General features: G+C 52.0%; 62 protein-coding genes and 1 riboswitch (1 of these 63 running past the window's edge). Of the genes, 6 read left to right on the top strand and 56 right to left on the bottom strand.

The genetic code is table 11. The features are described 5' to 3' along the window. From murA to upp, 27 genes are all read right to left on the bottom strand, one after another. Positions 1-945 carry the 5' portion of a UDP-N-acetylglucosamine 1-carboxyvinyltransferase gene (gene murA / locus E2980_RS06235; protein WP_135151283.1) on the bottom strand. Its footprint begins 441 nt before the window's first position, so 945 of the gene's 1,386 nt are visible here — the first part of the coding sequence; the start codon lies at positions 943-945; its stop codon lies off the left edge, out of view. Between the two features lie 229 nt (positions 946-1,174). After that, positions 1,175-1,435 (bottom strand): DUF1146 family protein, encoded by a 261-nt coding sequence (locus E2980_RS06230; protein WP_240702906.1) that lies wholly within the window; start codon positions 1,433-1,435, stop codon positions 1,175-1,177. 33 nt (positions 1,436-1,468) lie between these two features. Continuing rightward, the gene (locus E2980_RS06225) at positions 1,469-3,532 is read right to left on the bottom strand and encodes a S8 family serine peptidase (protein ID WP_167747004.1); all 2,064 of its coding nucleotides are present in this window, start codon (positions 3,530-3,532) and stop codon (positions 1,469-1,471) included. Between the two features lie 178 nt (positions 3,533-3,710). Continuing rightward, positions 3,711-5,261 (bottom strand): NADH-quinone oxidoreductase subunit N, encoded by a 1,551-nt coding sequence (locus tag E2980_RS06220; protein ID WP_135151281.1) that lies wholly within the window; start codon positions 5,259-5,261, stop codon positions 3,711-3,713. Between the two features lies 1 nt (position 5,262). Then, positions 5,263-6,876 (bottom strand): complex I subunit 4 family protein, encoded by a 1,614-nt coding sequence (locus E2980_RS06215; RefSeq protein ID WP_135151280.1) that lies wholly within the window; start codon positions 6,874-6,876, stop codon positions 5,263-5,265. Beyond that, positions 6,876-8,747 carry an NADH-quinone oxidoreductase subunit L gene (gene nuoL / locus E2980_RS06210; RefSeq protein ID WP_135151279.1) on the bottom strand — a complete coding sequence of 624 codons (1,872 nt, stop codon included), beginning with the start codon at positions 8,745-8,747 and terminating at the stop codon, positions 6,876-6,878. Before nuoL ends, E2980_RS06215 begins: the two co-directional genes overlap by 1 nt. A 5-nt stretch (positions 8,748-8,752) precedes the next feature. Next, on the bottom strand, positions 8,753-9,055 hold the full coding sequence (nuoK, locus tag E2980_RS06205) for an NADH-quinone oxidoreductase subunit NuoK (RefSeq protein WP_420808615.1): 303 nt from the start codon (positions 9,053-9,055) through the stop codon (positions 8,753-8,755). A gap of 2 nt (positions 9,056-9,057) precedes the next feature. Then, positions 9,058-9,582, bottom strand: coding sequence for an NADH-quinone oxidoreductase subunit J (locus tag E2980_RS06200; RefSeq protein ID WP_135151277.1), 525 nt, complete (start codon positions 9,580-9,582; stop codon positions 9,058-9,060). A 3-nt stretch (positions 9,583-9,585) separates the two neighbouring features. Beyond that, a complete protein-coding gene (nuoI, locus tag E2980_RS06195) occupies positions 9,586-10,032 on the bottom strand; it encodes an NADH-quinone oxidoreductase subunit NuoI (protein ID WP_135151276.1) in 447 nt (148 codons plus the stop codon). A gap of 13 nt (positions 10,033-10,045) precedes the next feature. Continuing rightward, on the bottom strand, positions 10,046-11,053 hold the full coding sequence (nuoH, locus tag E2980_RS06190) for an NADH-quinone oxidoreductase subunit NuoH (RefSeq protein ID WP_135151275.1): 1,008 nt from the start codon (positions 11,051-11,053) through the stop codon (positions 10,046-10,048). Continuing rightward, positions 11,053-12,153: an NADH-quinone oxidoreductase subunit D gene (locus E2980_RS06185; RefSeq protein WP_135151274.1), complete on the bottom strand. Its 1,101-nt coding sequence runs from the start codon at positions 12,151-12,153 to the stop codon at positions 11,053-11,055. Before E2980_RS06185 ends, nuoH begins: the two co-directional genes overlap by 1 nt. A gap of 6 nt (positions 12,154-12,159) precedes the next feature. Then, positions 12,160-12,948, bottom strand: coding sequence for an NADH-quinone oxidoreductase subunit C (locus E2980_RS06180; RefSeq protein WP_135151273.1), 789 nt, complete (start codon positions 12,946-12,948; stop codon positions 12,160-12,162). Further along, positions 12,945-13,463 carry a NuoB/complex I 20 kDa subunit family protein gene (locus tag E2980_RS06175; RefSeq protein ID WP_135151272.1) on the bottom strand — a complete coding sequence of 173 codons (519 nt, stop codon included), beginning with the start codon at positions 13,461-13,463 and terminating at the stop codon, positions 12,945-12,947. Before E2980_RS06175 ends, E2980_RS06180 begins: the two co-directional genes overlap by 4 nt. After that, a complete protein-coding gene (locus tag E2980_RS06170) occupies positions 13,448-13,819 on the bottom strand; it encodes an NADH-quinone oxidoreductase subunit A (protein ID WP_240702905.1) in 372 nt (123 codons plus the stop codon). Before E2980_RS06170 ends, E2980_RS06175 begins: the two co-directional genes overlap by 16 nt. Before the next feature lie 206 nt (positions 13,820-14,025). Beyond that, positions 14,026-14,469, bottom strand: a complete 444-nt coding sequence (locus E2980_RS06165; protein WP_135151270.1) for a Dps family protein — start codon at positions 14,467-14,469, stop codon at positions 14,026-14,028. A gap of 152 nt (positions 14,470-14,621) precedes the next feature. Continuing rightward, positions 14,622-15,023 (bottom strand): F0F1 ATP synthase subunit epsilon, encoded by a 402-nt coding sequence (locus E2980_RS06160; RefSeq protein ID WP_135151269.1) that lies wholly within the window; start codon positions 15,021-15,023, stop codon positions 14,622-14,624. Positions 15,024-15,049: 26 nt separating this feature from the next. Further along, on the bottom strand, positions 15,050-16,468 hold the full coding sequence (gene atpD, locus E2980_RS06155) for a F0F1 ATP synthase subunit beta (RefSeq protein WP_135151268.1): 1,419 nt from the start codon (positions 16,466-16,468) through the stop codon (positions 15,050-15,052). A 67-nt stretch (positions 16,469-16,535) separates the two neighbouring features. Continuing rightward, a complete protein-coding gene (gene atpG / locus E2980_RS06150) occupies positions 16,536-17,396 on the bottom strand; it encodes an ATP synthase F1 subunit gamma (protein WP_135151267.1) in 861 nt (286 codons plus the stop codon). A 64-nt stretch (positions 17,397-17,460) separates the two neighbouring features. Beyond that, positions 17,461-18,975 (bottom strand): F0F1 ATP synthase subunit alpha, encoded by a 1,515-nt coding sequence (gene atpA, locus E2980_RS06145; protein ID WP_135151266.1) that lies wholly within the window; start codon positions 18,973-18,975, stop codon positions 17,461-17,463. A 78-nt stretch (positions 18,976-19,053) separates the two neighbouring features. Next, positions 19,054-19,602 (bottom strand): F0F1 ATP synthase subunit delta, encoded by a 549-nt coding sequence (locus E2980_RS06140; protein ID WP_135151265.1) that lies wholly within the window; start codon positions 19,600-19,602, stop codon positions 19,054-19,056. Beyond that, positions 19,599-20,084 carry a F0F1 ATP synthase subunit B gene (gene atpF / locus E2980_RS06135; RefSeq protein ID WP_135151264.1) on the bottom strand — a complete coding sequence of 162 codons (486 nt, stop codon included), beginning with the start codon at positions 20,082-20,084 and terminating at the stop codon, positions 19,599-19,601. Before atpF ends, E2980_RS06140 begins: the two co-directional genes overlap by 4 nt. Before the next feature lie 102 nt (positions 20,085-20,186). Continuing rightward, positions 20,187-20,411, bottom strand: coding sequence for a F0F1 ATP synthase subunit C (gene atpE / locus E2980_RS06130; protein WP_094047624.1), 225 nt, complete (start codon positions 20,409-20,411; stop codon positions 20,187-20,189). A 39-nt stretch (positions 20,412-20,450) separates the two neighbouring features. After that, positions 20,451-21,212, bottom strand: a complete 762-nt coding sequence (gene atpB, locus E2980_RS06125) for a F0F1 ATP synthase subunit A (protein ID WP_135151263.1) — start codon at positions 21,210-21,212, stop codon at positions 20,451-20,453. A 1-nt stretch (position 21,213) separates the two neighbouring features. Beyond that, positions 21,214-21,627, bottom strand: a complete 414-nt coding sequence (locus E2980_RS06120; RefSeq protein ID WP_135151262.1) for an ATP synthase subunit I — start codon at positions 21,625-21,627, stop codon at positions 21,214-21,216. Then, positions 21,624-21,866, bottom strand: a complete 243-nt coding sequence (locus E2980_RS06115; protein WP_135151261.1) for an AtpZ/AtpI family protein — start codon at positions 21,864-21,866, stop codon at positions 21,624-21,626. The genes E2980_RS06120 and E2980_RS06115 overlap by 4 nt, the downstream gene beginning before the upstream one ends. A 208-nt stretch (positions 21,867-22,074) precedes the next feature. Next, entirely contained in the window at positions 22,075-23,202 is a 1,128-nt protein-coding gene (gene wecB / locus E2980_RS06110; RefSeq protein WP_135151388.1) for a non-hydrolyzing UDP-N-acetylglucosamine 2-epimerase, read from the bottom strand. 46 nt (positions 23,203-23,248) lie between these two features. Further along, a complete protein-coding gene (upp, locus tag E2980_RS06105) occupies positions 23,249-23,878 on the bottom strand; it encodes a uracil phosphoribosyltransferase (RefSeq protein ID WP_135151260.1) in 630 nt (209 codons plus the stop codon). Between the two features lie 192 nt (positions 23,879-24,070). Here upp and E2980_RS06100 point away from each other — a divergent pair, with 192 nt between their 5' ends. Beyond that, positions 24,071-24,772, top strand: a complete 702-nt coding sequence (locus tag E2980_RS06100) for an S-layer homology domain-containing protein (protein WP_135151259.1) — start codon at positions 24,071-24,073, stop codon at positions 24,770-24,772. A gap of 79 nt (positions 24,773-24,851) precedes the next feature. Here the strand turns inward: E2980_RS06100 and E2980_RS06095 are convergent, their stop codons facing one another. The 7 genes from E2980_RS06095 to E2980_RS06065 all read right to left on the bottom strand — a co-directional run bounded on the left by E2980_RS06095 (position 24,852) and on the right by E2980_RS06065 (position 30,535). Next, positions 24,852-26,102, bottom strand: coding sequence for a serine hydroxymethyltransferase (locus E2980_RS06095; protein WP_205699929.1), 1,251 nt, complete (start codon positions 26,100-26,102; stop codon positions 24,852-24,854). A gap of 41 nt (positions 26,103-26,143) precedes the next feature. Continuing rightward, on the bottom strand, positions 26,144-26,722 hold the full coding sequence (locus tag E2980_RS06090; protein ID WP_135151258.1) for a TIGR01440 family protein: 579 nt from the start codon (positions 26,720-26,722) through the stop codon (positions 26,144-26,146). A 185-nt stretch (positions 26,723-26,907) separates the two neighbouring features. After that, positions 26,908-26,990: riboswitch (ZMP/ZTP riboswitch) on the bottom strand. 44 nt (positions 26,991-27,034) lie between these two features. Then, entirely contained in the window at positions 27,035-27,625 is a 591-nt protein-coding gene (locus E2980_RS06085; protein ID WP_135151257.1) for a low molecular weight protein arginine phosphatase, read from the bottom strand. Between the two features lie 58 nt (positions 27,626-27,683). After that, the gene (locus E2980_RS06080; protein WP_135151256.1) at positions 27,684-28,244 is read right to left on the bottom strand and encodes a manganese efflux pump MntP; all 561 of its coding nucleotides are present in this window, start codon (positions 28,242-28,244) and stop codon (positions 27,684-27,686) included. A gap of 149 nt (positions 28,245-28,393) precedes the next feature. Further along, positions 28,394-29,476, bottom strand: coding sequence for an L-threonylcarbamoyladenylate synthase (locus E2980_RS06075; RefSeq protein WP_135151255.1), 1,083 nt, complete (start codon positions 29,474-29,476; stop codon positions 28,394-28,396). Between the two features lie 77 nt (positions 29,477-29,553). Next, positions 29,554-30,231 carry a stage II sporulation protein R gene (locus E2980_RS06070; protein WP_135151254.1) on the bottom strand — a complete coding sequence of 226 codons (678 nt, stop codon included), beginning with the start codon at positions 30,229-30,231 and terminating at the stop codon, positions 29,554-29,556. Positions 30,232-30,352: 121 nt separating this feature from the next. Next, positions 30,353-30,535 (bottom strand): hypothetical protein, encoded by a 183-nt coding sequence (locus E2980_RS06065; RefSeq protein ID WP_167747000.1) that lies wholly within the window; start codon positions 30,533-30,535, stop codon positions 30,353-30,355. A gap of 192 nt (positions 30,536-30,727) precedes the next feature. Here E2980_RS06065 and E2980_RS06060 point away from each other — a divergent pair, with 192 nt between their 5' ends. After that, a complete protein-coding gene (locus E2980_RS06060) occupies positions 30,728-31,312 on the top strand; it encodes a hypothetical protein (protein WP_135151252.1) in 585 nt (194 codons plus the stop codon). 612 nt (positions 31,313-31,924) lie between these two features. Here the strand turns inward: E2980_RS06060 and prmC are convergent. The 13 genes from prmC to E2980_RS05995 form a co-directional block, all read right to left on the bottom strand. Continuing rightward, positions 31,925-32,824: a peptide chain release factor N(5)-glutamine methyltransferase gene (gene prmC, locus E2980_RS06055; protein WP_135151251.1), complete on the bottom strand. Its 900-nt coding sequence runs from the start codon at positions 32,822-32,824 to the stop codon at positions 31,925-31,927. Positions 32,825-32,841: 17 nt separating this feature from the next. Further along, positions 32,842-33,915 (bottom strand): peptide chain release factor 1, encoded by a 1,074-nt coding sequence (gene prfA, locus E2980_RS06050; protein WP_135151250.1) that lies wholly within the window; start codon positions 33,913-33,915, stop codon positions 32,842-32,844. Positions 33,916-34,051: 136 nt separating this feature from the next. Further along, positions 34,052-35,032, bottom strand: coding sequence for an ABC transporter ATP-binding protein (locus E2980_RS06045; RefSeq protein ID WP_135151249.1), 981 nt, complete (start codon positions 35,030-35,032; stop codon positions 34,052-34,054). A 9-nt stretch (positions 35,033-35,041) separates the two neighbouring features. After that, positions 35,042-35,854 carry an ABC transporter permease gene (locus E2980_RS06040; protein ID WP_167747003.1) on the bottom strand — a complete coding sequence of 271 codons (813 nt, stop codon included), beginning with the start codon at positions 35,852-35,854 and terminating at the stop codon, positions 35,042-35,044. 7 nt (positions 35,855-35,861) lie between these two features. Then, positions 35,862-36,662: an ABC transporter permease gene (locus E2980_RS06035; protein ID WP_135151247.1), complete on the bottom strand. Its 801-nt coding sequence runs from the start codon at positions 36,660-36,662 to the stop codon at positions 35,862-35,864. Between the two features lie 148 nt (positions 36,663-36,810). Continuing rightward, positions 36,811-37,947 (bottom strand): stalk domain-containing protein, encoded by a 1,137-nt coding sequence (locus E2980_RS06030; protein WP_135151246.1) that lies wholly within the window; start codon positions 37,945-37,947, stop codon positions 36,811-36,813. Positions 37,948-38,109: 162 nt separating this feature from the next. Continuing rightward, positions 38,110-39,780 (bottom strand): extracellular solute-binding protein, encoded by a 1,671-nt coding sequence (locus E2980_RS06025; RefSeq protein WP_205699928.1) that lies wholly within the window; start codon positions 39,778-39,780, stop codon positions 38,110-38,112. A gap of 116 nt (positions 39,781-39,896) precedes the next feature. After that, a complete protein-coding gene (locus tag E2980_RS06020) occupies positions 39,897-40,793 on the bottom strand; it encodes a carbohydrate ABC transporter permease (RefSeq protein WP_135151245.1) in 897 nt (298 codons plus the stop codon). Positions 40,794-40,807: 14 nt separating this feature from the next. Continuing rightward, positions 40,808-41,713, bottom strand: a complete 906-nt coding sequence (locus E2980_RS06015) for an ABC transporter permease (RefSeq protein WP_338080630.1) — start codon at positions 41,711-41,713, stop codon at positions 40,808-40,810. A gap of 284 nt (positions 41,714-41,997) precedes the next feature. After that, the gene (locus E2980_RS06010; protein ID WP_135151243.1) at positions 41,998-44,211 is read right to left on the bottom strand and encodes an AraC family transcriptional regulator; all 2,214 of its coding nucleotides are present in this window, start codon (positions 44,209-44,211) and stop codon (positions 41,998-42,000) included. Positions 44,212-44,251: 40 nt separating this feature from the next. Further along, a complete protein-coding gene (locus E2980_RS06005; RefSeq protein ID WP_135151242.1) occupies positions 44,252-45,667 on the bottom strand; it encodes an alpha-L-fucosidase in 1,416 nt (471 codons plus the stop codon). Between the two features lie 168 nt (positions 45,668-45,835). Beyond that, the gene (gene ychF, locus E2980_RS06000) at positions 45,836-46,936 is read right to left on the bottom strand and encodes a redox-regulated ATPase YchF (protein ID WP_135151241.1); all 1,101 of its coding nucleotides are present in this window, start codon (positions 46,934-46,936) and stop codon (positions 45,836-45,838) included. Between the two features lie 131 nt (positions 46,937-47,067). Beyond that, positions 47,068-47,952, bottom strand: a complete 885-nt coding sequence (locus E2980_RS05995; RefSeq protein WP_135151240.1) for a DUF6612 family protein — start codon at positions 47,950-47,952, stop codon at positions 47,068-47,070. 72 nt (positions 47,953-48,024) lie between these two features. On the opposite strand from E2980_RS05995, the gene E2980_RS24110 reads away from it, so the two are divergent. Beyond that, positions 48,025-48,168: a hypothetical protein gene (locus E2980_RS24110; protein ID WP_167747002.1), complete on the top strand. Its 144-nt coding sequence runs from the start codon at positions 48,025-48,027 to the stop codon at positions 48,166-48,168. Between the two features lie 157 nt (positions 48,169-48,325). On the opposite strand, the gene E2980_RS05990 is transcribed toward E2980_RS24110, so the two are convergent. The 4 genes from E2980_RS05990 to E2980_RS05975 form a co-directional block, all read right to left on the bottom strand. Next, a complete protein-coding gene (locus tag E2980_RS05990) occupies positions 48,326-49,600 on the bottom strand; it encodes a molybdopterin-dependent oxidoreductase (RefSeq protein ID WP_135151239.1) in 1,275 nt (424 codons plus the stop codon). Further along, positions 49,597-50,676: a sensor histidine kinase gene (locus E2980_RS05985; protein ID WP_135151238.1), complete on the bottom strand. Its 1,080-nt coding sequence runs from the start codon at positions 50,674-50,676 to the stop codon at positions 49,597-49,599. The genes E2980_RS05990 and E2980_RS05985 overlap by 4 nt, the downstream gene beginning before the upstream one ends. Next, positions 50,673-51,413: a response regulator transcription factor gene (locus E2980_RS05980; RefSeq protein ID WP_135151237.1), complete on the bottom strand. Its 741-nt coding sequence runs from the start codon at positions 51,411-51,413 to the stop codon at positions 50,673-50,675. The genes E2980_RS05985 and E2980_RS05980 overlap by 4 nt, the downstream gene beginning before the upstream one ends. Before the next feature lie 84 nt (positions 51,414-51,497). Next, positions 51,498-51,677: a hypothetical protein gene (locus tag E2980_RS05975; RefSeq protein ID WP_135151236.1), complete on the bottom strand. Its 180-nt coding sequence runs from the start codon at positions 51,675-51,677 to the stop codon at positions 51,498-51,500. A 212-nt stretch (positions 51,678-51,889) separates the two neighbouring features. On the opposite strand from E2980_RS05975, the gene E2980_RS05970 reads away from it, so the two are divergent. Further along, a complete protein-coding gene (locus E2980_RS05970) occupies positions 51,890-52,609 on the top strand; it encodes a hypothetical protein (protein WP_135151235.1) in 720 nt (239 codons plus the stop codon). Between the two features lie 134 nt (positions 52,610-52,743). Here E2980_RS05970 and trxA read toward each other — a convergent pair whose 3' ends face one another. The 3 genes from trxA to E2980_RS05955 all read right to left on the bottom strand — a co-directional run bounded on the left by trxA (position 52,744) and on the right by E2980_RS05955 (position 54,505). After that, positions 52,744-53,055: a thioredoxin gene (gene trxA, locus E2980_RS05965; protein ID WP_135151234.1), complete on the bottom strand. Its 312-nt coding sequence runs from the start codon at positions 53,053-53,055 to the stop codon at positions 52,744-52,746. 95 nt (positions 53,056-53,150) lie between these two features. Then, positions 53,151-53,576, bottom strand: coding sequence for an RrF2 family transcriptional regulator (locus E2980_RS05960; protein ID WP_135151233.1), 426 nt, complete (start codon positions 53,574-53,576; stop codon positions 53,151-53,153). A 149-nt stretch (positions 53,577-53,725) separates the two neighbouring features. Beyond that, positions 53,726-54,505, bottom strand: a complete 780-nt coding sequence (locus tag E2980_RS05955; RefSeq protein WP_135151385.1) for an aldo/keto reductase — start codon at positions 54,503-54,505, stop codon at positions 53,726-53,728. 185 nt (positions 54,506-54,690) lie between these two features. On the opposite strand from E2980_RS05955, the gene E2980_RS05950 reads away from it, so the two are divergent. Continuing rightward, positions 54,691-55,326, top strand: coding sequence for a DsbA family oxidoreductase (locus E2980_RS05950; protein ID WP_135151232.1), 636 nt, complete (start codon positions 54,691-54,693; stop codon positions 55,324-55,326). On the opposite strand, the gene E2980_RS05945 is transcribed toward E2980_RS05950, so the two are convergent. Then, the gene (locus tag E2980_RS05945) at positions 55,301-56,224 is read right to left on the bottom strand and encodes a LysR family transcriptional regulator (RefSeq protein ID WP_135151231.1); all 924 of its coding nucleotides are present in this window, start codon (positions 56,222-56,224) and stop codon (positions 55,301-55,303) included. The genes E2980_RS05950 and E2980_RS05945 overlap by 26 nt on opposite strands. Positions 56,225-56,345: 121 nt before the next feature. Here E2980_RS05945 and E2980_RS05940 point away from each other — a divergent pair, with 121 nt between their 5' ends. Next, complete coding sequence (locus E2980_RS05940; protein WP_135151230.1) at positions 56,346-57,401, top strand: YeiH family protein; 1,056 nt, start codon at positions 56,346-56,348, stop codon at positions 57,399-57,401. Between the two features lie 127 nt (positions 57,402-57,528). Here the strand turns inward: E2980_RS05940 and E2980_RS05935 are convergent, their stop codons facing one another. Next, positions 57,529-57,663: a zinc ribbon domain-containing protein gene (locus E2980_RS05935; protein ID WP_420808614.1), complete on the bottom strand. Its 135-nt coding sequence runs from the start codon at positions 57,661-57,663 to the stop codon at positions 57,529-57,531. Positions 57,664-57,671: the final 8 nt, after the last annotated feature.

Below are 57,671 nucleotides of genomic sequence, written 5' to 3'. Positions count from 1 at the left end.
CAGAAGAGTCATCATCTGAGCTTGCATGTCTGTAGGGAAACCCGGGTATGGTAAGGTCTTAACGTCAACCGCATTAAGCGGGTTCAAGGCTTTGACACGAATGCCATTCTCGTCGCAATCAACGACAACGCCCATCTCCTCAAGCTTAGCGACGATAGGGCCTAAATGGTCGCGAATTGCACCTTCCACATACACATCTCCGCCTGTAATAGCAGCGGCGATCATGTAAGTTCCCGCTTCGACCCGATCGGGGATTACGTGGTGTTCTGCACCACGCAGTTGGTCTACGCCTTCGATACGAATGATGCCGGTGCCCGCGCCGCGGACTTTGGCTCCCATTGCGTTAAGGAAATTGGCAAGATCAACGATTTCCGGTTCTTTGGCAGCATTCTCGATAATAGTCGTTCCGATTGCGGTTGTGGCGGCCATCATAATGTTTTCCGTAGCCCCAACGCTGGCGATGTCCAAATAAATTCTCGCCCCGCGTAATTTACCCTTCACACTGGCTTCAATGGAGCCTTGACCGAATCCGATCTCCGCACCCATTGCTTCAAACCCTTTCAAATGCTGGTCAATGGGACGCGTTCCGATTGCGCATCCGCCCGGCAAAGAAATGACTACTTTACCTAAACGAGCCAGCAATGGCCCCATAACCAAGAACGAAGCCCGCATTTTTCTTACCAGTTCGTAAGGAGCTTCCCAAGAAGTTAACGATACAGCTTGTAAACGAACACTGCCGTCGCCTTGCTGTGCATTAACTCCCAAAGCTGCAAGTACTTGCAGGATGTTCTTAACATCGTCCAGGGCGGGAACGTCATGAATGACGCAGGATCCTTTTTCTGCTAATAAAGCAGCAGCAAGGATCGGAAGGACGGAATTTTTTGCGCCGTGCACGCGGACTGTTCCCGTTAGGGTACGTCCGCCGCGGACGATGATTTTGCTCATGGGTGGTTCCCTCCGCGCGTTATAGATTCATTCCGAAGCATGTGGCAATAAGCCTGGCCCCGAAAAACCCAAATTTTATCATACCACTCTGCCCTTCAATGGCACAAGCGGCATTTTATGGGGTTTTTCTCATTTTTTCGAGCGAATTCGAGCCGAAAACTTGACATATCGCTGTTCTGATTATTATTACCCATTCTTTCGAATACGCCACACCGCTGACGAAAAATGATTACCCCGAGCGAAAAAGCCATTTTAAGGTGCCGACCCACGTCCAATAATCAAGTACGAACCGTGAGACTAAGTGTCCAAGACCAATTGCCATAAGCAATTGGAGTACCTTGGCTTGCGGGCTTCGAGGTTGACGGACGAATCTGTCAAAGTTAATTTCTTGGATGACAATCCATGAGACAACTACGCATCCCAATGTAACGAATATGGAAAACAAACCATTCCACCCGGCCATAGCGAACAAACCAGAATCGTCTCCCATTTTTCAACCCTCCCCCTGGTTAACGATTTTTAATTATTTCATTGTGAGTTGTAGCCTGAGCCCATAATATTGATTCCTGTTGGCCCGATCTGCCGTGATTTTTACATAATAAGTTCCTGGCCATAAAAGTTTCTCTCCGAGCAAAGTCTTTCGTCCATCCTCGTTGTTCCATTTCTGCAGGGTCTGCAGCTTCCTATCCCGTAATTCAAAGCGAATAGTCATTGAACTTGGAATATGGCCGACCGACAGCTTAACTAATTGCTTTTTCGAAATGGTAAACCGATACCAATCTTGATCTTTATTTGCATGAATTAATCCGTTGTAAACTTTATCTGGAGAAAGCGGAGTAGCCGTTAGCGGACTTTCATTCGGTTCGTAAAAATCTTCTTTCTGGGTAATATATTCCAAAGAGGCGGCATACGTCCCGATTACTGCTTCCGGGTTCGATGAAACCGCGTTAGATATCCGAAAATAGTACTTCCCCGCTCGTGCGTTGTTTAAAATCCATTGCTCGTTCCCGCCGTCGCCGCGGTCGTCAACGATAATCGCCGTTCCTCCTGCCGGTTGTACCCATAGCTCTGGATCAATTCTTGTCGTATCGGCAGATACCGAAAACCTTACGATTCCGGGCTTAGGCAACGTCATGACCATCCAATCCACGTCGCCCCGTTTATGGAAAGTTCCGAACCAGCGTTGGCTTCTGGCTGGCAACGTAAACGCCGATGCCGCGCTATCATTAGGCTCCCTTGCGTCCGGGCTTAACGTGAATTCAGATACAAACCGGTAGTTGTCTGCGACTGGGGTTGTATTTAGCGGTCTAAGAGCCAGCATCGAGTATTGCCCTTTCTTCAAGACCCATTGCTTAATCGTGCCAGCCGGAAGTAAATTAGCCGATCGGGGCTGAATAAGTCCCTCTTCACCGTATAAGAACAATCTGGCTGCATTTCCCGATATGCTGTAGACGCCATCGTACGGAGCATCGAATGCGAACCAATCATTATCCGAAAGGCTCGCCCAATTACCTGCTACTTCTTTTCCTAATGGAAACACGCGTGCAGATGAACTCGTATCGTTTGGTTCCCTCCAATCGATAGTGGAATCTGCTTGAATGGCTTTGCTTGCCGACAAGAATCCGTAGCCCATACCCATGCTCCAGCCCATTGTCTCATTGGTAATGGCAGTCCTTCGCAAAGTCTCGCGTATCCGCGCAGGCTTCCATTCCGGATGAACGGCCATGATCATGGCCGCCGTAGCCGCAACTTGAGGCGCGCCCATCGATGTACCCTCCATCTCGATGGACCCTCCGCCAACAGCCATCGTATTCACTCGCCATGCTGCACTAACGTCATTCTCCGGGCCTGAAGTAGATTGGGATATCGGCTTAACGCCCTCCGAGCCCGCAACGGCTAACACGGTCGGATATGCTGCAGGATATTGTACGGCTGCCTTGTCGCCGAATACCGCGGCATCGTTTCCGCTTGCGGCCACAAGGAGTACCCCATTGCTTTCGGCATATTCGACAGCCCCCCGCAACCCCACGGCATCACGCCTTAACCCTAATGATAAAACGATTATATTAGCGCCCTGCTCCACGGCATACCTTATTCCTTGGGTCAGCTTCTCTTCGTTGCCTGAACCGAATTCGTCTAGGGCCTTTACCGGCAAGAATCGCCCTTTCCATCTCCCTAGTCCGCTCGAAGAGTTGCCTGCTTTGGCGATAGCGACCATAATACCCGCCACCGCGGTGCCGTGTCCATTGTCGTCTTGCGCGGTCATGCGAGCATTAATCAGATTCTTGCCTTCCAACAAATAAGGCTTTAATTCCGGATTATTATAATCCACCCCCGTATCCACGATTGCGATAGTTGCCGTAACGTCCCTATTGATCATCGACCACGCTTCCGGTATTCCTATGGCTTTCAAGAATGCAGGGGCTGAGGAATTAACGGGAGCCGCAAGGCTTGAAGATGGAGCCGATTCCGCGGTCTGATACTTGGAAGTCTTCACCTCAGGAGAAATTCTGACCTCAGGAAGAAGAAGCTCCGAGCACAATATGCTAATAGATATAATGACCTGTATGTACCAGAATCTAAGCAACTTAACCACAACCTTTGTCCCACGCAAATTATAGGTTTATGATAAGGTTTCTCTTTCGATAGCGATTCCCCTGCTTGTGACGAAAAATCAGGTCTAAGGTCGCAATTTGTCGATGAAATAAAAATGAACAGCCCCCAGTCATTACGACTTGAGGACTGCTTTCGGAACATCCTGCGATCTAACCTTGCAACATAAATAAATCCGTCGATACGGAAAAAATATCGTTAATCCATTCCAATATAGGTACGGGCATTAGTCCCAGCACCAACGTTGCGATCGTACAGATCCATATCGTGATCGCGGCAGGTATCGATAACAGCAAACCGGAATCAATGGCACCGCTTCTCATGAACATTTGGCGAATCAGGGTAAAATACACCGCATAAGAAATTACCGTAGTCAGTAGAAGAACCGCGCCTAGCCAATAGGTATGGGTCTGAACGGTTCCGAACAGGATAAACAGCTTCCCGAGAAACCCGCCCGTCACCGGTAGTCCGGCCAAAGAGCAGAGCAGAACGGTCATGGCTGCAGCCGTCCACGGCGCGCGGTGGTAAAGACCGGCAAACCCGGAAAGCGCCTCGTTGCCGGAATCCCTGGTCACGATCGTGAGGACGGAGAATGCGCCAATGTTCATAAATGCATAGGCCAACAAAAAATACAGGAACTCCGAGTACAAGGAGGCGTGCATCTCCGTTAAGGACAGAGCAAGCGGAGTCAGAAGGATACCGGCATTCGCCACCCCCGACAACGCGAGCAGCCGCTTCACGTTCCGTTGCTGCAATGCTCCCACAGTTCCTACGATCATAGCTGCAGCCGCCAATACGGACAAGGCTAAGAAAATATCGTTCTTCATCGTATTATCCGAATCGAAAGCCAAGAATACCGTGTTCATAAAAATACGATAAAGCATCGCGAAAGCAGCACCCTTGGCGATTACCGCCAGAAAAGCCGTTACCGGCGTAGGAGCGCCTTGATAAACATCGGCAGCCCAAGCATGGAATGGCGCTAAAGCCAGTTTAACGGCGAATCCCGCTATCATGAGGAAAAAGCTAATATATAGCAATGCCTCGTAATTTTCGAGAGCTGCGCTCATTCCCTGGGAGATGACAAACACATTGGTTCCACCCGTCACCCCGTACAAGAAAGACATTCCGTAGAGAATGAATGCTGAAGCAACGCCGCCCGTTACGACATACTTGAAAGCCGCTTCGCTGGATAGACGGCTTCTCTTTCTTGTCGCGACTAACACATACGAGGTGATGCTTAGCAGCTCCAATCCGACGAACAAAGTAATCAAGTCTCCGGATGAAGACATGACCATTGCGCCAAGAACGGCAGGAAGAATAAGATAATACAGCTCGCCCTTTACCGGAACGTCTTCCTCTCTAACAGTGCCAAGCGAGGAAAATACGATAAAGGCCGAAGCCCCCAGAAAAACCAATTTCAACAAATTCCCAAAGTCGTCGATCCGGTAGCTTCCTGACAGTAAGGAATAGGATCCAGCTGCGCTATCGGCTTCAGCTTCGCTTCCTAATGACAGCAATAACAAGACCACGAATACGGAGGCGATGATCAGTCCTGCAAGGGTCAGCCAGCCGATGACGTTCCGGTTTACTTTACTCGGAAGGAATAAATCCAACAAGATCAGAAGGATAGTAAACGCCGACAATACGATCTCCGGGGCAAGATACCAGGTATCGCTCCATGTTAATGTCTGAAGATGATCCATGTTATCCCCCCATCCTCGTTTGTAGTTGTTCTAGTACTCCAGCGAACCCGTTTTGCATCAAATCCGTTAATATGGAAGGGTATACGCCAAGCAGAACGATTAAAGCCGCTAACGTAACCATCGGCAATGCCTCTATAAAACGAGCGTCCTTCATACCGGAGAATTGCTCCGGCATTTGACCGTACGTGATGTTCAGAATGCTTCGCAAGACGTAGATCGCCGCGAATAGAATACCGAGCACCCCTATGGCGGTCAAGATTTTCATCGATCCGAACAGGCCAAGGAACGAGAGGAATTCCCCTACGAAACCGGACAAGCCCGGTAACCCAAGGGAAGCGAGACCCGCAACCAGCAGGATGCCCGACATGAAAGGCATAGCTTTGGCCAGTCCCCCCAACTCGTTAAGCTGGGTAGTATTCGTACGTTCGTATAAACTGCCGACGATGAGAAACAGCAGCGCGGAGATTAAACCGTGCGAGACCGATTGGTAGATCGCTCCTTGCAAGCCTACTTCTTCGAGAGAAGCAATTCCAAGCAATACGATCCCCATGTGGCTAATGCTTGAGTAAGCGAGCACTAGCTTGAATTCCCGCTGCACGCACGCTAGGATAGCCCCGTAGAGAATGTTAATGACTCCAAGTACCGCAAGCGCCGTCGTCCACGAATGCAATTGTTCCGGAAATAAGAACACGGCGAATCGGATGAGGCCGTACACGCCCATCTTGAGCAAGATTCCCGAGTGAATCATGACGATTGCCGGCGGAGCTTCGGTATGTACCTTCAGCATCCAAGTATGGAATGGGAAGATAGGCACCTTGATGCCAAAGGCTACGAGCAAGAGAATGAAAGCCGCCCATCTCGCGTTATCCGTCAGGAAAATTCCGAAGTATCGGGCATTTTCCGTGTCCATGTTCGCCATAACGTTCGGGTCAGTTAGATTACTTAACAGCACGTCGTAATTTCCGCTAAACATATAACTCGTTTCGTCTACCATGGAGAAGCCGAGCGTCGCGATTAACACCAGGAACGACATCAGCATGGCCGCGGAACCTAATCCGTTGTAAAGAAGAAACCTCGTGGCTGCTTTTTCCCGTCCGTAATATCCCCATATCCCGATTAGGAAGAACATTGGAATAAGCGTAATCTCGAAGAAAATGAAGAAGAGGATCAAATCTCTTGCCAAGAATACGCCATAAATGCCGGTTAAGAGTAAAAGAAACAAGGAATAATACGTTTTCCACCGCTTGCGGATATGTACGGAAGCAAGCACGGACATCGTCGAGACGATGCTAGTCAGCAACAGCAGCGGCATGGATATACCGTCGACCGCCAGATGGTAATCGAACCCAAGCTGCAGAGACGTTATTCCGCCTCTAAAGGCTTCAATGTTCAACGGAATCGCTAGCCATGTCGAATGCTCCGTATAGGCTCCGCCACCCTGTGCAGGCTGATAAGCAGCAAATAGCCACAACGACAGTACAAGCGGAATCAATGTGAAAATGATAGCCGTAGCGCGCAGCCAGCTGCTTCGCGCGCCCGGAAGCAAGAGAACGATTATCGCTCCAATTAGAGGCGCAAAGGCAATGAGAGACAGCACCGGAAGGTTTTCAAGCATTACCAGAACCTCCTTCCGGCGATCGCGAGAATCAGTATGATAATTCCGAGAAGCGCCGTTAGGGCGTAAGCTTGAACTTGACCGCTTTGCAGCCTCGAGTTCAGCCGTCCTAGCGCCGCGACCGAATGACCCGACAAGCGAACGATGCCGTCCACGACGTAATCGTCGAACAGCTCCAACGCTTTACCGAAGCCCTGAAGCGGCTTCACGAATACGAATTGATAAAATTCGTCGATGTAGTATTTGCGTTCCAGCAAGACCACCAGTCCGGGAACTCTCGAGGATACCGCGTCTCGGCGTATCGTCCCTTTTGCGTACATAAGCCATCCAATATATATTCCGAGCAAACCCACGGCTGCAGATATAACCATTACCAATCCGCTTGCCTGATGCTCTTCTTGGCCGCCCAACAACCAATGGCCGAACCATCCGTTAAAAGGAGTTTCCACGAATCCTGCTATAGTGGCCAGAACCGCCAAAATGACGAGAGGAATCGTCATGACCGCAGGAGATTCTTTGGCATGTTGTCCTTCGCGAGGCTTGCCCATGAACACAAGGAAATACAACCTTGCCATATACAACGCTGTGAAGAATGCGGTTATCGCGCCGACAACGAATAGGATAGGCGCCTTATCGAAAGCCGCGGTCAGGATCGCGTCCTTGGACCAGAATCCCGAGAAGGGTGGGATTCCCGATAATGCCAATGCCCCGAGCCCGAACGTCCAAGCCGTAATCTTCATTTTGCCGCCCAAGCCGCCCATTTCTCGAATGTCCTGCGTATGTACGCTGTGGATGACGCTTCCCGCCCCTAAAAATAGCAGCGCCTTGAAGAAAGCATGGGTAAATAGGTGAAACATTGCGCCCGTTACCGAGCCGACTCCGAGCGCTAGCATCATGTAGCCTAATTGGCTGACGGTTGAATAAGCGAGTATCCGTTTGATGTCATTCTGCGCCATACCGATCGTCGCCGCGAATATCGCTGTGAACACTCCGATAATCGCGACCGTGCTCATTGCGACCTGGGACGCCTCGAAAATATCGAATGTTCGCGCCACGAGGAACACGCCGGCCGCGACCATCGTCGCCGCATGGATCAACGCGCTGATCGGTGTCGGACCTTCCATCGCATCGGGCAACCATACATGCAGCGGAAATTGACCGGACTTACCGACCGCCCCGAGGAAAATAAGCAAAGCGATCAGTGTCGTAATCCCCGTCGAGATCGCACCGCCTTGCGAATCATTGAACACGTTATGGATGGAAGTAAAGTCCAACGCATGTCCCGGCATGTACCAGAAAAGCAGCAGCAGGGCGACGAATAAACCCAAATCCCCTATCCTCGTGACGATGAATGCTTTCTTCGCGGCGGCCTTGGCTTCCGGCTTCTGAAACCAGAACCCGACCAGAAGGAAAGAACATACGCCGACCAGCTCCCAGAAAATATAGAAGGTAAGCAGGTTATCCGACAAAACTAAGCCTAACATCGAGCTCGTGAACAGCGCGACGTAAGCGAAGAAGGTCGAAATCCTCTCATCGTTCTTCATGTAACCTTGCGAATAGACGTTAACGAGGAACCCGACCAGCGTCACGACGACAAGCATAAGCGTTGACAGGTTCGTTACCTCGAAGCCGGCAGTTAGTTTTAAGCTCCCGATCTGTATCCAATCCATTTGATTGCTATAGTCGGGCGAATCGCCGGACAAGCGCTCAGCCGCAATGCAGAGCGATAGGACCAACGAAGCGAAGGTTCCTGCCGTACCGATCCATGCTCCCGCTTTCTTCAACCCTTTGCCCATTGCCGTCAAGACAGTAAAGGCGACGAATGGAAACACCGGGACGAGCCAGGCGTACTCGGCAAAGAAGGTGCTCATGGTAGTTACCTCCTCAACTCGTCGAATTCGTCCACGTTTACCGTTGCGCGGCTGCGGTACAGCACGATCAAAACCGCAATGCCGACCGCGGCTTCAGCTGCGGCGACCGTTATGGTAAACAAGGAGAAGATTTGTCCTGCAAGCGAAGGATTGACTCCGTATTTGGAGAAAGCGATCAAGTTAAGGTTCACCGCATTGAGCATAAGCTCGATGGACAGCAACACGATAATCGCATTCCGCTTCGTTAGTACGCCATACAATCCGATGCAGAAGAGGACGGCCGCAAGCGTCAAGTAAGAGGACAGCATGCTCATTGCGGTTCCTCCTCTCTCTTCGCGAGGGCAACCGCCCCAACGAAGGCCACCGTTAACAGGACGGAAACCAATTCAAACGGGATCGCGTATTGCGTGAAAAGCTGCATTCCGATTTCCCTGGTGTTATCCTCCGTGAATGGAGCCGATTCCGCGGGAAAATTGGCATTTCGAATTCCGTAGAACAAGATTCCGAAGAGGCAAATGCAGCCGATCGCGGACAGCGTCTCAAGCAGCGGTCTAGTCTGCTCTTGTCCTTCGCCGTCATGCTTGGTCATCATAATGCCGAAGATCATAAGAATGGTAATGGCACCAACGTACAATAGCACCTGCACGAACGCGATAAATTCCGCCTCTAGGAGAACGTATAGCCCCGCAATGGCGATGAACGTGAAGGCGATCGAAAGCGCCGTATGCACCACTTTCGTGAAGTTGATGGCCATGACCGCGCCGACGATCGCGCACACCGATAAAAGGAAGAACGCAACGAACTCGCCCGTAAACTCAACGTTAAAGTTTAACACCGTTTATTTGGCGCCTCCCTTCGGAGAGCCGATGTTATTGTTATCTTCGCGGATGTTCAGGTTGTTCTCGTACAGCCATTGTTTATCCTTGTACAGATCATCGCGGCTGTATGTCGCCAGCTCGAAATTATTGGTCATGACGATAGCTTCCGTCGGACATACTTCCGTGCAAAGATCGCAAAGAATGCAAATCTCGAAGTTAATGTCGAAAGTGTCGATGACTTTGCCCTTTTTTTCCGGATCCGGATTGGCTTTGCCGGTTAACGTAATGCAATCCGTCGGGCAGATGCGCGCGCATTGATTACAAACGATGCATTTGTCCGGCTCGAAATACTGAATGCCGCGAAACCGGTCCGGCATCTCGATCGGAACGTCGGGATATGCCAGCGTCACCTTCTTGGTCCCCATCGTTTTCAGTGTAACGCCGAGCCCTTTGAGCATTCCTTTCATGGCGTCAGCCCCCCTATCCCATCAATTCTATGCCAATTGCCGTCAAGAAAATATTGAGGATCGCGAGCGGCAGCAGTACCTTCCATGCCATTCCCATCAATTGATCAACCCGCAGCCGCGGGAAAGTCGCCCGTATCCAGAACAAGAAGAACACGATGACCGAGAACTTCAGGAAGAACCACAGGATTCCCGGAACGAAGTCCAGTTGCGGGATCGGCGGGTTCCACCCGCCTAGGAACAGAATCGTCGTCAAGCAGGCAATCGCATAGACATAGATGTACTCCGTCAGCATGAAGAACGCAAACCGGAAGCCGCTATATTCCACATGGTAACCCGCGACCAACTCCGACTCCGCTTCCGGTAAATCGAAAGGCGTACGGTTAAGCTCGGATACCGCGGCAATGAGGAATATGACGAACCCGAGAATCTGGGGCAGGAAGTTCCACTCCCAGAAGTATCCGCTTTGGGCGATGACGATCTCCCGGAGATTCAAGCTGCCGGTCATCATCACGACACCGACGACGGACATGACTAGCGGGACCTCGTAGCTGATCATCTGCGCTGCGGATCTCATGCCCCCGAGAAGAGAGTATTTATTATTGGACGCCCATCCGGCGACCACGATCGCAATGGTTGTAATTCCCGATAGCGCGATATAGTATAGGAAACCGACATTTAGGTCGGCGAACTGTAACTCCAGCGTATAAGGAATGAATGCCAGAACGGCAAACGACGGCACGAACGCCAAGACGGGAGCAAGGATAAACAGCCCTCTGTCCGCCTTCTTCGGAATCGTATCTTCCTTGAACAGAAGCTTGGCAACGTCGGCTACCGATTGCAGCAACCCGAGAGGACCCGTGCGATTCGGACCTTGGCGATATTGCATCCAGCCGATGAATTTACGTTCGAAGTAGATCGCGTACGTGACGAAAAAGATAACGAAACCGAGCACGCCTATCGCCGAAGCTACGAAGATACCTGCCGTCCCCCAGCTTAAAGGCCGATCCCAGAAGTGCTGCATTAGCAGTCTACCTCCCCGAGCACGATATCGATTCCGCCTAGAATCGTGACCAAATTCGTCATGCTTTCTCCAACGAGAAGCTTAGGCAAGATTTGAAGATTAACGAATGATGGCCGTCGGAATTTCAAGCGGAATGGCTCCGCTTTGCCTTTGGAAACGATATGGCACCCGATTTCGCCTCGCGGCGATTCGATTCTCACATAAATTTCTCCCGCCGGAGGGCGGATGACGCGGGGAACCTTCCCCATCGTTTCTCCTTCGCCGGGGAATTGTTCAAGCGCCTGCTCCAGAATCCGCAGACTCTGTACGATTTCTTCCATCCTGCACTCGTAACGATCGAAGCAATCCCCATTCTTGCCGACCGGAACGTCGAATTCAAATCGATCGTACAAGCTGTAGGGCTCGGCTTTACGCAAGTCCCACTTCACTCCGGTACTGCGTAAATTCGCGCCCGATAGACCATAATCGATTGCCGTCTTCGCGTCATATTGACCGATGCCCTTGATACGGGACAGGAAGATCTCGTTTCCGCTGACCAGGTTATGATATTCATCCAGACGGTTGTACATATCTTTGACGAAGGTCTTGACCTTGTCGATCCAACCGTCCGGAGCATCCCACTTCACTCCGCCGACTCTCATGTAATTGTAAGTCAGCCTAGCTCCGCAGAGCTCGTTAAACATTTGGAGAATTCTTTCCCTGTCGCTGAACGCGTATAGAAAAGGACTCATTGCGCCTATGTCGAGTAAATAAGTTCCCCACCATACCAGATGGCTCGCAACCCTCTGCATCTCCATGACAATGAGGCGCATGAACTCCGCGCGTTCGGGAATTTCCAGCCCCATCATTTTCTCCACCGCGTGGCAGAGAACATAGTTATTCGTCATGGCCGAAACGTAGTCCATGCGGTCGGTATAGGGAATGATCTGCGTGAAATTCAGGTTCTCCGCGAGCTTCTCCGTGCCCCGATGCAAGTACCCCATGACAGGGGTCGCTTCCGTGATGATTTCTCCATCCAATTTGACGACGATCCGAAACACTCCGTGCGTGCTTGGATGCTGTGGACCAACGTTGAGCAGCAGCTCTTCGGTACGAATCACGCGTGCTTACACCTCCGGGTCAAGCGGAACGTAGTCTTTGCGAAGCGGATGCCCGACCCAATCGTCGGGCATCATGATGCGTCTGAGGTCCGGATGCCCGGGGAAGTCGACGCCTAGCAAATCGTAGATTTCCCTTTCGTTCCAATTCGCGGTCTCCCAGATGGGCGTAACCGACGGAACCGACGGTTGCTCCCGGTCCGTGCGAACCTTAATGCAATAGCAATCGCGACTGTCCAAGTTAAGCGGATAATAAACAACTTCCATATGCGTCTCATAATCTACGCCGGACACGTTCCGTAGATAGTTGCAATTCAGCTCAGCATGATTGCGAAATAAGGGCGCGGCGATTTGCCAATGTTCGTTCTTAATGACAAGGGTCGGAAGATGATCGTTCGGCTCGTTAATATAAGCTTCCTCTACGGCATCCTCCGACACGAGCTCACGCAGCAACGCGGCAACGCGATCTAGTCGAGGTTGATTGGGAGATGGCGCTCTCGGCGGCTCATCATCTACAGTCGACGTTCCCTCCCCATCGCCCGCGGCTTTGGCCGCAGCTCGGCCTTCGGTTCCCGCTTGCGCGGCCTGCGCAGCGGCTTGGGCAGCTGCTGCCTTGGAGGCTTCCCGCGCCTCAAGAGCAGCCTTGCGGCGCGCCGCCTTCTCTTCGTCCGTTTCCACCCTGCGGGCAGGGGGAGGTGTCACTGGCTCTTCGGCAGCTGCCTTTGCGTCAGCCTTAGGCTCAACCGACTCGGTCGGTGCGGGAACCTCTACCGGTCCCTTGTTATCCTCTTCGCTCATCGGCTGGTCACCTGCTTCCCGGTCTTGGCCTCGTAGCGAATTTTCTCCTGAAGCTTGTTAATCCCATAGATCAAAGCCGCCGGATTGGGCGGGCAACCCGGAATATATACGTCGACCGGAACGATCTGGTCCACGCCTTTAATAACGGAATAAGAATTGACGTACGGACCGCCTGCGGTCGCGCACGAACCCATGGCAATAACCCATTTCGGCTCCGGCATCTGATCGTACAGGCGCTTGAGCAACGGCCCCATCTTCTTCGTGACCGTTCCCGACACGATCATGACGTCCGCCTGGCGAGGGGATGTCCGGAAAATAACGCCGAAACGGTCTAAGTCGTAATGCGCGCCGCCCGCGGCCATCATCTCGATCGCGCAGCACGCCAATCCGAAGGTTAGCGGCCATAAAGAGTTGCTGCGAGCCCAGCCCTTCAGCTGGTCGACGGTGCCGAAGAATACGTTGCGCTCCACTTCTTTCCGGTCTTCCGGCGATACGTTCGCTAAATCGAATTCCATTTCAACACCTTCTTTCTCCAAGCATACACCAGCCCGATGAGCAGCAATCCCGCGAATATTGTCATTTCTACCAAAGCAAATAGACCGAGCTGCTTATACGCAACGGCCCAAGGGTAAAGGAATACGGTTTCCACGTCAAAGACGACGAACATAAGCGCATACACGTAATACCGAACGTTAAAGCGGATCTGGCTGTCTCCTACCGGTTCGTTTCCGCTCTCGTAGGTGGTCGTCTTCTCTTGCGTCGGTTTATTAGGACGCAACACCGAGCCAAGCCACAATACGAAAATCGGAAATGCGATACCCAAGATGAGGAAGACGGATACTATGACGTATGAATTGATGTATTTCTCCACTTCAACGCCTCCGCAAATAGGTAAATTTACCCCATAATTATAACAAATGCACCCTTTCCCGTCCATGAAAATAGCGTTTTCATTGGAAACTCATTAGATTTGCTTATAAGTATCACACGCTTCATCAATGCCCCCCATTAACGCAGATAACCACCGTGCCATGCAGCACACGGTGGTATCCTATGAACCATTTACTCCTTATATACTTATCCTAAAGTTGATTTCAACATCCAGATTTGCTTCTGAAGCTCTTCCACTTGACCCGTTAGAATATCCGCCGTCGGGGCGTCATTAGCCTCTTCCTCCGCCAGCGCCGCGGTTTCCTCCAGCCCTTGAACGAGCTCTTGCAAGTCCGCGATCGTAGCCGACAGCATATCGTTCTCCGTCTTCGCCTTGTCCGCTTCCTTAATCGTGGCTACGGACAGGAACTCCTTCATCGTGGATACCGGTTTGCCTTCAATAGCAAGAATCCGCTCCGCCAGCTCGTCCAACTTGAGAGCTGCAAGATCGTACAACTCTTCGAACTTCACGTGAAGCACCGGGAAGTGAGGACCCTTCACATACCAGTGAAAGTGATGCAGCTTAAAGTACAAGACCGACCAGTTAGCTAATTGCACGTTCAGCGAATCGTTTAATTTGGACTTCGTCATGGAATCCCTCCAGCAATGTTCTGTCTATACCCCTAATAACTTACCCGATAGGGGCTGAAAAGAATCATGGCGACGATCAATTCCATAAGGCCCATACAAAAATCGCCCTCCATCAGATTCGAATCTGATAGAGGGCGATATCCGTTATGAATTCACTTCTCTTCGACGGACTCCAGTCGGCTGATGGCACGTTGAAGCGCCAGTTCCGCACGTTGGGCGTTAATGTCGGATTGCTTCTGCGCCAGACGGCGCTCCGCGCGTTCCTTCGCCATGTGAGCACGGGACACATCGATGTCCGCGCCCATTTCGGCGGCTTCCGCGAGGATCACCACTTTGTCTTTGCGCACTTCCATAAAACCGCCGTGAACGGCAATGAATTCGTTCGAATTGCCGATCTTGGCTTTAACCGGAGCGATCTTCAACGGAGTTACCAAAGGAATGTGGTTGGGCAAGATCCCCAGTTCACCCGCAACGCCCTTGACGACGACCATGTTCACGTCTTTCTCGTAAACCTTGCGCTCCGGAGTGACGATCTCTAACCGAAAGGTACTCATATCGTTTCCTCCAAACCGGCGGCTGATTAAACCGCAGCAGCGAGTTTCTTCGCTTTCTCGACGGCATCCTCAATCGAGCCGACATTATGGAATGCCGGTTCCGGAAGATCGTCATGCTTCCCTTCGAGGATCTCTTTGAAGCTGCGAATCGTTTCTTTGACCGGAGCGTAAACGCCCGGTATCCCGTTGAACGCTTCTGCAACGTGCAGCGGCTGGGACAGGAACAATTGAATGCGACGAGCGCGGTGAACGACCTGCTTGTCTTCTTCCGACAGCTCATCCATACCGAGAATCGCGATAATATCTTGAAGCTCTTTGTAGCGCTGAAGCAACTTCTTCACGCCCTGAGCTACTTGGTAATGCTCTTCGCCCACGATTTCCGGAGCTAGAATCCGGGAAGAGGAAGCCAGCGGATCAACAGCAGGGAAAATCCCCATTGCCGCGATATTCCGATCCAAGTTCGTCGTCGCGTCAAGATGCGCGAACGCCGTAGCCGGAGCTGGATCCGTATAGTCATCCGCAGGTACGTAGATCGCCTGAATCGACGTTACGGAACCTTTTTTCGTGGACGTAATACGCTCTTGAAGCTGACCCATCTCGGTCGCCAACGTAGGTTGGTAACCAACCGCGGAAGGCATACGGCCGAGCAATGCGGAAACCTCGGAGCCCGCTTGCGTGAACCGGAAGATGTTGTCGACGAACAGAAGAACGTCGCGGCCTTCTTCGTCGCGGAAGTATTCCGCCATCGTCAGACCCGTTAACGCAACGCGCATACGCGCTCCAGGAGGTTCGTTCATCTGGCCGAACACCATGGCCAGCTTCGCGATTACGCCGGATTCCGTCATCTCGTGATACAAGTCGTTTCCTTCGCGAGTACGCTCGCCTACGCCGGCGAATACGGAAATACCGCCGTGCTCGGATGCGATGTTGTGGATAAGTTCTTGCATAAGAACGGTTTTGCCTACGCCGGCGCCGCCGAACAGACCGATCTTACCGCCTTTGGTATATGGCGCGAGCAAGTCTACGACTTTAATTCCCGTCTCCAGCATTTCCGTCTGGGTAGTCAGCTCGTCGAAAGTCGGAGCCGCGCGGTGAATCGGGTTCACGTGCGTACGGTCTACTACGCCTTTACCATCGATCGAATCGCCCAGTACGTTAAATACGCGACCTAGCGTTGCAGGCCCGACCGGAATCGTGATCGGTATGCCAAGGTCAACCGCTTCCGTGCCTCTGACGAGACCGTCGGTGGAGGACATCGCTACCGCGCGTACCAGATTGTCGCCAAGGTGCTGCGCGACTTCAACCGTAAGGCTAATTTCGCGTGCGCCGGCGCTATCCGCTTTCGCTTCAATTTTGATCGCATTGAGTATGTCAGGCAGATGGCCGTGGTCGAATTCGATATCGACAACCGGTCCCAATACCTGAACAACGCGTCCTTTGCTCATGGTTTTACCTCCTGAAGTGCAATTAAACTCTCTCCCCGTCGGGGCTTGAGATCAACCGTCACGAAATTTATTGCTGTGCATTCGCTCCGCCGACGATTTCCGCGATTTCTTGGGTGATTGCCGCTTGCCGCGCACGGTTGTACGTGAGCGTCAGATCCGCAATCATCTTCGTCGCGTTTTTCGTTGCGTTGCCCATTGCCGTCATTCTTGCTCCGAACTCGCTTGCTTTACCTTCGAGCACCGCGCTGAATACGAGAGTTTCCGCATATTTCGGCAGAAGTACGTTGAGCACCTCTTCCGGGGAAGGCTCGTACTCGTAGTCCGCTTTGTCTCCGCCCGCTTGCATTTGACTAAGCGGAAGCAGCCGTTTAAGCGTTGGAACCTGGGTAATTGCATTGTAGAACTCGTTGTACGCAAGATAGATCTCGTCGAATGTTCCGGCTTCGTAACCTTGAACCGCTTTTGCCGCGATCTCTTTAATATCCGAGAACTTCGGCGAATCGGATAGCCCGGTAATCTCATCCACCAGCGCGATATTCCGACGCTTGAAGAAGTCGCGGCCTTTCCGGCCTATGACGAATACGGCATACTCATCCGGCGAATGATGGTTTTCTTTAATCGTAAGCAATACCTTACGAAGGATGTTGGCGTTGTATCCGCCGGCCAGACCGCGGTCCGAAGTAATGACCAGGTAAGCCGTTCTCTTGATCGGTCGGCTTTGCAGCATTGGATGCTTGCTGCCGCCTGCGCCGGAAGCGATGCTCGATACGACTTCCTTCATCTTGTCCGTATAAGGGCGAGATGCGATCGCAGCCTCCTGGGATTTCCTAAGCTTAGCGGCTGCCACCATTTCCATCGCTTTGGTGATTTGCTTCGTATTCTGCTTACTCTTGATCGAGCGCTTAATTTCGCGCATCCCTTTAGCCAATCGTGTCACCACCTTATTGCCAGGCCTGCCTTCGGCAAACCCGGCTCAAGCTTATGTTGCAGACTTACGCCGTTACGGCAAAGACCTTCTTGAACGCTGCGATTGCATCTACCAAAGCCTTATCCGTTTCCGGAGTCAAGTCTTTCGTATCGCGGATCGAGCTGAAAATTTCCGAACGGTTCGCGTCGACGTAGGACAAGAACTCCGCTTCGAAGCGGCGAACGTCCTGTACCGGAATCGTATCGACATGACCTTTGGTCACGAGGTACAAGGAAACGACTTGGCGCTCAACCGATAACGGTTGGTTAACGCCTTGTTTAAGAATTTCAAGCGTACGGATACCGCGATCCAAACGCGATTTCGTAACTTTATCGAGGTCGGAGCCGAATTGCGCGAATGCCGCTAGCTCGCGGTATTGCGCAAGGTCGGTTTTAAGAGTACCAGCGACCTTCTTCATTGCTTTGATTTGCGCGGAGCTACCTACGCGGGATACCGAGATTCCGACGTTAACCGCCGGACGTTGGCCGGAGTAGAATAGATCCGCTTCCAGGAAGATTTGACCATCGGTAATGGAAATAACATTGGTCGGAATATAGGCGGATACGTCGCCCGCTTGCGTCTCGATGAACGGCAACGCGGTCATTGAACCGCCGCCCAATTCATCGTTCAGCTTAGCTGCGCGCTCTAACAGACGGGAGTGAAGATAAAATACGTCGCCCGGATAAGCTTCGCGGCCCGGAGGACGGCGGAGCAACAAGGAAAGCTCGCGGTATGCGGCAGCTTGCTTGGTCAAGTCATCATAGATGATCAGAACGTGTTTGCCGTCGTACATGAAGTGCTCGCCCATCGAGCAACCCGTATAAGGCGCCAGATACAAGAGCGGAGCTGGTTCGGATGCGCTTGCGGTTACGATGATCGTGTAATCGAGAGCGCCGTGCCTGCGAAGGGTTTCAACAACGCCGCGAACGGTCGATTGCTTCTGCCCGATAGCCACGTAGATACAAATAACTCCGTTGCCTTTTTGGTTAACGATCGTATCGATCGCGATCGTTGTTTTACCGGTTTGACGGTCGCCGATGATCAATTCCCGTTGGCCGCGGCCGATCGGGATCATGGCATCGATAGCTTTAATACCGGTTTGCATAGGCTCGTGAACCGATTTCCGGGCCATAACGCCCGGAGCCGGGGATTCAACCGGACGAGATTTCGTCGTGTTGATCGGACCGTTGCCGTCTACGGGTTGACCGAGCGCGTTAACGACGCGACCGAGCATTTCCTCGCCGACCGGTACTTCCATGATGCGTCCGGTTCTTTTCACTTGGTCGCCTTCGCGGATTCCAGTGAAAGGTCCCATGATAACGACACCGACGTTGTCTTCTTCCAGGTTGAGGGCCATGCCCACTACGCCGTTCGAAAACTCGAGCAATTCGCCGGCCATACATTTCTCCAAACCGTGAACGCGCGCGATTCCGTCTCCGACCTGGATGACGGTACCTACGTCAACGACTTGAATTTCGGATTGATACTGCTCGATCTGTTGCTTAATCAATGTGCTGATTTCTTCGGGCCTAATGCTCAATTCGTTCACCCCTGTCTCCATTGCTAACAAATGGTATTGTTCGTGCGGTTTCACCGCTTATGCTTGGTTATCGTTATCTTATTTCGTTGACGCTTGAAGCGCTTTGTCCAGCCGCTCCAGCTTTCCGCGAAGGCTGCCGTCGTACAGCGTATCGCCGATCCGAACGGTAAGTCCTCCCAATAAATCCGGGTTGACGCTGTTGGTTACCCGAATGCTTTTTCCAAGCAATGCTCCAAACTTGTCCGCCAGCTTGGATTGCTCGCCGTCGTTCATAGGCTGGAATGAAATCACGTGCGCGTCCGCGCGACCAAGTACGTCGCCCGCAACTTGAAGGTAAGCAGCCAATACGGCGGCCAATTCCCCTTCGCGCCCGCGTTCGATCAGCAAGCCAACCAAATTGAGGACGATTGGCGAAGCCTCGGCTCCGAAAGCTTGGATAAGCGTTTGTTTCTTGGTTTCGAGAGTGATGTTAGGCGCCGTCAAGAACGCGCGAACATCGGCATTGCTCTCTACTACGTTAATGATCAATTTGAGCTGGTCTTCCGTTTCCGCTACGAGCCCTTTTTGCTGTGCCAATTGGAACAGCGCCTTGGCGTACCGCTTGGCAACTACCGAACTACGGCTCATGATTTACTCCCTACGTCTTGCAGATATTGATCAACAAGCTGTTTCTGGGATTGCTCGTCAACTTGTTTCTCAATGATTTTGGAAGCGATCAGGACGGACAAGCCGCTAACCTGCGCTTTCAAAGCTGCAACCGCATTGTTCTTCTCAGCTTCAATATCGCGAAGAGCCGCTTCTTTCAACCTATTGGTTTCATTTTGAGCAGCTTTAACGATTTCATCCGCTTGTTTGGTTCCCATAGTCTTAGCTTGCTCAACGATTTCAAAAGCTTCCTTGCGCGCTTGCTGAAGCGCCTGCTTCTGTTCTTCGATATATCGATCCGCTTCGGTGCGGTTTTTCTGAGCGCCTTCCATTTGTTCAAGCACCATCTGACGTCGTTTTTCCATAATGCCGAACAACGGTTTGAAAGCGTAACGTTGCAGCAAAAGGAACAATATCAGGAAAGCGACCAATTGAACAAAAAAGTTTGACCAAATAATGTTCACGGATCTTCACTCCTTTCACACAGCTGTTCTCAGCTTTCGTTCATGGCTTGCAAAACGAAGGCGTGGAGGCTAAAAGGCACTCCCCGCCTTAATTCCAATATCCTACTCCGCTTGCCCCATCAGGATGAATGCAAGAACGAGGGAAATGATCGGCAATGCCTCAACGAGACCAACGCCGATGAATGCAGTTGTTTGCAAGGATCCACGAAGCTCGGGCTGACGGGAAATCCCTTCGATTGTTTTGCTGAAGATCATACCGTTACCGATACTTGCGCCGAACGCACCAAGACCAAATACAATTGCAGCTGCTAAAAGACCGTATACCATTTGTAAATCCTCCTCGAAATTTTAGGTTTTTTTTGCTAATTAGTGTTCTTCATGGATACTTGCTTGACCGATGTACACCATGGTGAGCATCGTAAATACGAATGCCTGAATCGCGCCGACGAATATACTGAAGCCCTGCCAGACAAGCAGTGCCGGTATTCCGATCCAGCCCATACCCAGGATAATACCGATCATCACTTCGCCCGCGTAAATGTTGCCGTATAGACGAAGACCGAGCGTGAGCGGTTTCGCTGCCGTTTCAATTAAATTGATGGGCAGGAAGAAAGGCCACGGCTCAAAATAGTGCTTCAGGTAATGCTTGCGGTTATGACGGAAACCTTGAACATGAGACAATCCGATAACCGCCAATGCAAGCGCCATCGTCATAGCCGCATCGGCTGTAGGTGATTTCCACCATGACCATGCGAGATGTTCATGTTCTCCCTTGACAATAAGTTCTTGCCCGAGAACGGTTGGAACATGATTGCCATGCGCTTCGGTAATGATCGAAAACGGAAGCCCCAACATGTTGCTGACGAAAATGTACATGATGAGCGCCAAGCCAAGGCCCAAGTAGATACGACCTTTCTTGTAGTCGGTTGCCATGCCTATGATGCTAGACACAAAATCGACGACCCATTCCATAAAATTCTGTAGCTTACCCGGATTTTCTACCGACAGGTTTCGAACCGCCAGTCTAGCAAGTATGAGGACAACTACACTGGAGATCACTACCATTAAAATGGCTGCCAGATCGAATTCGATACCAAAAACCTCAATAATGGGTACTAAATGATCCATACTATTGCTTTTCACCCCTTTCATCGGAGGGATGTCCACCGCTTCTGCGACGAATGGACGATAAACCCAGTACGAGTGTTGCCATCGGAGAGGTAATTAATCCAGCAACCGTTGCCGCAGGATCGTAACCCAGCGTTCTTACGGAAATGACCGCTGCCAGCAGTCCGATCGCCGCCCGGGACAGAAATCCGAAGCCGCCCCGACTGCGACGTCCTCCCGCAGCCATATCCGCGACGCGAATTATTTTCCAGGCTAGCTGCCAGGTAAACAGCAGACTGCCGAGGGCTCCGATCAAGTAGCCGCCGAAAACCTCTTCCCACTTCGGGTAAACAGCCCACCCCAAGCAACCTAAAAACAAAAAAAAGAAGGTGATGCGACTGATTTTGCGCATTAAAACCTGCAAATCATCTGTCATGTCTTCTTGCCTCCCGCATACTTGCGGATAAGGCCTGCGGCGGAACCGATTCCGGCGATTAACCCCACGATCAAACCTGTAAGGTAGCCATATCCAGTGCCGTTTCGATCATCGTAGACGGTTCCCAGCCACCAGCCAAGGCCGGTTAAAATGGCTAACTCAACTCCGATAGCCGTCACGAGACCGGCCGCTCTCCAAGGATTGTCGTCCTGCGGGGTTCGTTGCGGGGAATCCGCCATGATTCGTCGCTCCTTCGCCAACACTAGTCGGAAAGACTCGCGAAAGCCCTTTCTCCCCAAGTTCCATTGTTTATTTTATCTTTGCCGCAACCTGTTTGTCAATTGAACCAAATTCAAATATTGTGTGAACGACTTCAGCCAAAACCGCATAAAATCAATGGTTCCCGGCTTTTTCAACCATACAGTGACACTGTATGCTGTATGATTTTCATACGCGTCGCCGAAACGGTTCCGGTCTTCCCGATCTGCCGAAATGATGAAGAATGGCTTTCACGATTCGCTTTGAAGCTTGCCCGTCACCGTAAGGATTGGCGGCTTGGCTCATTCGGGCGTAAAGTTCTTTATCCGCAAGCAATGCATGAGCTCTGTTATAGACGTCTTCTTCTTCCATGCCGACTAGCTCGAGCGTCCCCGCTTCGATGCCCTCGGGCCGTTCGGTCGTCTCCCTCAGCACCAATACCGGAACCCCGTAAGACGGAGCTTCCTCTTGCAAACCGCCAGAGTCCGTTAAGATAAGATGCGTGTACGGGTAGAAATTGTGCAATTCGACGACATCCAACGGATCGATAAGCTTGATTCGCGGGTGACCGCCCAGAATCTCTTGCGCCGGCCCTAGAACGGCCGGGTTCGGATGCACCGGATAGACGATGGCGATATCCTCGAATTCATCGGCGATGCGTTTTACCGCCCGAAAGATCTGGCGATGCGGTTCGCCCTGCGCCTCTCGGCGGTGGGCCGTCATCAGGATAAGCCTCTTGCCCGATGCCCATTCCAGAACGGGATGGGCGAAGTCCTGCTTTACGGTGTATTGGAAGACGTCCGTTACCGTGTTGCCGGTAATGTAGATTTGTTCCTCGCTCTTGTTCTCCTTGCGCAGGTTGCCCGCCGACCAGTCGGTCGGAGCAAAATGCAAGTCCGCGATGACGCCCGTCAATTGGCGATTCATCTCTTCCGGATACGGCGAGAGCTTATTCCATGTCCGCAAGCCCGCCTCGACGTGCCCTACTTTAATCTGTTGCATAAAGGAGGCATAGCTTGCGAGGAACGTCGTCAACGTATCGCCGTGAACCAGCACCAAGTCCGGTTTCGCTTCTTTTAATACGGGTTCTAATCCTTGGAGTACGCGGATGGTTATGTCGTTAAGCGTTTGGCTTGCTTGCATCACGTCCAGATCGTAATCGGGCTTAATATCGAACACCTCTAGAACCTGATCCAGCATCTGGCGATGCTGCGCGGTTACGCAAACGATCGGTTCGATATGATCGGGATATTTCTGCAGCTCCAAGATTAATGGCGCCATCTTAATGGCTTCCGGCCTTACGCCGAATATCGTCATCACTTTGATTCTGTCGCTCAAGTCGGTTCCCTCACTGTCCCTAGCGCTATTTAGTTCCGTATAAACGGTCTCCGGCATCGCCGAGGCCCGGTACGATATAACCGTGTTCGTTAAGTTTCTCGTCTAACGCAGCCAAGTAAATATCGATATCGGGATGCTGCTCTTGTACCGCTTTAACTCCTTCCGGAGCCGCGATCAGGCACATCAGCTTGGTCGGGCGGCAGCCCTTGCTCTTCAACATCTCGATCGCCGCGTTCGCCGAACCACCGGTCGCGAGCATCGGATCGATGACGATCAGCTCCCGCTCGGCTACGTCGGATGGCAGGCTGCAATAATATTCCACGGGTTGCAGCGTTTCGTGGTCGCGATATAGGCCGATATGCCCAACCTTCGCCGAAGGAATAATTTTAAGCACTCCGTCCACCATGCCTAGACCGGCGCGCAGAATGGGTATAAGCCCCATCATTCTGCCTGCGATAACCTTGCCCTCCGCGACCTGAATGGGGGTCTCTACCCGAACCGCGGAAAGCGGAACGTCCCTCGTTATTTCATAAGCCATGAGCATGGCCACTTCGTCGACCAGCTCCCGGAATTGCTTCGTATTTGTCATTTTATCACGGATAAAAGTGACCTTGTGTTGGATCAACGGATGATCGCAAATGACGAGTCGTCCCATTAGATTCTTCCCTTTCCTATGTAGCTTGCCCGTACATTATATCATTGTCTCCGAACGGGTGCATAACATCCGATTTTTCGCCTGCGGATATCGTCGAAATTTGTCTATAAATCTCCCTTATTATGGTTTACAATATGGGAGAGATTACAAGAGTACCAGCATTGATCATTTACTTAGGGGGAGTTAAAGTTGATGGGAAACAAGAAATGGTTGGCGCTCGGCATGACGGGGATACTTGCGGTTTCGTTGTTCTTGGTCGGCGCCGAGTCGGGTTCGTTAACGGAGCATCAAGTTGCGCAAAAAGCCGCTTTCGAACGCTTGATGGATTCCGGCATTATTTCGGGTGATTCCAGCGGCAACCTGAATCTGGATCAAAATATCACCAGGGCTCAATTTGCAAAGATCATCGCCTTGGCGTTCGGATTAAAACCTCAACCCATTCAAAAGAGCAGCTTCAGCGACGTTGACATCAAATCTTGGGCCGCGGGATACATAGAAGCAGCGAAAAAATTGGCGCAGACCAACGGCTTCGAGCTGGGTCTCGGGAACGGTAAATTCGACCCGAACAAACCGCTTACTACCATTGAATCGTTGGTTTTTATCGAGAAGTTTCTTGGCGTCAAGGTAGACAAAGGGACGGCAGCGGATTCCAATTGGATCAAGGATTCGATAGCTGCAGCGATCAAGGCTAAACTTATCAAGGCCGAACAGTCCAAAGACTTTCTAACGAAAAAGAACGCGACCCGCGGATTCGTTTTCGAACTATCCGATAATGTCTTCCTGAATTACGATTTGCCTTCGGGAGAAACGATCTACGAGAAATTCCATAGCGATACCGTGGATTCCGTTGCGGACGAAGTTTATTCGGAGGACGGAGCGGGATTAGCTCCTTAAGGCCGTTGAATTAGAATTTAAAAAGGTAAACCCCTGCAGCCATCGAAAGATAGGTTGCAGGGGTTTTTGTTGACGCGAATTAGTAAGCCAAGTTCGGGTACAGAGGGTATTGACCGGACAATTCGGCGACAATTCCGCGCGCTTTCTCCAGCGTCGATGCGTCTTCCGGGTTTTTCAACGTTAAGGCAATGACTTTAGCGATTGTCTTCATCGCTTCCGTATCCATGCCGCGAGTCGTAACGGCCGGAGTTCCTATACGAATTCCGCTTGTAACGAACGGGCTGGTCGGGTCGAAAGGGATGGCGTTCTTGTTGACGGTAATCGCAACGGAATCCAGAACGTGCTCGGCTACCTTGCCCGTAATGTTCAAGTTGCGCGTATCGATCAGCATGAGGTGGTTATCGGTACCGCCGGAAACCAAGTTCAAGCCCTCGGAGATCAGCGCTTCCGCTAGCGCTTTCGCGTTAACGACGACATTGCGAGCGTACTCTTTGAAAGAAGGCTCGAGCGCTTCGCCTAGAGCAACTGCCTTGGCTGCGATAATGTGCATAAGCGGTCCGCCTTGCGTTCCCGGGAATACGGCTTTATCGATAGCTGCCGCCCATGGTTGACGGCAAAGGATCAAACCGCCGCGAGGTCCGCGAAGGGTCTTGTGGGTTGTCGTCGTTACGAAATGCGCGTGCGGTACAGGGCTCGGGTGTTCTCCGCCGGCAACTAGGCCAGCGATGTGGGCCATATCCACCATCAAGAGGGCTCCTACATCGTTAGCGATTTGCCCCATTTTCTCGAAATCGATCGTCCGCGGGTAAGCGGAAGCGCCTGCCACGATTAAGCGCGGGCGGTGTTTGAAAGCCGCTTTGCGAACTTCATCGTAATCGATCGTGAACGTTTGATCGTCTACGCCGTAAGCCACGAAATTGTAGAGCAAGCCAGAAGCGTTAGCCGGGTTACCGTGGGTCAAGTGTCCGCCGTGCGCAAGGTTCATGCCGAGAACCGTGTCGCCCGGCTTTAGCACGGCCAAGTAAACGGCCAGGTTCGCTTGCGCGCCGGAATGCGGCTGCACGTTGGCATGATCGGCTCCGAACAATTCCTTCGCGCGTTCGCGCGCGATCTGTTCGGGGATATCCACGTACTCGCAACCGCCGTAGTAGCGCTTGCCCGGGTAACCTTCCGCGTATTTATTGGTCAGCACGGTACCCATCGTCTCCAAAACCGCTTCGCTGACGATATTTTCGGAGGCAATCAATTCGATGTTATCGCGTTGGCGTTTTAATTCCAAATTCAGTGCTTTTACGATTTCCGGATCCTGCTTGCGCAAATTTTCCAACATAGTCGTTAATTCCTCCAAAGTGTTTTTATAATGGATGTTCATTAATCACAGGTATTCGTCATGGCATCCGGCAACGCGTAGACGGCTCTTGCCCCGCCGATTAATCTGGGACGGGTCGTAGCCATGTTTACTCTGGCTTCCCCGACCGAACGGATCGACGGTCTCAAAGGAACGGCAACGGGACGAAGGTGCATCCCGATCATCGTCTCGCCGATATCGATTCCCGCATGTACCTGTACGGCTTCCACTATACAAGGGTCGTTCAGTTGACGATAAGCGTAGGAAGCCATAGAGCCCCCGGCTTTCGGAACGGGAACGGCGGAAACCTCCGTCCAGCCTTGCGCTTCTGCCAACTGACGCTCGGCGACTAGCGCTCTATTCAGATGTTCGCAGCATTGCCACACGGTATGAAACCCGATTTGATCCCCCGCTCGTCGAACTCCGGCATAGATTTGCTCGGCCACCGTCTCCGCGCCGGAGGTGCCGATTCGATGCCCTTGCACTTCGCTCGTGCTGACTCCCACCACGACGATCTGGCCGGTACGCACACCGCCCGATTGCGCCAATTCCTTTAGCAACGATTCCGCTTGATCGGCTATAGACTGAGAATCCGGAGCCATTAACACGACCTCCTTCTCGGTTGTACCCCATTAAAAATCAATAAGGGTATTATACCTGAAATCTACGTGCGCAAACAGTTTAGGGACACTGCGCAATACGGGGAGAGATGGGGTGAGATAATCGCCTCCATTTCGATGTGACGAGCGAAAATAGACAAAAAAGAGCAGACGTGCTTCCGCACGTTGCTCTTTGCCCAGGCGACCGGCCGTCATTCCGATGCTCCACCGTGGTATGCTCCACTTGTCGTCGCCAGTTACATCGGAACCTTGAAGTTGTGGCTTAATCATACCGAAGGACGAAGAAAAAATCAATCACCGATCTTTGGGATCCGCGTCCATTTTGTCGACCAACGTCATGAGAATATCCTCTATTTCATCCGCGCACTGTTCATATAGCGATAAAGGTCCGCCGAACGGATCCGCGATATCGAAGTCGGGAATTCTCCGTTGCAGCTCCAACAGCCTGGCGCGTTCTTCCGAGTTCAAATTCTGACCTAAAGCCTGCCTAACCTGCCATTCCGAATATAATCTCTCCGCCTCTGCCACGTCGTCCATAACGGGATCTCCGCGTAATGCGTATTCTTTAAGCGTATAGGTTTTCGGGAAGGCTTGAGGGAATCGCTCCAGAATGGCGCGTTTATGTCCGGCGGTCATCGTCAAGATCACGTTAGCCCAAAGCACCTCATCCGCGGACAGCACGGTGGAGGATCCAGGCAACGTTAAATTCCGCTTTCTAAGCGTGGCGGCAGCGTGTGGAGATATCGGCAATCCGTCTGCGGTAGAGACTCCCGCTGAGCGGATTTCGAGAGGCTTCCCGCTGCGCGCGGCTAAATCCTTGAGCATCGCTTCGGCCATCGGACTTCGGCAAGTATTTCCCGTGCAAACGATCAGAACCCGGTTCATGGTGTCCCCCCTTTATAGAGGTTGTTCAAAAAGCCAATCTGGTTTTTTGAACTTGCTCTTATATAAGAAATAATAGACCAAATGCGAATAAAATGACACCACCCAACGCCTCTCCATATCCTCCCAAGGAACGACTCGCTTTTCGACCGAGCATTAAGCCCAGCACGCTCATGATTCCGCCGAAAAATCCGAACATCAGAACGGTCAGCAGCACATGCGCCGAGAACATCCCTAACGATATGCCCACGGAGAAAGAATCGATGCTCACGCTAAAAGAGAACACGAGCATTCCCCATACCGTGCGATGATCTATGGAATCAACCGACTCCCCGCGAAGGGAGCTATATACCATATGCCCGCCGAGCAGCAAGAGCAACGCGCCGGCAACGGAAGTAGCGATGCCGCCCAGCAGCCCGCTCACGTACTGCCCCGTCATCATCCCGCCAAGCGGCATCAGGACATGGAATACGGCGATGATCGTGCTTAGTTTTAAAATGTCGCGAAGCCGAACGCCCTTGAGGCCGATTCCGATTCCCAGCGAGAAAGCGTCCATGCCCAAAGCGACCGCCATGACGAGTATGGTCAGCATTTGCCCGGTTGTCGCGGACACGTCGAACATTGCTTGCCCCCCCTTGCGCTCTCCGACATAAACTTTATGCGCCAAGAGAATCTAGCGACAGCCGTTTATGCTTGTCTTCCAACATATGCGGACAAGAAGGTGAACATGCAAGGGGATGAACTTGCTAAAGCTCGGGGGAAAAGGGCTTGTTAACCCGCTGTAATCTCACAGCCGCCGGCCGCCTTGCGCAGCCGATTCATTAGAGCGGCCCCTATCCCTTCTTCAGGATAACCTTCGGCTACGATGTAATTCACCCCAAGCTCGTCGCATTCCCGCAAGAGGGCATAGAGGGAATGCGCAGCCTTTTCAGGCTCTTCGCGAGGACCGCAATCAAACACGGCATCGGCTTGATAACGGGCGACATGCTCCGTACTGGAAAGTATGGCGACCTTGCAACCTCTCCCGCCCGCTGCCGCCGCCTTCGCTTGAACGATGGGGACAAGCTTGTCCCATTCTCCGGTTATGAGAAGCATTTCGCCTTTGGGAGCGTAGTGCGCATATTTGACTCCCGGCGAGCGAGGAGCATGGGTTTGCTCGGCTTCGGAAGCCACTTCTGCAGAGTGGGCAGTTGATTCGGGACTTACGACATCCGCTATCGACCCAACCGCATCCTGCAATTTCTCGCGGGTAATCCCGCCCGGTCTCAGGATGTGAACCTTCCCGTCCACGACCCGTACGACCGTCGATTCCAATCCTACGCCGGTTTCTCCGCCATCCACGACTCCATCGATTCTGCCGTTCAGATCCTCCATGACATGACGAGCTTGCGTCGGGCTTGGCCTGCCTGAACGATTCGCGCTGGGCGCTGCAAGCGGACAGCCGGATTGCTCGATGAGCTCCCTTGCGACCTCGTGCGCGGGAACCCTTACCGCCACCGTGTCTAGACCGGCAGTGACCAAATTCGAGACGGCTCCCGGCAGGACAGGAAGCACCAAAGTGAGCGGTCCCGGCCAGAAGGCCGACATCAGCTCCCTCTCCAGATCATTAATCCGTTCCGCCAGCTTTTCTACATCTTCGCTTCGGGCTATGTGAACGATTAGCGGATTGTCCGAAGGGCGTCCTTTGGCCGCGAATATCCTTTCGACCGCTTCCGTGCTTCTCGCATCCCCGCCTAAACCGTAAACCGTCTCGGTAGGGAACGCAATAATGCCGCCAGCGGCGAGCACCGCGGCGGCTTCTATGATTCCGGACCGCGTTTGCTCCGCAGGCCAATATTTCGTAGTTACCGTCATTTCGTATTCCATCCTCATCGACCGCCGAAGCAGGCAAGGCAGCCGGCTATCTCTTTTTCAACATTATAGCATAGCCTTTAGGAGAACAAAGAGCCGATGAAGGCAAACAGCTTCTGAAGAATCTCCCACAGGAAAAACTTCGCTTCCGGCTCTTCGTTAGCCGACGAGCTCTTGTCTTGTTTCCCTGTCGCGGATAATGGCTTTGCTTCTGTGGCTGGAGCTTTTTCGTCATTCTGCGCTGTCGCTGCCGTTAAACATAACGGAGGAAATAAGACGCACCACCAATTCGCGCCGCTTCCTTGGCCGAGCGTAATTCGCAAGGCTTCGTAATTACCCGCCGCGTACGTGGATCCATCGAACATTTTCTCCGGAAAAGGAACCTTCGCAAGCTCCGCTACGCCGCCGTAGGGCGCTTTATTCTCCTGAAGCTTAGCATTTACGAGCTGCTGAATTTGCGGTAACCGCGCTTTAATCAGCTCGCGCGCTTCGTCGTGCGATGCCGGCATGATCCCCCAAGATTTAATGAACGCGGCGACATCGTCCCGCACGATTGCTTTCATGGATTGGTCCGATTGTTTATCGGAATTAGCGATAATCCGAATTCGGATGGCATCATCCGGTATGAGCTGGGCAGAGCTCGCCGAAGCGAACTGGCCGATTAATGCGGACAAGCCTAGAAAAAGGGCAAAACCGATAAAAGTCATTTTACTTGCCGTAAGAAAAGGGAATGAAAGAGAATGATGGCTATTACGCATAGGATCTCGCTCCTTGTTGTACCCGTCGGTACAGCGCTATGCGTTCCGGAACGTCTTAGCCATCATTATGTCCGGATTTGAACTCTATAAACCTATGATTTTAAATATTAAATTTCGGTAGTTAGATGTGAGCCCCAATAGATTGCATACTCAAATCCGCTACGTTTCGAATCCTATTGCTGAGCTGCGACTTGAAACGATCTTCAATATGAAATTGCCGCATGCTGTCCGTATCCTTCAGCATATTGCCGGTGAGAATGCATGCCACCGTTTCGTCTTTATCGATCTTCTTTTCCTTGATCAACTTGCGCAGGCCCGCAATCGGCCTCACGGTTATTGGAGCTGATGGATCTCGGGAAAAATGGATAATGAAATGAGAATGATGAAGGAACTGGGTATGGACTGCCCAATCCGCCCTATGCTACCATACTCTTAAGATCCGGAAGCACCGGTCAATTGAATCATACTCACTTGATACGGGCGAGGAGGCCAGAACGTGGAAGAGCCGGTTATGCACAAAATACTGGACGTCGTGACTACGTTACAGCAGAACGTGGCGGGTTTACAGCAGAATGTAATGGGTTTACAGCAAAACATGACGAGCTTACAGCAAAGTTTTGCCATCATGCAAGATGACATGACGGAAATGAAGCAGGATATTCGCAGCCTTAAGGAAGATGTCAGCGAACTTAAGGAAGATGTGCGTGTACTGAAGGACGATGTACGTTTACTGAAGGACGATGTGCGTATACTGAAGGACGATGTGCGTGTACTGAAGGAAGATGTGCGTGTACTGAAGGAAGATGTGCGTGTACTAAAGGATGATGTCGACAGATTGGAAGTCAAAGTATCTCGCATCGATGCTCGAACAGAACGGTTGGAGGAAAAGATGGAACGGGTGGAGGAAAAGGTGGACATGACCTTCGATACCGTCGGAAAGATCAAGGAAGATGTTACGGAAATCAAAGCAGAAGTCACCGAGTCCAAACAAAAGCAAGAACGGCACGAGCTCCTCCTTGGGGAAATTGCAAAGACGCTCTTGGAGCAAACCGCGAGGAGCAGGCTTCCGAAGCCGATTTGATTCGAGTTGGTACGATTTCTTTACAATCCCGGCTCGATTCGACTACGACGGGCGGAGTTAGCAAACTTTCTTTACTATCTCGGCTCGATTCGACTACGACGAGCGGAGTTAGCAAACTTTCTTTACTATCTCGGCTCGATTCGACTACGACGAGCGGAGTTAGCAAAGTTTCTTTACAATCCCGGCTCGATTCGACTACGACGGGCGGAGTTAGCAAACTTTCTTTACTATCTCGGCTCGATTCGACTACGACGAGCGGAGTTAGCAAACTTTCTTTACTATCTCGGCTCGATTCGACTACGACGAGCGGAGTTAGCAAACTTTCTTTACTATCTCGGCTCCATTCGACTACGACGGGCGGAGTTAGCAAACATTCGTTACTATCTCGGCTCGATTCGACTACGGCGAGCGGAGTTAGCAAAGTTTCTTTACTATCTCGGCTCGATTCGACAACGACGGGCGGAGTTAGCAAACTTTCGTTACTATCTCGGCTCGATTCGTCCGCGGCGGGTGGAGATAGTAAAGTTTCGTTACTATCTCGGCTCGATTCGTCCGCGGCGGATAAATTCCTATATTTACACAAAGACCGCGAATCCCAACGGATATCGCGGTCTATTTTACCGCAATGACATGCCTATCGATGCCTGCATAATCCTTAACGAAACGAATCTCGTCCCAAACCTCCGCATCCCGGAGAAGAGTCGCAACGTCATCCGCCTGCCCCGCTCCCACTTCCCATGCCACGACCCGCGGGAGTACCGGCATCAACGATAACTGCCCGGCCATGATCCGATACGGATTCAAGCCATCCTCTCCGCCATCCAGCGCCAGCCTAGGCTCATGATCCCGAACCTCCCGCTGCAAGCCCGAAATATCCGAGGACGGGATATACGGAGGATTGGAAACAAGCACATCGATTGATGGATACTCGTCGCCTGCCAAGAACGGCGTTAACAAGTCTCCCTTAACGAAGGTAATTCGCGAAGCAACCTCCTGCTTCTGCGCGTTTCTCCTCGCCATGCCAATGGCATCCGGAGACAAATCCGATGCGATCACCCGCCACCAAGGACGCTCCGCCGCCAATGTAACCGCAAGGATTCCGCTGCCGGTACCTACGTCCAGAACGACGGGGGGCGCAGCCTGATCGGGCCACAAGCGATCAGCGACCTCCAGCACCGCCTCGGCGAGCAGCTCTGTCTCCGGGCGCGGAATAAGCACCGACTCCGACACCTCGAATGCGCGTCCGAAGAAATATTGCTCGCCGATAATGTACTGCACAGGCACTCCGTTAACTCGCCGCTCCAAGAGCTCGAGCCATGCATCCGCCTTGGCAACCGGGAACCGTTCGCGCAAGTCCCTCAGCAACTCCGCCTTGCTAATTCCAAGCAAATAAAGAAGAAGAAGCTCCGCGTCAGCGTCCGCTTCTTCGACTCCGGCTTGCCGTAAATGATCCGCACCCTGACGCCACGCAATCCCTAACGTCGAAGGCAATGGCTCGCGTTCCAAGCTCACGCCAAGCGCCCCCTTGCTTACTTCATCTGTTCGCGCTCTAGAATCTCCGCTTGCTCCGCAAGCGACAGCGCCTGCACGATCTCTTCCATATCGCCGTTAAGCACGTATTCCAAGCGATGCAAGGTTAAACCGATCCGATGATCGGTTACGCGGCTTTGCGGGAAATTGTACGTGCGAATGCGCTCGCTCCGGTCTCCCGTGCCGACTTTCTCCCGGCGCTCTCCGGAATACTTCGCTTCTTCCTCTTGGCGTTTAACATCCGCGATACGAGTACGAAGCACTTGAAGCGCCTTGTCTTTATTGTCGTTCTGCGATTTGCCATCCTGACACTGAGCCATGATCCCCGTAGGAATGTGCAGCACGCGCACGGCGGATTTCGTCGTGTTAACGGACTGTCCGCCCGCGCCGCTGGAACAGAATGTATCCACGCGAATGTCTTTGTCATGAATGACGATATCGATTTCTTCGGCTTCCGGCATGACGACGACAGTGGACGTAGACGTATGGATTCGGCCGCCCGATTCCGTCTCGGGAACGCGTTGAACGCGATGCGCTCCGCTCTCGTACTTCATCTTGCGATAAGCTTCTTGGCCGGCTATCGTGAAGATAACCTCCTTGAACCCGCCCAAGTCGCTTACGCTGGACTCCAGCATTTCCGTGCGCCAGCCTTGGCTGTCCGCGTACTTGGCATACATCCGGTAGAGCTCGGCAGCGAACAAGTTCGCTTCCTCTCCGCCCGCCGCGCCGCGGATTTCCACGACCACGTTCTTGCCGTCGTTCGGATCCTTCGGCAGCAGCAGAAAACGGACCTTCTCTTCCAGCTCCACGCGCCGGCTATCGAGCTCCTCGATCTCCATTTTCACCATTTCGCGCATTTCGTCATCCAGCTTATCTTCCTGCATCGCTTTCGCGTCCTGCAGTTGGGTCAGCACTTGCTTGTATTCTTCATAAGCGCGGTAAGCTTCCTCCAGCCCGGATTGCTCCTTGGCGTAAGTCCGCAGCCGCGTCGAGTCGTTTACCACGTCGGGATCGCTAAGCAATTCGTTAAGCTTCTCATATCGATCCGCCAATATTTGCAGACGGTCTAACACTTTTCCTCATCCTCCGTTGCCCATTATGAGCTTTCGTCGTGAACTATTATACCACACGCAAGCCGATCCGTGCGGGACTGGAATAAACAAGAAGAGGACTGCCTCGGCAAAATGACCGGACAGTCTCCCCGTCTTGTTAAGCGGTCGTTCGGTACACTTCCCGAATCGCGTCCTCGATGTCGGGCTCTTGCACGCTCAGATCCCGGATCGGCAGCTTTCCCGACAGATCGGCGATCAATTCGGACGCCGTAATCGCGGATTTATCGAATTGGTACCATACCTTCAATCCGTCCTGGCGGATTATTCTCGCCCGGTCATGATCAGGCAGCGCGGCCGAGTGATTGAGCTCGATCATGAGGAGTCGATGAGGCGACAGCTTATTCACGATAGCGTCCAGCGGTCCGTCCTCGACGAGTTTACCGTGATTGACGACGAGCAGTTGCGAGCACAGAAGCTCGACGTCGTCGAGGTCGTGCGTCGTCAGGACGACGGTCATCCGACGCTCCCGATTCATCGTAAGGATAAATTCGCGGATAGCGTGCTTTGCATCGGCATCAAGTCCGATGGTGGGCTCGTCAAGAAACAGAACGGTCGGGTCATGGATCATTGCCGCCGCCAAGTCGCCTCGCATGCGCTGTCCAAGCGATAGCTGGCGAACGGGCGTATCGATAAAATCCTGGATTCTCAACACGCCGTTAAGAATATCCATGGTCTCCCTGAAGCGTTTATCCTCGATCCGGTATATCCTCTTCAACAGCTCGAACGTTTCCCCAAGGCGCAAGTCCCAATATAACTGCGTCCTTTGCCCGAATACGACCCCGAGCTGGCGGACGACGGCCTTGCGTTCCTTCTGCGGCGACATCCCGCACACCCGAATCTCGCCCTCCGTTGGATGCAAGATACCCGTTAGCATCTTGATCGTCGTGCTTTTACCTGCTCCGTTAGGCCCAATATAACCGACGATATCCCCTTGCTCGATGTCGAAGCTTAATCCGTCGACTCCTCGAACGATTTCTTTTTCCGGCCAGAACAGGCTTTTCACCGCTCCGCCCAAGCCCGTTTTTTTACGGACGACGACGAACTCCTTCACTAAATCCTTTACTTCGATAATCGCCATGTTTTCACCTCACGAGCCCGCGCTTTCGTATTTTTGCAACCCGAACCTGAATACCGCATACGCCAAAGCAAAAAAGATTAAGCCAACTACCGGAGTCCATATCGCTAATCCGAGCGGAAGCTCGAGCGACGTCGACTTATCCAGAAATTGCTCCGCCGGATAGAAACTGATGAAACCGATCGGAAGCAAGAACGTCAGAACCGCTTGAATGGCTTGCGGGTAGAGCGTCAACGGATACATGGTCGTTCGCTCCATCGTCGCAACAGCCATGAAAATCAGGTTTCGGCTGCGCTTCGTCCAAAAGGCGACTGCCCCGATAATCGTATAAAGGCTCGCTCGAATCAACGTTCCTCCGATGACCACTAGCGCGAGCTTGAGCAGATTCCCGATACCCCAATCGAAGCCGACCAGGTTAGCCGCGTATATGAAAATGACAACGCCCGGAATGAGATCGATGAGCCCGATAAAATTGAAATACCCGGTAACGAATTGAAAGAAAACGTTCATCGGCCTTAGCAGAAGGCGGTCGAATTCCCCGCGAAGAACCGCGAATTCGGTGCCCCAGGTCGGAATGAAGAAGACGACGACAAGCCCATGGCTGAGAAGCCCTAACCCGTAAAGGAACGCTAAATCATGAAAGCCCCAACCGCTTAACGGCTGAAAACGGTCCACGATGATCTTGAGCATCCAGATGCCCGTAAAATATTGCGTCGGTATCATAAGAAGCCAGCTGACTAGGAACAACGGGTATTCCAATTGTCTTTGAATGGCTAGTTTGGCGTAATAGCCGAACACGGTAACGTAATGCCTAACCTCGTTCATGCCGCCCTCACCCCCCTTGAACCATGACTTTGCTTCGGGCGTGCTTCCAGATCCACGCCAGCAGCAAACCGAGAATAATAACCCAAATCCCCTGAATGCAAATCGCCCGGACGGCATCGCCAGCAGTCGTTACACCGATATATATCCCGATAGGCGTCTGGTAAGTATATTGGAACGGAAGCCACTCCGAAACGTTCTGAACGGCATCAGGGAAAAACCACAAAGGGACCAGGCTGCCGGATAAGACGCGCACGACGGCATCCTTCACCATCCCCAGGTTCCCCAGCTCAGCTACCCAGAACGCAACCATTCCTACCATGGCGCTCATAAGCCATAGGATAACGAAGCTGAACAAGCTGCTTACCAAGAAACCGGCAAATGCGCCCGCGCCTGCCGGCAATGGGAAGCCGAACAGAAGTACCGCCGCAACGATAAGCGGAATGGCCTTATTGACGAGCGCGCTAACCATGCTGCCTATATCATCGGACAGATAGATTCCGAGTAATGGCAACGGTCTCATAAAATCGAGCGCTATGTTCCCTTCCCTGACCTGAGTGTAAATCGTGTTCTGAACCCCGGTCTGAAAAACGGATGCCAGGAGCACGGAGATAACCGTATAGGTGATCATGTTCTGAAGCCCGACGTCGAACCCCCCGGAGCCAACGACCCCGTTCCCGTATGCCGCTTTCCAAATATAGACGGAAGCCGCAAGCATGATGATGTCGCCGACCATCCCGATCCACACTTCAAACCGGTAAGCGAGCGCAGTCAGTACTCTCATCTTGATAAAATAACCGTAAGCCCTCATGGCATCTGATCACCTGACCGATCCGTAATTCCTCATTAGGAATAAATTGGACATTAATATATCACATGCGCGCATTTTTCGATAGACATAAAAAACGCAATCCGATAAAACCGGATTGCGTTTTTTATGTCTATTCCGTCCACTGAGCTTACTTCCGGATGAAAGTTCCGAGAACTTCTTTTGTCTCTGGATCGAGAACGAGAGTAAGAGGTCCTAACAACGCATCTTGATCCGTGCTGTATTTCACTTCAATCAAATGCCCGTTAGCGGCCTTGATCTCTTCCAACCTTTTCTTCTGCGCGTCCGTAGTCGTCATGATCCCCCCCGTGCCCGATGCGATAATCGACACTTGCGCCTCGTCTTTTTTCGTGATCAAGTGGGATTTAGCTTCCGCGGACAAATTGTTCCAGGCTATCTCGCGATATTCCTGGGCGACTTCCGGCGACATTTTGCCCGCAGGGGCAGCAGGAGCGTTTGCCTGAGGGATGACGAGATAGTGAAGCGGGCTTTGCGGCGGCAAGCTCTTCGTCATGATCGGTCCATAGTAAGCAGTCACCTTAGTTCCGGCCTTCACGTCTGCCCAGTCAACCGATTGCCCTTCGGAGGTCAGCACGCTCGTTTCCTTGCCGGCGTTGAGAACTAAAGTCGTAGTGGTGACGCCGTCTTTCGTCTCGCCGAACTTCACTTGCCAGCCGTCGTCGGTTTTTTCCACCGCTTGGATGACGTCTTCTTTCACCAAGCTTTCGCTGCCCACGACGATTTTAGCTGCATGGGATTGACCAGGGAAGCTCATGGCGATAACCGGACCATACTCCGCGTATACGCGAGTTCCTACTTTCAAATCTTTCGCCGCGAATACGTCGCCGGTCTCATTCGTAAGTACCGTGTCTTTGTCCGCCGTAAGGATAATCCAGTTATTGCTGCCCTTGCCGAGAAGCTCGAGCCGATACTTGCCGTCCTCGATCGGAGTCGCGTTTACGATTACGCCTGAAATCGGAACGTATTCAACCGCTTCCTCCTCTTGCTCCGTCAACTCGATCTCCTTGCCCTTCGAATTCCAGTTCAGATTGTAGCCAAGCGCTTCCGCTGTATCGCGTGCGGGCAAATAGGCTTTGCCGCCGATGTATACCGGGTGCAAAGTCGTATCCGTTCCATTCACGGAAACTACGATCCCTTTATTTAGAACCCCGTTGACCTTGCTGACCAAACCGCTTGCGCCGACCGCCGCGGACGTACCCAGAATACCTACCGCCGTGACGAGTACCAATAGTTTTTTCTTTTGCATAGTTGTTTCTCCCTTCGCTTATAGCTTTATCGTGATTGCCTGATTGTCAGTTTCTATGACGCATATAAGCTCGGAAAGGTTGCATGCATTTCTGCCCCGACCCCAAGATGAACAGAAGGAAGTATCCCCGAAGGAAATACTTCCTGAACTGTTCTTTTACGATTAATTTTTTTGAATCGCGGCCTGGTAAATCTCGATGTATTTCGCTAGGTTCAAGCCGTCGAAGCCTTTGACGTAAGAATCCCAATCTTTATCAAGATCCTTGTTGCCGAGAATGAACTGAGCCATGTTGGACAGCACGTAGTCCTTAATGGAAGTCGCCAGCTGCGCCGAGGCATCCGTATCTTCCGGACGGATATACGCGCTTGCCGGGTAAAACTCCTTCGGAGCGTACGGCTCATACTCCTTCGTAGCAAGCGCCAAGCGTCTTTCATAGCCTTTCGAGCTCAGAGGATCCTGCGCCGAGGCGAAGGAGTCGCGGAATTCTTTGGACATATCCTTCGGACCGAGCAGCGACCAGCTGTCGTTTCTTACGACGGTCTCATCCAGCTTTTTAAGATTTTCAAAGCTGTACTTCGCCTGTTGGCCGTCGTTGTTTTTCTCGCCCGGCTGCGCTTTGTTCCAGCCGATGCCCTCGTTCGGGCTGTATTCGCTGTAAAGCGCGCCTTCTTCGCTATAAGCATAATCTGCTATTTTGATAGCCGCTATTTGCTGAGCCTCGCTTGCCTTGTTGGTGATGACGAACGGGAATTCGCCGAGACCTTGCGAGATGCCCGCGATCTGCACGCCCTGAGGCCCTTTAAGCGGAGGTACGATGACCCAGTGCTGGTGGCGAGTGATTTTGTCATCCCACACATTGAGAAGGTAGCTGAGCAGCGCAGTCGTAATGGAGCCTACGATCTCGTCGCCTTCGCGGTTGCCGAGTTGGCCGACCGCCTGGTCGTTCTGCGTGAAGGAAGCTTTGTCGATCAAGCCTTCCTTGTACAGCTTGTGCATGAACGCGAGGCCTTCCTTCCACTCCGGCTTGTTAGGCGCAAAGTCGACTTTGCCGTCCGTTAAAGTCAAATATTTGTCGTTGTCGTTGTAGATGAATGAATTCATTAGAAACGCGTCGATATTGCCGTTCCAGACGGATTTGTTCGGTGCGCCGGTCAGCGGAATTTCGTCCGCTTTTCCATTGCCGTTGGGATCCTTCGTCTTGAATGCCTTCAGCACGGTATACAGCTCATCCGTGGTCGTTGGCACAGGCAGTCCGACTTTATCGAGCCATTCTTTGTTCATCCAATACTTCTGGGAGAACGTACAATGATAACATTCGTTCAAGCGCGGAATGCCGTAAATGTTGCCGTCCGGCGCCGTCATCGCTTCCGTCAAATACGGCTTTTTCTCCATCATCGCCTTCAAGTTGGGCGCATATTTCTCGATGAGGTCGTTGAGCGGGATCAATACTCCCTGCTTGCCATACGTCATCACGTCCGAGTTTTTGAACTTGCCTTCGAGAAACACTTCCGGGTAATCGCCGCTGGCGAGCAGCAATTGCCTGCGGTCAACCAAAGCATCGGCAGGCGCGAGGTCCCACTTGATTTTGACGTTGAACTTCTTTTCTACGAGCTTCGTGTAATCATTATCTTCGAGCGGCGCTTTTCCTTGAGGAGCGAAAAATGTCATTTCAACCGGACCTGTCGGCTCCGGGCTTGCGGAAACGCTGGAGGACGAATCCGCGCCGGTGGACGGGCTCGTGCCGTTGTTTTCTGTTTTACCGCCGGAACAAGCGGAAAGCACGATGCTGCTGACCAACACAAGCATTAACGATACCCACAATGACTTTTTCAAACTGACTCCTCCTTTGGATGGTAAATCAGGTCTTCATAAAGATGAAGCTGTTCGTGGATGCGGATCGGCTCTCTTGGGCGCTCACCTCCACACGGAATTCACGCTATTGCCGATGATCAACCTTTTAAGGAACCGACCATGACTCCTTTGACGAAGTGCTTCTGCACGAACGGATACAGGATCAGAACCGGGATAGAAGCCACGACGATCAATGCATACTTGAGTACCTGCTCGAAACCCTGATCGCGAAGCGTCTGAGCGGTGTTCGCCAGCATGGCCGGGTCGGCAGCGTTCAGAATCAACAGGTTGCGAAGGACATACTGCAGCGGGAACAATTTTTCCGACCTAAGGTAAATCAGCGCGTCGAAGTAAGCATTCCAATGCCCTACCGCGTACATAAGCGCCATGACGGCCAGAATCGGTTTAGATAACGGCAGCACGATGCTGAACAGGTATCGGAAATCTCTGCACCCGTCGATCTGGGAAGCTTCCTGAAGCTCGGACGGGATGGAGGTTTGGAAAAACGTTCTGGCCACGATGACCTGGAAAATGGAGAAGGCTCCAGGAAGCCATAGCGCCCAGCGCGTATCAAGCATTTGAAGCTCTTTGACCAGCAAATAGGTCGGAATGAGTCCGCCGCTAAAGAAGAGAGTGATCATCATCAGAATCATGATGAACTTGCGGCCAGGCATCGCTTTTTGCGACAACGGAAACGCGATGAGAACCGTAAAGGCGACATTGATGAATGTACCGACGACGGTATAGATCACGCTGTTATAGAAGCCAAGCATCAGTTGGGCGCTGTTGAATATCGATTTGTAAGCCCTGAGCGAGAACTCGACCGGAAACAGCCAAACCCGGCCGGATACTACCGCGTTGGGAGAACTGAAGGACGAGCTTATAATGTATAGCAACGGATACAGCACTGAAAGCATCAATATCAAGAGTAGAATATAGATGAAGACGAGCAGCACGCGGTCGCCGAACGGCTCCTTGATTCTTGCATTAAACATGGTCGACCGCCTCTCTACCATAAGCTATTATCCGAAACTCTGCGGGCGAAGAAATTGACGATTACGAGCAGGATCAGGTTGATGACGGAATTGAATAATCCGACCGCAGAGGAAAAGCTGAAGTTGGCACCCAACAGACCGACCTTGTACACGTAGGTGGAAATGACTTCGGATGTGCTCATGTTGAGCGGATTTTGCATCAGGTATATCTTTTCGAAGCCGACGCCCATTATGTTACCTAAGCTAAGAATGAGCAAGATGACCGTAATCGGGAGCAAGGACGGCAGATCGATATGGATGATTTTCTTGAACCGGGACGCCCCGTCCATCTTCGCCGCTTCATACAGGGAAGGATCGACGCCGGCCAAAGCCGCGATGTAAATAATCGAAGCGTAGCCCATCTCCTGCCAGACGCCCGACCAGACATAAATGGATTTGAACAATCCCGGCTCGCCCATGAAATTGGTTGTCGGAAATCCGAGAAAGATGAACAGTCGTTCCACGATGCCGACATGAGGAGAAAGCATCAGGATGATGATCGAAACCATGACGACGGTCGAAATAAAGTGAGGCGCATAGGTGATCATCTGTATCGATCGCTTGAAGAAGCCCGTCCTTACTTCGTTGAGAGCCAAGGCCAGAAGGATCGGAATCGGGAATCCCGCCAATAAGGAATAGAAGCTGATACCGATCGTGTTCTTGATCAACAGCGGGAAGTTGGGAGAATGGAAGAGATTCTCGAAGTGTTTGAATCCTACCCAAGGACTACCCCATATTCCTTTGACCACGTTATAATCCTTGAACGCGATCATTACGCCGAACATCGGAATGTATTTGAAAATGAGTAGATAGAGCACCGGGAGAAGAACAAGAACATACAACTCCCAACTTCGTCTCGCCTTGATCCAAGTCTGAGCCATCCGCATTGCCCCTTGTTGTTTTCATTCCCGGATGCCGTATGAAAATCAGGGCTGCCGGGTTCGGTAATTCGATTCTATCCCGGGAACGTTTCATCCATCAATTTGTAAGATTCCGTAACCTCTCTATTTTCCCGAACCTTGATTTCACCCTTAAACCAGCTGAATAGAGCGCATACTTCTCCTTTTTCTACCGTCCACCTTTTTCGCGCAAAGAAAACCCCTTAGATTTGCGCCGGATTAATGACGCCCGCTAAGGGATTTATTCGGATTTCGTATGACATAACTCATCGGAAAGCCTGTTTGCGGTAATCGCTAGGGGAAATTCCCGCAACGTTCCTGAAGGCCCGATTAAACGAATTATAGTTGTAGTACCCGATCTCGGCGCTGATTTCCTGCAGCGACTTGTCCGTTTCCAGAAACAGCTTCTTAGCGTTTTCGATCCGAAGTCCGATCAGGAAATCGACGAAATTCTCCCCGAATTCCTCTTTAAACAGCTTGCTGATGTTTTTGGTTTGCATCATGAATTTGTCGCTTAAGTAATCTAGGGAAAGCTCCGGATTGCCGTAGTTCTCTTCGATATAACTGCGGATATCGCCGATCACGACCCTGGTTTTCTGGGAATCCCTCAATACCTGCATCTTGTCGGACATTTCCTCGAAGATTCGCCCGCAAGCGCCCTCAAGTTCCTCCACGGTTTCCCAGCTCTTCTCCAATTCCAGCCATTCCGCTTCCTTGTCTTTCCAGACTATCCGATATTCTCTCGACATTTCCAGGAATACGCGGCTCAATTGCTGCTGCAGGAATTGCAACAGGCTTTCAATCTCTTTGCGGGAGGAGACGGAATCCTTGATTTGCTTGAACAAATCTTCCAGATGCTTGTGCCAAGCGTTCTCCGGCAGCCTCATGGCCTGCGAGAGCGAATGAATCGTACCGAAATATTCGTGAATCCGGGACTGCGAACTGTTCACCTCGTCCGAACGGATCAACCTCCCGGTTCCCAGGACGGCTTTATATTGCAGCAGGTTGCTTGCGATTTCATGGGATCTACGAATTTCTTCAAGACGGATAGCCATGCCGTCAATGCCTAGGGTTACCGAAAAACCAAGATTGCCGCGAATCCATTCCACGATCTGTTCTCCGATAATATCCGAAAGCCCGTCCGAATTCTCATTCTCCGGCACCCATACGATAGCCGACAGCCGTCGGTCGGCCGTCCATTCCGCCCATGCGGACGCTTCGCTGAGCTGAGCCATTTCATGAACGACGCTAGAAACAACGAATTTGAGTATCGATTGATCGTGCGGTTTGAAAGTTTCGGTAAAGTTGCGATAACGGTCGATGTCCAGCACCAGCACAAAAGAATAGGAACCGGCGGGGTTTACGTTGTATTTGATCAAATCCGCCTGCCATTCCGTCTCTCGGATCGGAAAGCTCCCTTCGACAGCCTCCTGAAAGCGGTGTTTCTTTTGCAAAATCATATTTTCGTTATTTTGCTGCCTCGTTTTTTTCGTCTCTTCCATCAGATGCTCCAGAGCGCCGCGGATAAAGCCGAATTCATTTTTATCCGGCTTGCCGACATCTTGATTGATCAAGGAGCTTGTCCGGATAAGAGAAACGAGCTGGCTAATCGGCTTGTAGTTGCGGCGGGACACATGAACGACCCATAGAACGCCAAGAATCACCGCAGCAATGGCCATGATCAGCCATACGTTGTAAAAATGAAGAACGATGCGGAGAATTCCTTTATCTACCGGACCGCTTGTTACTTCCCAACCGGTATAGGGAGAGATATAGCGGGAGAATACGCTTGGATTTTTTTGATTTCCGGTATCGTCGCCTAGCAGACTTCCACCCTGAACGTCTTTCATGCGGACAAATGTGAGGTCGCTGTTATACATGGGGGCAATGGAGCGTTTCAGCTTCGACAAGCTGACATTGACTACGATATAACCGCTTTTTTTGTTCGTAAAACGAGGATAACCCTGAACCATAGTGATAACTTCCGACGGTTTTTCGTTAGGATACGTCGTGTATACTCTTTTCCCCGTCCATTTGCCGGGAATATTCGTCTGCTCCACATACGGATTGATAAACGGCGCGTCCAGAAAATCCGACGTCAGGCCGGACCCGTCTCCCAATATGAAATGATCCTGCAGCCGTAAAAAATAGATCGAATCGATAATCTGATAATTGAATTTCCAGTCATCCATCAGCTTCGTAGCCTCGATGCTCTCGTAAACGTCGTTGCTGTCCGTGCTGAAAAAGCGCTTGAGCACCGGGGCGGAAAGAATGTCCCGCAATACTCGATAATCCACGGTTTTTAAAGAATTGTCCGTAAAACGGATCACTTGCTGCGTAAGGAACTCATTGGCTTTTATCGCTTCCTTGCGATTCTGTTCATTCAGAGTTTGGAAAAAAACAAAAAATAAAATCGTGATCACGATAAAAAACATAGGAAGGTACGATAACAGGAGTCGCCGGAACCAGTTGCTGTTCATATCGAATCTCCTCTTTCCTTTGGGGTACCCGCATTATTACCTAGTTGTTCCGGATCCGAAACACGTGGGCGATCGGGGCTTCCCCATCCGCTTCGCCTGCCGGAAGGCGGACCGCGATCCCTTCTTCCGTGCGCGAATATTCCAGCTGCCCGTCGATTCCGACAAGCTCGATACCCGCAATAGGCTTTGGATAAGCAAAATGGACGTATTCAGAAACGGGCGTATCGGCGCTTGGATACAGATAAGTGCAGTATACTATATCATTTTTGGTCGTGAAAGCGCATGAACCCGTATAATAAGGAGCGCAAATGCGCGTTCCGTATACGGCTTCCCCGTAGGCTTTCATCCAGTTGCCAAGCTCCTTCATGCTTTTGACCGCGCCTTTGGGCAGCCGCCCGTCCGGCTGAGGTCCTACGTTCAAGGCCAGGTTGCCGCCTTTGGCCACCACCTCCATAAGAATATGGACCAACTGCCGCGCGGTTTTATATTTGTCCTCGAAACCGAACGAGAAGGAGGTTCCGATTGTTATACAGCTCTCCCACGGTACGTTCAACGGTCTATCGGGAATGGTCTGCTCCGGCGTCACGTAATTCTCGTAAGGACCTCCCACCGTACGGTCCGCGGAAAGAAGCCAGGGCTGCGTCTGCCGCGCGCGCTCGACCACCTCGCCCAGCCGGATATCCTGCTTGACCCGGCCGCCGTCTCTCACCCATCCTGCATCCAGCCACAGAATATCGATTCTACCGTAACGGGTTAGAAGTTCCATGATTTGTTCATGGGTAAAATCGACGAATTTTTCCCACAGCCAAGGATATTCTTTGGGATCGTAGGACGGTCCCCTCCACATATGGCGGCCCCGCTCCATGCCCGAAGCCCAATAGTACGGGGTATTCCAATCGGCCTTGGAGAAATATGCGGCAATCGCCAACCCCTTTTCGCGGAAAGCGTCAAACACGTTTTTGCAAATGTCGGCGTAACGGTGCGCATGGAAAGGCGTATCCTTGCCCGTAATCCGGTAATCCGTCGTATGCGTGTCCCACATGCAGAAACCGTCATGGTGCTTGGTCGTGAAGATCAGATACTTGAACCCGCCTTCTGCGGCTGCGTCCGCCCACGCTTCCGGCTGGAAACGGATCGGATTAAACGTCTTGTTTAATCCGAAATATTCGCGCTTCATCTCCTCGTAATCGCTCGTCCAGTCAATGTCGTTGCGCGCCCAGTCCCCGTCTTCGTCGCTGAGCGTCCAAGACTCGACAAGGCCAAGCTGGGAATAAGGACCCCAATGCATCATGAGGGCCAATTTCTGATCCTTGAACCATTCCAATCTTTCCAAGGTGACCGGGTCATCCGGCTTCACCCATTCCGATTCGCTGCTGTAATTGTGGACGCCGTGCTCCACTTCCTGGGTTTCGGAGAGTTCGGCTTGCCGGTTCTCTTGTATATCGAGATCGTTCATGTTTATTTCCTCCCGTAATAAGGTTCCTTGAGGATAAACTCTGCACGTGAAACCCTCAATAGGATTTTTTCGGATAGTTCTCTTTTTTCGCGGGAGCGGAATCTGATGGATCAAAAAAAAGCAGCCTAGCAGGAGTTGACCCCCGCTAAGCCGCTTCAGCAATCGATATTATACGTTGAATAGGAAATGCATGACGTCGCCGTCGGCAACGACATACTCTTTGCCTTCAAGGCGCGTTAATCCTTTTTCCTTGGCGGCTTTCATAGATCCGCTATTGGTAAGGTCCGCATAGGACACGACCTCGGCGCGAATGAATCCCCGTTCGAAGTCGGTATGGATGACGGCTGCCGCTTGGGGAGCCTTCGTTCCCTTGCGAATGGTCCATGCCCGAACTTCCTGTACGCCCGCCGTAAAATAGGTATAGAGGCCAAGCAATTTATACGACGCGCGGATGAGACGGTCTAAGCCGGATTCGGTCAAGCCGAGCTCCTCGAAGAACATCTCCTTATCCTCGCCCTCAAGCTCGGCGATCTCGGACTCTACTTTCGCGCTGATATACACCACTTCGGAGCCTTCCGCAGCCGCGAACTCGCGAACCTTCTGGACGTAAGGATTGCCGTCGGCATTAGCCGCTTCGCTCTCGCTTACGTTAGCCGCGTACAGCACGGGCTTCATCGTCAGCAAGTGAAGATCGCGCACGATATGCTTCTCTTCGGCGGATAGCTCAACGGTTCGAGCTGCTTTCTCCGCCGTTAGGGCAGCATGCAGCCGCTCCAGAACCTCCAGCTCTTCGGCAACCTTCTTGTCGCCGCCCTTAAGGCCTTTGCGCGTACGCTCCATCCGTTTCTCGACGGAGTCGATATCCGTGAGGATCAGCTCGAGGTTGATGACCTCGATGTCATTGATCGGATCGATCTTACCCGAGACATGGGTAATATTCTCATCCTGGAAGCAGCGCACGACGTGAACGATCGCGTCTACTTCGCGGATGTTGGCAAGAAACTTGTTGCCGAGTCCTTCTCCGCGGCTAGCGCCCTTCACCAATCCCGCGATATCCACGAATTCAAACGCGGTAGGCACGATTCTGTTCGGATTTACAATATCGGCAAGCTTCTGAAGACGCTCATCCGGCACTTCAACTACGCCGACATTCGGGTCGATGGTGCAGAACGGATAGTTGGCCATCTCCGCTCCCGCTTGAGTGATTGCATTAAACAAGGTGGACTTCCCTACGTTGGGCAGCCCTACAATTCCGCACGACAGTGCCATTGATCTAACACTCCTGACTCCTTGCGATCGATTCCCGAGGCACGCTCGTTACCGATCGTCAAGCTGTTCAATTCTCACGCCATTATAACGGAACTACGAGGTAACGTCCATATCCATAAACCTAATGGCATTCATTGCAAGTCGAGCTGCTCGTCCATTTCATCCGGATCGAGGGCCTTCAACGCTTCCTTTGGCACCGTTATGGCAGCTGTAGCATTGTGCTTGTTATAAGTACCCGCCAACGCTTGGCTGACGACGGTCTTCCTGCCCGGTTCCAGCTCAATCGTGAAATCCGATTCTATGCGGTAAGAAAGCGGCCAATGCTTCTCGGCATCCAGATTCATGCTTACCTTGAGCTTCCGTAAGGCTAGACTGCTCTTGATTTCCGTTTCCGTTCCGGACAAGCCCAATGTGCTTCCGAGGACTCTCGCGACAAACGACGAAGCCTCCTCACCGACCCCCTCGTAGTTCACGGAAATCCTTTTTTCGTTAGGCTCGACCGCCAACGCATTCCCAAGCGCCCGAATATTTTGAAGAGCTTTCTTCGGATCCACCTGAAAATCGGACAGAGTCGCCACGTTCTCCGCGGCAACCTCCTTGCCCAGCTTGTTCCACTCCTCATATTCGGGTAGATACATATAATAGGCATCCGGCACGACGATCGCGCGAAGAGTGGACTTCTCTCCATCGATATCGCTCTTAATCGTTTGATCCAGCTTCAGCGGACTCCGTTCGACGCGGCCTTGCATATCGATCTTTACGTTGGACCGATCCTCATCGCTTTCCCCGCTAAGCTGCTGGTTTAAATGCAGCTCGAAAGCGTAATTCGCCATTTGCCCGGCTGCCGTTTCGGCTTTATCCAGCCACTCCGTTACGGAGGAAGTCGGTCCGGCAGTCGGTGAAGCAGGGCCTGGCGCATCAGCCGTGCATCCTGCAGTAAGACACAATATTGCCGCCAGCAGAACTAACCTGGAATAATATCTATACCCCTGACGATAATTTTCATGAAAAACCATGATGGGATACCTCCTTGCGGATAACGTAAAGGGGGATTGCGCAAAATGACCTCGAAGAGAGGAGGGATACCTATGGAAAACAAATCGCACAAAGGAAATTATAAAGGAACGACGCATATGAAGGCGAAAAACCAAGACATGGCGTACGTCAACGATACGCTGGAAAGAACCAAGACCGTCGCTCCCGTGCCAACGATTCGTAAAGAAACGGATTAAGCCGCAGCTCCCCTTGCGAACTATTTAGACGCACGGCAGCCCGAACTCGCGCGCAACCGTCCCCTGAGGGCGGGCTGCTTGCCAGCTCGGGCTGCAATCCGATATAAACCTAATCGTCCTCCAATTTAACATACCCAGAATGTCGGGCAAGAACGCATTAAACGTTAACCCACGCGTCCGTGTCGTATCCTCTTTGTTCCCAATACCCGATATGCTCCTTGTCGATGAGCTCGATTCTGTCCAGCCATTTTACGGACTTATAGGCGTACATCTTCGGGACGATTAGGCGCACGGGGCCGCCATAGTCCCGGTGGATCGGCTTGCCGTCATGCAACACCGCCACCAATACATCATCCATATTGGCTTGCTCCAGAGTCAGCGTATCTGTATAAACCCCGTCCCCGGAATAGAATTTAACGTGTTTAGCCGTCGATTTTACTCCAGCCTGCTTCAACAAGGCGGATAACGGGATGCCTTCCCACGTGTTCTTGTATACCGACCACCCCGTCACGCAATGGAAATCGCTGACTTGAACCGTGCGAGCCAAGGCGAGGAACTGCTCCCAATTCCAATTAGCCGGTTTTTCGACAAGCCCGTTAATCGTAAAGCTCCAGGTAGCGGAGTCGAATGTCGGAAGAGGGGTTACGGTGTATACTTGAAAACGACCCTTGGCTCCCCCTCCGACCACGTTAACGGAGTCGGGCAACGGTGTCGGATTCGGAAGCATCCGATTCGTTTCGTCGGACACTTCTTTCATTCCGCCCGGTACGCCGGTCAATGAGCTCCCCGCGTTAGACGTAAGCCATCGGAAGAACGTGGGGGCGACCGCCACCGTCAATGCCGCGCCTAATGAATACTTCAGAAACTGGCGACGATTGATCCAGGGTGCAGGTTCTTCTCTCGAACTTCCGGAATGCGCCGCAATTTCGGGAGTACGCGGTACCGGAACCGACGAATCCTCCGAGGTTTTTATGGCCCGCCGTTCTGGCTTCTTCATCCATTTGATCCTCGTTACGGAATGATAAATGATGTACGGTACGCCTACGTACGTTAATAAGTCGTGAACGAGCAACGCTCCGTTGGCCCACTCCGGAGGGAATCTGCGGATTTGCCACAAGACGATACCCGAGAGGAGCCAGCCGACGAGCAACGCCATAACGAAGCTCAGGTTCCCCTTCTGCTTCGGGCGCTGCCTGATTTGCTTCAGATGACGCTTCATCAAAGGAATATAAAGCAGTATCAGCACACCGGACAGAACGCCGAGAATGATATGAATTTGCTTGACGGGATTGCGGAAGTGCCCATCCAGCCAGCCTCTAACGGCCCCCCATGCCAACAGCAGCCCCGTAATCGTCAGAATAAGCACGATCCATCCGTTCCAACGGTGCAAATCCGCCAACTGCCTGCCGAAACCCGGCTTCCGTCCGCTCATACAGACTCCTCCTTCGAATGGTTAGTTTCCGCCCTGGGAACAGTGAACCAGAAAACGCTGCCTCCCTGTGCAGCAGGCTCTACTCCTATTTTTCCCCCTTGCCGTTCCACTAGGGACCGTGCAATGGCGAGCCCAAGCCCCAAGCCGCTTCCGTCCCTCTTGCGGCTTAGATCCGTTCGGTAGAAACGGCGAAAGATCTTCTCCCGGTCTTGCTGGGCGACTCCTTCCCCTTCATCCCGTAACCGAATGATCCACTCGCTATCCGAATGGATTTCCGCGGATAACGCTAGGGATCGGCCTTCAGGAGAATGCCTGATCGCATTCTCCAATAAATTGCCCAATATTCTTCTTAAGCTGGTCTCCGCCGCCATGACTACGGGCGATGGCTCCGGAAGCGAGACTTCTACCTGGAGCCGTTTATTGTCCAGACTCGGCGCGTAGACTTTCAAAGTCTGAACGAGCACGTCCTCCAGGCTAACCCTATGGGGAACAAATGGCTCCTCTCCGGCGTCGATCCGGGAAAGCTCGAACAAATCCTGAACCAATGCGCCTAAGCGTATCGATTCCATGCGAATAGTCCGCAGGTAATTCGCGAAATTCTCCTCATCCTGGACGACGCCGTCCTGAAGTGCCTCCGCGTGAGACTGCAACAGAGCCAGCGGCGTCCTTAAGTCATGCGCCACGTTTGCCACTAGCTCGCGCCGGGACGCTTCGGCTTGCCGAATTCGTTCGAAGCTTCCTTTCAACTGTCGACTCATCGTATTAAAGCGTTCCGCGAGCTGCCGGAATTCCTTCGGCCCGACAATCGGAACCTCTGCACCGAGCGTGCCCGAAGCAATTTCCCCCGATGCATCACCTATCCGTATTACGGATTGTTCCAACGGACGGATCATGGCGAAATGCAATACGAACGACAAGAGACCAGCCACCAAGGTTGCTCCCCCAAGCCACAAGAAAGTCGAGGCGTCAAGCAGCATCCGGCTATAACAGAAAAACAACAGTCCCAAAATTACGGCTATGCTTATCGCGTTGACCAGCAGTAGATAGGTTCTGAGCTTTACGGGAAAATGTCTCATCCTGACGCTTTCCCTTCGAATTTATAGCCGATGCCCCACACGGTTTTGAGAAATTGCGGCGACGAGGGCTCTGCCTCGATCTTCTCGCGCAATCGTCTGATATGCACGGTGACCGTCGTTGTATCGCCATCGAAATCGATATCCCATACTTGGCTTAACAACTGATTGCGGGAAAAGACCTGTCCCGGATGACGCACGAATAAATGGAGTAGGTCGAACTCCTTCACCGTAAGTTCCACTTCCCGTCCTCTTACCGTTACCCTTCGTCCGGAAGGGACAACCGACAAGCCCTCGAAATGCTTTTCCGGTTCTTGTTGAGGAGGAACGGGCTCCAGGCCGGTCTGCCTTTGGCCATCTGAAGAATGCTGTACATTTGCGCGACGCAACAAATTCCTAACTCTTAATACGAGCTCGCGAGGGCTGAACGGCTTCGTTAAGTAATCGTCCGCTCCTAATGTTAACCCAAGGATTCGATCGCTCTCTTCCCCTCTGGCCGTCAGCATGATGATCGGGATATCTTCCTGATGGCGAATGACGGCGCACACGTCCCAACCTGAACTGCCGGGCATCATTAAATCAAGAATGGCAAGCGCAGGTCGATGCTGCTCCCATTGCACAAGCGCTTCATTCCCATCATTAGCGACAAGCACCTCATACCCTTCGCGCTCGAGATACCTTCTGCAGACGTCGGTGATATCCCGCTCGTCATCGGCGACCAGCACCTTAACAACCGCCATTCTTCCCTCACCGCCAACTTAGAATTCAATATCCAAATTATAGCACAAGGGCGGTCAATTCCGGGGAGTCGGCCGCATAGAGAATTACTTACTTTCCTTCATGTCACCTTCCATCATTTTGTCGTCGTTCTTCATCGAAGCTGCCGGGGATTCCATAGACGGGCTTGGGCTTTTTTCCATGTTGTCCCCGTTATCGTTGCCGCAAGCAGCCAGAAGACTGCTTAACAACGTTAGCATAGCCGCTACATTGATTAATTTTTTCATTCCGCTAAGCCTCCTAGTTATCTATTCCTAGAAAGCATACTTGCCGAATCTAACTCATCCCTAACGAAGATGCTAAGACGTTCTTAAACTTTTCTTACGAATGTATTACGTATTTTACGTTGAACAAAAGTTGAAATCACAGCATTTTCCACCGGAACATCTTGGCTTCTTCTGCGTCTAAACAAGTACATCATTGCAAGGAGGAATAAATCATGCGAAGAATGTACCCGCTTCTAATAGCGGCCCTTCTCGCTCTCCTGCTCGCCGGCTGCGGAGCCAAAACAGATTCTGCCGGAACAGTCGTTGTTCCGAGCTCACTACCATCCGCCGATTCATCCTTTGGGATTGAACCTACCGTCAAATCGAGCAGCGAAGCTTCCGCAACGCCAAGCGATCGTACCCCATCCGATTCCAAATCAACGGATTCGCCGGACGATGCCGAATTGAAAGACGTCGCCCAAGAAGTCGTTGAATTATTGCGCGAGAGAGACTTGGGTTCGCTAGTCCAATGGATCGATCCCGAGTTAGGCCTGCGCTTCTCTCCTTACTCTCATATGAATCCCGACTCCGACCTCGTCTTCAAGCCGGATACTCTCCCTACCTTCAAGGATGCGAAAAAGCTGAAATGGGGAACGGCGGACGGAAGCGGCGAGCCTATCGAGCTTTCGTTCCGGGAATACTACGAGAAATTCGTCTACGACAAGGATTACGGAGACGCTCCTAACGTTAGCGTCAATAAAATCCTGGGAACCGGAAACGTCGAATTCAACGGCACCGAGGTTTACCCGAACGCCTCATACGTTGAGTTCCATTATCCGGGCTTCGACGAGAAGCTCGAAGGGATGGATTGGGAGAGCTTAATTCTCGTCTTCGTTCCCTCGCAAAACGATCGGAAGCTGGTAGCCATCGTACACGGCCAATGGACGATCTAAAATTTTTGACGAAAAAAGGTTGAGCCGGGTGTTACCCGCTCAACCTTTTGTCATGCGCTTTTATGCCGTGATTGTATGAAAAAAAAACCGCAAGCCGTCTGAGAAGACGACTTGCGGTGTCCGTTTATTCCGGCTTACATGTAGTTTTGGAGCTTTGCCTTCAGGGATTCTTTGCTTTGCAGGCCGACAAGCTTGTCAACCGGTTGACCGTCTTTGAACAAGATCAAAGTCGGAATGCTCATAACTCCGAATTGGCTTGCGAGCTCAGGCTCTTCGTCCACGTTCACCTTCGCGATCGTCGCCGTGCCTTTCAATTCCTCGGAAAGCTCCTCAACGATCGGAAGCTGAATTTTGCAAGGTCCGCACCACGGTGCCCAGAAATCCAGCAAGGAAACTCCTTGCGCCACGTTCTCAGTGAAATTGTCTTTTGTAATTGCAACTGCCATAAGACATCTCTCCTATCCAAAGTGAAATAATGTATTAAACCTATGATGATCGGGTACTTCTAATTACCCGCTCCACCCCATGTAAAACTTAAGTGCTACGCTCTAGCTTTCGCCGTCAGACGCGACAGCATCTGCCCGATCGTAATCGATTGGAAATACGTCTCCAATTGCTGATCCGCCCCGCAGAACACGGCGTTCATGACTTCGCCCATGTTGGAGCCTACCAGACAGTCCGCGTTCGGATCCCCGCTGCACCAACTAGGAGCCAGCGATCCCGCGGCCAAAGCGCGATAAACGTCCGCCAACGTCATGTCCCCCGGTTCGCGGATTAGCCGGTAACCGCCTCCGGAGCCTTCCCGCGTATCCACGAAACCGTTCTTGCGCAAGCAACTCATGACCTTGCGTACCCGGACGGGATTCGTGCACACGTTGGACGCGATCTCCTCGCTCGAGGCCATGCCATCGGGACGATGCGCAAGGAGAACAAGGCTGTGGACAGCTATGATGAATTCACTGTTCATTCGATAAGCCTCCCCGGTGGTTACTGTAATAATATCTGTTACAGTTGGAAATGTCAAGGGGGTGCCACGTCTCGTATTATTTCATTTCGGGCCTGTATTTATCCGTCGGTAAGGGATTCTTTACAATAGGATGTTATCCGCATCCTGTCTCAGAAATTGATTTGATCCGGATCCGCCCCGAAGCGCCTGTTCTCGTTCAGCGCATCGATTCGGTTCATATCCTCGGGCTCCAGCTCGAAGTCGAATACATCCGCGTTCTCTTGGATTCGTTCTTCTCGTACGGATTTCGGAATCGTAACTACTCCAAGCTGCAAATGCCACCTTAAAATGATCTGCGCCGCAGTTTTACCGTACTTGCCGGCAAGTTCCCCGATCAGCGGCAGATCGAGACGGCCTTGCATAAGCGGACGCCAAGATTCAAGCTGAATACCTTCCTTGCGGCAAAAGGAGAATAACTTCTTCTGGGTAAGCAGGGGGTGAAGCTCCACTTGATTCACCATCGGCTTGATGCGGCATGTCCCCATCAAATCCTCGAGGTGGTGAATATTGAAATTGCTAACGCCGATCGCGTGCACCAGCCCTTGATCGTAAAGCTCCTCCAGCGCGCGATAGGACTCCTTATACAAACCCGCGACCGGCCAATGGATCAGATAGAGATCCGCGTAATCCATCTCTAACCGTTGTAAGCTGCTTCGGAATGCTTGATGAGTATTGTCGTAGCCTTGCTCGCTGTTCCATACTTTCGTCGTGACGAAAACTTGCTCGCGCGGTATGCCGGAAGCTCTAATGGCTTCCCCTACTGCTTTCTCATTCTTGTACATAGATGCCGTATCGATACTGCGGTAGCCTGCCTCCAGGGCGGCTGCTACCGCGTTCTTGGTTTCCTTGCCGTCTTCGGCGCGCCAAACCCCGAGTCCGAGCCGCGGCATTTCCACGCCGTTAAGCAGCTCCGCCGTCGAATCTATCGTTAACTTCACTCCAATTCCCTCCTGCGATTCGGCCTGTTTTTCTACTCATCCATTTTATCATCGATGGTTCGTCGCCGCACATTGAATGCCGCGTTGTAGTCTGCCATACTTAGAGCACAGTTGTTATTTCATTATGAGGTGATCCGATGAAAATTGATGTGTATTCCGATATGGTATGTCCTTGGTGCCGAATAGGCAAAAAGAATATGAGCGACGCGATCGAAACATGGAGCGAGCAATCCGGTCAGACGGTGGAAGTCAGTTACCATGCCTACCAATTAGATCCTTCGCTGCCGCCCGAAGGCTTGCCCTTCAATAGCGTCATGGAGAAAAAAATGGGCGGGGCCGAGCGACTTAGACCGATGATGCAACGGGTGACCGATGCAGGAGCAGCCGTTGGCGTTACTTTCAACTTCGACAAGGTCGAGCGAATGCCGAATACCGTTCTCGCGCACAGGATAACCGCTCTCCTTCCGGAAGAGGATGAGGTATATTGGATAGACGCGGTCATGAAAGCTTATTTCGAAGACGGGCGGGATATCGCCAAGCTCGACGTTCTGATGGAGATCGCCGCAGAATTGGGACTCGATGCAGATGAGGCTAGGCGTCATCTCGAAGCCGGGGAAGGTCTTGAATACATTAAGAAAGACCAAGAATCCGCCAAGGCGTTAGGTATCTCCGGTGTACCGTTCTTCATCATTAATAACAAATACGCGCTCTCCGGCGCTTATCCGTCCGCTCAATTCCTGGAAGCGTTCAAGAAGATTTCTCAGGAGAAGTAGAATTCGACGACAACATCGTCTCGGATGCGGAACGAAGCGTCTGCAGGAATACTTCCATCGTCCGCGTACGAAGATCGCCGTTACGCAACAGGACATGAAAGCTTCTCTTGAACGGAAGACCTTCTATATTCAATACCTTCAAGGAGCCGAGCCCGAGCTCTTTGCGAAGCGCCCAGCGCGATTGCAAAGTGACGCCGAGCCCGGCTTCTACCGTTTCCTTGATCGATTGGGTGCTCCCCATCTCCATCAGTCGCGATGGCTGAATGGCAAGCTCCGCGAACATTTTATCGGCAGCCGCCCGGGTTCCCGATCCTTGCTCCCTGACCAGCCATGTCTGCTCCTCCAGTAACCGAAGCGGAATCGGTGAGACATTCGCAAGCGGGTGCCGAGCCCCTGCCGCTACGTACATTTCGTCCTCCGCCAGCTTCTCTACGCTTAGACCGCTGCCGATTTCCTCTCCTTCCACGATGCCGACGTCCAGCACGCGGTTACGAACCTGTTCCGCAATATCGGCCGTATTCCCGATTACGACCGCCGGACGAATATCGGGGAATTCCGTATGCAGCCTCGCCAAGGTAAGGGGCAGTACATATTCTCCGAACGTATAGCTAGCCCCAACAGACAGCGGACCGCCCGTATAGTGCATCAATTCGTCCACCATTTCCTGCATTTTGCGATATAAGCCCCCGATTTCCTTGGCATGATGGAGTACGATTTCCCCGGCTTTCGTCAACGTCACGGATTTGTTGTTGCGTTCCAACAACCTGACCTTAAGCCTTTCCTCCAATGCCCGAATATGTTGACTTACCGCAGGTTGCGTCATATGAAGCCGCTCCGCCGCGCGAGAGAAATTGCGAGTATCCGCCACCTCCGAGAAAACGATTAGGGATTGGTCCATTTGAATTCATCCATTCATTAGTTTTTACTTACCATAGATATAATTATAATTAATTTTTCTTATAAAACAAACCGACGTATGCTGAACATAAGGTTCGAATGCATCGGAGGAATCAGACATCATGCTTGCAAAAATAAAAACTTCACCCACGATCGCCTCTCTCCCCACTGTTCACTCCCGAATATATGGCATAATATTCACGCTAGCATTTGCATTGGGAGGATGGGGATTGTCCTTGTTGCCCGGGCTTGACCGTTTCGGCCCGCTCGCATGCGCTTTGCTGCTTGCCGTTGCCTACCGTCACCGGTTTAGATATCCGCTCACGATCGAGAGCGGCATCCGATTCTCCTCCGGAACCTTGCTGCGCCTTGCCATCGTCTTATTCGGATTGAAGCTGAACATAAGCCATGTCCTGATACAAGGACTTCCCTTGCTTGTTCGAAGCGGCGGCACTGTCATCTTTGCTATGGTTGCTGTCCTTCTTGTGGGGCGATGGCTTAAAGCGGATCGCAAGTTAACGCTCCTGCTTGCCGTCGGGACCGCGATCTGCGGGGCTGCGGCGGTTGCCGCGGTATCCCCTTTGCTCAGGTCCAAGGAGGAGGATTCCGCTATAAGCGTCGGCATGATCGCGATGATTGGAACGGTATTCGCGGTAATGTACATGCTAATTCAGCCTTGGTTGCCCATGGGTGCAGAAGCTTACGGCATATGGTCGGGACTAACCTTGCACGAAATCGCGCATGTCGCCATGGCTGCGGCGCCCGCGGGGCCAGATGCCATGACGGACGCATTGCTTGCGAAACTATGCAGAGTCGCCCTGCTTATTCCGTTATGCTTGGGTATCGTAAGCTTATCAAAGATTCGTGCCGGCACGAGAACGGAAGACGTTCAACACGGCGCCGGAACGCGACGGAGTGCATTCCCATTCCCTTGGTTCCTCCTAGGCTTTGTTGCCACGAGCTTATTCGGAAGCTATGCCATGCCATATATCCTTCCCAATCCAGCAGAATTATTGAACGGATTATCCACCGCAACGACGTTATTGCTCGGAATGGCTATGGCTGGGCTTGGTTTTAACGTGAGTCTGCGCGATTTCCGAGCGCGTGCGATGCGGCCGCTACTTGCTACGCTGATTGCATCGTTGCTGCTTTCGGGGTTAACATTCATTACATTTTGACACTCCACACGGCTAAAGCCGTGGGATTCTTAGCTAGTTGGTACGTCCGCAGTCCGTTTCCGGTTTGGACAACTGCTAAGTTTGAGGCTGTGCCATCAGCCAATCCTAAGACAGTGCGTATAGCATCTTAGGCTGACAGACTTTTACCATCTGCCATAGGTTGTCGCATGATATTGATTGCGCCAACCCGATCACGGTGTGCGTGAAACCCGCATGAACACCTATACGTTCGGTCCATTGCCTTGTTTCGCTTCGCACAAATGGGGCAAG

The organism is Cohnella luojiensis (assembly GCF_004564235.1).
GTDB lineage: Bacteria > Bacillota > Bacilli > Paenibacillales > Paenibacillaceae > Cohnella > Cohnella luojiensis.
The sequence above is the reverse complement of the archived record's forward strand: the minus strand, read 5'-3'. Positions and strand labels throughout refer to the sequence as shown.

Coding starts and splice junctions, on each gene's coding strand:
- E2980_RS06230 (WP_240702906.1), bottom strand. CDS start 1,435: ATGGGAGACGATTCTGGTTTGTTCGCTATGGCCGGGTGGAATGGTTTG.
- E2980_RS06220 (WP_135151281.1), bottom strand. CDS start 5,261: ATGGATCATCTTCAGACATTAACATGGAGCGATACCTGGTATCTTGCC.
- E2980_RS06215 (WP_135151280.1), bottom strand. CDS start 6,876: ATGCTTGAAAACCTTCCGGTGCTGTCTCTCATTGCCTTTGCGCCTCTA.
- nuoL (WP_135151279.1), bottom strand. CDS start 8,747: ATGAGCACCTTCTTTGCCGAGTACGCCTGGCTCGTCCCGGTGTTTCCA.
- nuoK (WP_420808615.1), bottom strand. CDS start 9,055: ATGCTGTCCTCTTACTTGACGCTTGCGGCCGTCCTCTTCTGCATCGGA.
- nuoI (WP_135151276.1), bottom strand. CDS start 10,032: ATGAAAGGAATGCTCAAAGGGCTCGGCGTTACACTGAAAACGATGGGG.
- nuoH (WP_135151275.1), bottom strand. CDS start 11,053: ATGCAGCACTTCTGGGATCGGCCTTTAAGCTGGGGGACGGCAGGTATC.
- E2980_RS06180 (WP_135151273.1), bottom strand. CDS start 12,948: ATGAGCGAAGAGGATAACAAGGGACCGGTAGAGGTTCCCGCACCGACC.
- E2980_RS06175 (WP_135151272.1), bottom strand. CDS start 13,463: ATGGAATTCGATTTAGCGAACGTATCGCCGGAAGACCGGAAAGAAGTG.
- E2980_RS06165 (WP_135151270.1), bottom strand. CDS start 14,469: ATGACGAAGTCCAAATTAAACGATTCGCTGAACGTGCAATTAGCTAAC.
- E2980_RS06160 (WP_135151269.1), bottom strand. CDS start 15,023: ATGAGTACCTTTCGGTTAGAGATCGTCACTCCGGAGCGCAAGGTTTAC.
- atpD (WP_135151268.1), bottom strand. CDS start 16,468: ATGAGCAAAGGACGCGTTGTTCAGGTATTGGGACCGGTTGTCGATATC.
- E2980_RS06140 (WP_135151265.1), bottom strand. CDS start 19,602: ATGAGCCGTAGTTCGGTAGTTGCCAAGCGGTACGCCAAGGCGCTGTTC.
- atpE (WP_094047624.1), bottom strand. CDS start 20,411: ATGGTATACGGTCTTTTAGCAGCTGCAATTGTATTTGGTCTTGGTGCG.
- atpB (WP_135151263.1), bottom strand. CDS start 21,212: ATGGATCATTTAGTACCCATTATTGAGGTTTTTGGTATCGAATTCGAT.
- E2980_RS06120 (WP_135151262.1), bottom strand. CDS start 21,627: ATGACAGATGATTTGCAGGTTTTAATGCGCAAAATCAGTCGCATCACC.
- E2980_RS06115 (WP_135151261.1), bottom strand. CDS start 21,866: ATGGCGGATTCCCCGCAACGAACCCCGCAGGACGACAATCCTTGGAGA.
- wecB (WP_135151388.1), bottom strand. CDS start 23,202: ATGACGATATTCGGCGTAAGGCCGGAAGCCATTAAGATGGCGCCATTA.
- upp (WP_135151260.1), bottom strand. CDS start 23,878: ATGGGACGACTCGTCATTTGCGATCATCCGTTGATCCAACACAAGGTC.
- E2980_RS06100 (WP_135151259.1), top strand. CDS start 24,071: ATGGGAAACAAGAAATGGTTGGCGCTCGGCATGACGGGGATACTTGCG.
- E2980_RS06095 (WP_205699929.1), bottom strand. CDS start 26,102: ATGTTGGAAAATTTGCGCAAGCAGGATCCGGAAATCGTAAAAGCACTG.
- E2980_RS06090 (WP_135151258.1), bottom strand. CDS start 26,722: ATGGCTCCGGATTCTCAGTCTATAGCCGATCAAGCGGAATCGTTGCTA.
- E2980_RS06085 (WP_135151257.1), bottom strand. CDS start 27,625: ATGAACCGGGTTCTGATCGTTTGCACGGGAAATACTTGCCGAAGTCCG.
- E2980_RS06080 (WP_135151256.1), bottom strand. CDS start 28,244: ATGTTCGACGTGTCCGCGACAACCGGGCAAATGCTGACCATACTCGTC.
- E2980_RS06075 (WP_135151255.1), bottom strand. CDS start 29,476: ATGACGGTAACTACGAAATATTGGCCTGCGGAGCAAACGCGGTCCGGA.
- E2980_RS06070 (WP_135151254.1), bottom strand. CDS start 30,231: ATGCGTAATAGCCATCATTCTCTTTCATTCCCTTTTCTTACGGCAAGT.
- E2980_RS06045 (WP_135151249.1), bottom strand. CDS start 35,032: ATGGCGATTATCGAAGTAAAGGATTTAGTGAAGGAGTTCGTCGTCGTC.
- E2980_RS06040 (WP_167747003.1), bottom strand. CDS start 35,854: ATGAACGAGGTTAGGCATTACGTTACCGTGTTCGGCTATTACGCCAAA.
- E2980_RS06035 (WP_135151247.1), bottom strand. CDS start 36,662: ATGAGGGCTTACGGTTATTTTATCAAGATGAGAGTACTGACTGCGCTC.
- E2980_RS06030 (WP_135151246.1), bottom strand. CDS start 37,947: ATGCAAAAGAAAAAACTATTGGTACTCGTCACGGCGGTAGGTATTCTG.
- E2980_RS06020 (WP_135151245.1), bottom strand. CDS start 40,793: ATGTTTAATGCAAGAATCAAGGAGCCGTTCGGCGACCGCGTGCTGCTC.
- E2980_RS06015 (WP_338080630.1), bottom strand. CDS start 41,713: ATGGCTCAGACTTGGATCAAGGCGAGACGAAGTTGGGAGTTGTATGTT.
- E2980_RS06010 (WP_135151243.1), bottom strand. CDS start 44,211: ATGAACAGCAACTGGTTCCGGCGACTCCTGTTATCGTACCTTCCTATG.
- E2980_RS06005 (WP_135151242.1), bottom strand. CDS start 45,667: ATGAACGATCTCGATATACAAGAGAACCGGCAAGCCGAACTCTCCGAA.
- ychF (WP_135151241.1), bottom strand. CDS start 46,936: ATGGCACTGTCGTGCGGAATTGTAGGGCTGCCCAACGTAGGGAAGTCC.
- E2980_RS05995 (WP_135151240.1), bottom strand. CDS start 47,952: ATGGTTTTTCATGAAAATTATCGTCAGGGGTATAGATATTATTCCAGG.
- E2980_RS24110 (WP_167747002.1), top strand. CDS start 48,025: ATGGAAAACAAATCGCACAAAGGAAATTATAAAGGAACGACGCATATG.
- E2980_RS05990 (WP_135151239.1), bottom strand. CDS start 49,600: ATGAGCGGACGGAAGCCGGGTTTCGGCAGGCAGTTGGCGGATTTGCAC.
- E2980_RS05985 (WP_135151238.1), bottom strand. CDS start 50,676: ATGAGACATTTTCCCGTAAAGCTCAGAACCTATCTACTGCTGGTCAAC.
- E2980_RS05980 (WP_135151237.1), bottom strand. CDS start 51,413: ATGGCGGTTGTTAAGGTGCTGGTCGCCGATGACGAGCGGGATATCACC.
- E2980_RS05975 (WP_135151236.1), bottom strand. CDS start 51,677: ATGAAAAAATTAATCAATGTAGCGGCTATGCTAACGTTGTTAAGCAGT.
- E2980_RS05970 (WP_135151235.1), top strand. CDS start 51,890: ATGCGAAGAATGTACCCGCTTCTAATAGCGGCCCTTCTCGCTCTCCTG.
- trxA (WP_135151234.1), bottom strand. CDS start 53,055: ATGGCAGTTGCAATTACAAAAGACAATTTCACTGAGAACGTGGCGCAA.
- E2980_RS05960 (WP_135151233.1), bottom strand. CDS start 53,576: ATGAACAGTGAATTCATCATAGCTGTCCACAGCCTTGTTCTCCTTGCG.
- E2980_RS05955 (WP_135151385.1), bottom strand. CDS start 54,505: ATGCCGCGGCTCGGACTCGGGGTTTGGCGCGCCGAAGACGGCAAGGAA.
- E2980_RS05950 (WP_135151232.1), top strand. CDS start 54,691: ATGAAAATTGATGTGTATTCCGATATGGTATGTCCTTGGTGCCGAATA.
- E2980_RS05945 (WP_135151231.1), bottom strand. CDS start 56,224: ATGGACCAATCCCTAATCGTTTTCTCGGAGGTGGCGGATACTCGCAAT.
- E2980_RS05940 (WP_135151230.1), top strand. CDS start 56,346: ATGCTTGCAAAAATAAAAACTTCACCCACGATCGCCTCTCTCCCCACT.